Genomic DNA, 57,671 nt, shown 5'->3' with positions numbered 1-57,671 from the left:
GGACGGTGCCGCCGGAACGGGTCTTGAACGGCGTGCCGTCGGGACCGAGGATGGTGCCGTACGCGACGTGGTCGGCCTGGACGGCGTCGGTGAGCCAGCCCGCTCGCCGCGCCGCCTCGAAGACGAGGTGGAAGTGCAGGGACTGGCGGGAGTCGGTGACGTAGAGCAGGCGGTCGGCGCGCAAGGTCGCGAGCCGGTGGCGGATGGTGGCGAGGTCGGTGCTGTCGTAGCCGTAGCCGCCGTCGCGTTTGCGGGCCATCAGCACGACCGGCTGACCGCCGGGGCCGGTCACCCGCTCGGACGGGACGACGATCGCGCCGTCGCTGTCGACGGCCACACCCTTGTCGACGAGTTCGGCGACGGTGTCGGCGAGCAGGTCGTTGTAGAAGGACTCGCCGAGGTAGTCGTCGGGGGTGAGCAGCACGCCGAGCCGGTCGTAGATCGCGCCGAACGCCCGTTCGGACTCGGCGACGATCTCGCCCCACCGGGCGAGGGTGGCGGGGTCGCCCGACTGGAGCGCCACCACGCGGGTCCGGGCCCGGTCGGCGAAGGCGGGGTCGGCGTCGAATTCGGCGCGGGCGGCCTTGTAGAGGCCGTCCAACGCCGAGACCGAGCTGGTGCCGGAGTCGAGTTCCTCGGTGTGCCAGGGCGATTCGGGGTGCTCGTCGATGTACTGGATGAGCATGCCGAACTGGGTTCCCCAGTCACCCAGGTGATTGGCCCGGACGACATCGGCGCCGAGGAAGCCGAAGACCCGGGCGAGACTGTCACCGATGATCGTGGTCCGCAGATGTCCGACGTGCATCTCCTTGGCCACGTTCGGGCCGGAGTAGTCGATCACCACCCGGTGCCCGCGCTCGGTGACCGGCACGCCGAGCCGATCGTCGGCCAGCCGCGCCGCGACGGCTTCCCAGACGGCCCGGTCGGACAGGGTGACGTTCAGGAAACCCGGGCCCGACACCCGCACATCCGCGATCACGCCGCCCGCGGAATCGAGGCGCGCGGCGAACTCGGCACCCAGCCGCTTAGGCGGCATCGCCATCCGCTTGGCCAGGGCCAGCGCGGCATTGGACTGGAAGTCGGCGTGGTCGGATCGACGCACCACCGGGTCCGCGTCCGCCAGTTCGGGACGGACTCGCGAGATCGCCTCCGACACGGCGGCAGCGACCTGTCCGAGCAGCGGTTCGACACCGGCGGTAAGCACCTGGGCATCCTCTCGAGTGGGTGGGGACGATCGATCGCCGTCGACCGCACGCGGCGTCCCCCGCGCGGGACGCTGAAAAGACTCCACCACAGCAGGAGTCGAAGCACGAACGAATTCCGGTCGCGGGAGGGTCAGCGTGCTGGCTCGGCCTCGACGATCGCGTTCTCGGTGGACGAATCCGTGGTTTCGAATCGGACGACGCGGGAGTCGCGGCCGACGGCCGTGGCGGGGGCGATGAAGCCGAAGGTGAGGGCGAGTCGGCCCGGGTCGATCGCGCCGTCGGGGGCGATGTCGGCGAGGTGGACGGGCTCGACGACCGGGTGCAGGAGGAGGGCGCCGCGGCGGTCGGCGCGCAGGGACTCGGTGCGGGGGTCGCCGGAGTCGGGCAGGGCGTCGGCGACGCGGCGGGCGATGGTGCGGTGCCAGCTGTAGCTGATGGCGCCGAAGAGGGGGTCGCGGCGGCGGCCGCGGTCCCAGCGCGGGAGGGTGTGGCGGCCCAGCGGGAGGGTGGCGGCGTTGCGGTTGGGGTGTGGGCACAGCACGACCCAGTCGGTGACGTCGCCGTCGGCGGTGATCGAGCGCAGGTACTCCAGATCGGGGGCGAACTGACGTTCGGCGCGCCACCGGACCGATTCCAGGACCTCGAGCAGCCGGTCGGCGGCGATGACGGCGTGGTGGGCGGTCAGCACGTGGCTGGCGGCGCCGTCGGGGAACCGATACGCGAACTCCGTCGGCGCGGTGGAGAGTTCGTCGATGATCGGCAGCCAGGCGTCGACATTGTGACGCAGGTCCGCCGCGAGCGTCGGGTAGGCGGTGGGCTCGCGCCACCGGCCGGGCGAGCGCACCTCCACCAGGCGCGCGTTGTACATCTTGTTCTTGCTGGTCGGTGGCAGCAGCGGCAGATGCTGGGAAACCAGCGGCGGGACCTGGGCGGGAGTCACCTGCGGTTCGCCGTCGACCAGGGTGGCGTACTGGCGCAGCTCCTGGCGGAACGCGTCCTCGTCCTGGCAGATGGCCTCGAACATCTGGTAGAGGTCGAAGGTCTTGCGGCCGGGGCCCGCCTCCTCGCGGCCGATGTAGAGGCGCACGAGATCGCGATAGCCGCGACGGAAACCGAACCAGCGGCCCATCTGCATGAGCGCGGACATGTTGCCCGCGCGGCGGCGGAAGTAGGAGACGGTCAGGCCCTCGACGGTGAAGCCGCGCGAGAGTTTCTGGCCGCCGATGAGAATCTTCCAGATGGGGCGTTTGTCGAAGTCGGCCTCGCCGGTTTCGAGCGCCTTGTCACCGTTGACGACGATGATCGGGCGCTGATCGCCGCCGATCCGGATGACGGCGGGGCTGATGTAGGGCCGCAGCGTCGCGAAGTCCGGCGGCACGGCGTGGCCGTCGGCGCGGGCGGCGCTGACCTGGGCCACGTCGGAGTCGAAGAGGTCGCGCAGTCGCGCGTGGCCCGAGGGGCCGGAATAGTCGGCGTTCCACCAGACCTCGGTGACGCGCGCCAACAGCTCCCGATGGTCGGCCACGAAACTGGATTCGTGGATGAGCATCGTGTGATGGGTGAAATAGCCGTCGCCGAGGCCGTGCTCCTCCCGGTAGATCTTCATCGCGGCGGTCAGCACGAACATGTCCACGGCGCGGACGAGGGCCTCGGTGTCGTCCTCGTCGGCCACCACCACATCCCGCACGTGGGCCTTCTCGTTCGAATTCGCGTAGGTGCGTTCGGATTCCGGGACGGCGGAGTCGATGTCGTGGAAATCGGTGGCGCCCATGTAGCCGAGCGGACGTTCCAGGGAGAGCAGGAAATCCTTGGGGAAGATGTCGGTGCTGTCGGAGGGGTCGATGAAGACGTTGGCGTAGGGGGTGGCGGTGTAGCCGAGGTACTGGGCGCGCGGGAGCATGGTGAGCAGGTCGGCGATGGACTGGTTGATCGCGGTGCGCTCGGTGTCGGGTTTGGGGCGGGTGGTGTTGACCGAGGCTTCGTCGGACTCGTCGTCGATGATCAGGACGGGGATCTCCGACAGCGGCGTCTTGATCTTGTTCAGGTCCTTGACGAGCCTGGTCAGGACGGTCTTGTTCTTCTTGACGACCATCAGGCGCGCGGCGGCGCGATGCAGGTTGACCGGGTCGTACAGCGGCAGGGCGGGTTCGCGCTTCTCGAACTCGAGCGCGTAGATGCCCTGCTGGAGGCTGCGGTAGTCGTTGTCGCGCGTGGTGAGGCGGTGGATGTCGAACCAGCCCTGCACCGACGGCAGCTCGCCGAAGGACTGGAAGCGGCGTCCGATCCAGGCCGGATCGTCGTGGTAGTCGGATTCGTGCTCGGCGGCACCGCGCAGGATGTTCTCGCGGCCGACGAGTTCCATGTCGAGGCGACGCTGCGTCTGCGCGCGCAGCAGATTCAAGGTGCCGGACAACACGATGACCAGGCGATATCCGGCATCGACCGCCTTGGCGACGACACCGGTGAAGTTCGCGGTCTTGCCCGACTGGACGTACCCGACCACCAGTCCCTTGGACTGGTACGCCGTGAGCGCGGTCGGGTCGGCCAGGCGCTCGACCACGGCGTCGGTGGCGGCGTCGAGGTCGGCGACGGCCTCGGGCGACCACTGCTTCGCGGCGAGCAGCAGGCGGTAGTTGTTCCAGTAGCCCTCGCGGCCGTGCCGGGAGAACCGCGTGGCCCGGGTGTGGTACCACGGTTCGAAACGGGTGCCGATGACCACCGGTTTCGGCAGGGCGGGAATGGGTGCGTTGGCCTCGAGCAGTTTCGCGGTCGCCAGGTCGACGCCCAGGCGCCAGCAGATGTGCGCGCGCCGCTCGGGGGTGCGCGGCTCGGCGTCGGACCAGGTCGGCGCCGACTCGAAGTCCCACTGATAGAGCTGGGTGCGCCACATCTCGACCAGGGCGAGGTTGTCGGAGACGAACAGCAGCGCGTCGCGGAAGTCCTCCTCGGTGGCGAACGGCGCGGCCTCGGGCATGTCCTCGACCTGGTATCGCATGGAGGCCACCAGGTTTCGTGGCCTGGTCCCGGCCAGCTCGCCGAGCACCTCGCGATGCAGCCGCAGTCGCAGTTCGCCCGGGGTCACGCGTCGGCCTGCTCGAGTTCGGCGCGGGCGGCCGAGAGCAGGACCGACTGCCACAGCTGCAGATTGTCCTTCGTGCGCGGTCCGCTGTACTCCTTGCCGAATACCTCGTGCAGCAGGAAATACATCAGCGCCTTGAGCATCGGGGCATCCTCGACGGTGCCGCGGCGGCCGCCGTTGAGCGCGGTGCGGTAGCGCCGGTTCAGGGCGATGGTCCGGGTGTCGCGGTCGATGTCGAAGAACACGTCGTCGGTGAGTTTGCGCCATTCGACGGCGATCGGTTCCTCGCCGGGCAGGGCGGGCAGTTCGTCGTCGATGGTCTCGCGCAGGCTGTCGGCGAAACCGCGACCGGCGGGGATCACCGGTTTGCGGGTCGCGCCCGCGCGGCGACGCGCGTCGCGGTAGATCTGCTGGGCGTCGGCGAGGAAATCGGCGAACGCGTGGCCCTCGGCGTCGACGGCCTTCTCCACGACCTCGGCGAATTCCGGTGAGACCTCGACACCCTCCTTCTTGACCGTGAGTCGGAAGATGTCACCCAGTTCGGCGGGCAGGTCGACCTCGACGCGGGCCAGCGCCAGGTGCTGTTCGGGCTGGCGGACATTGTTCCAGCCACCGGCCTGCACGACCCGGCCGTGGCGATAGAAATAGAAACCCTGGCGATCGAGCACGCTGCCGAACGATTTGTATTCGCTCAGTGACGATTTCGCGGGCCAGATGTGGGCGGTCAGCTCGACCCGGCCCGCCTCGGCGAGATCAGCGGTGAAGGTTCGGGGATAGCCGGGATGGCCCGCGACGGGATAGCCGAACGGATTCAGTGCCACCACACCGAAATTGGCGTAGATGTCGCCGGTGCGGATGTCCTCTACGGCGATGGTGATGTTGAAGTCGTCGCGGGTCAGGAAGCGGTGCAACTGCACGCCGAGATGCAGACCGAGGCGGGCGATGGTGCGGTCGAGATAGCGTCCGGTCTGGGCGGCGCCGACATTGCGCGGGAAGTCCTTGACGCCGTCCCAGCGGATCACGGTGCCCTGCCAGGTGATCGGGCAGCCCTGGTAGCGGTCGATCAGGGTCTGGGCGTAACGGGGTTCGACGATGTCGCAGCGGAAGTCGGCGCGGGCACTCTCCATCGCCCACCGGCGGCCCGCGGGACGCGACTTGCGGGTGCGGCTCACCACCGTCAGGGCCGACGCCTGGCTCAGCGAGGCGGATTTGAGGCCGGTGCCGAACATGCCGAGGGATTCGGGGGCGTAGTCGCGGCGGCCGCCGACGGTCATCGCGACGTCGAGGTCGTCCTCGGCCATGCCGCGTCCGTCGTCGATGATGAGCAGGCTCAGCAGGTCGTCGCCGTCGCGCAGGAAGTGGATGACGACGTCGTGGGCGCCCGCGTCGATGGAGTTGTCCACCAGGTCGGCGACCGCGGCCTCGAATCCGTAGCCCTGGCTGGTCAGGGCCTCCATGTACCGGGCGGCGGGCGGGAGGTACTTGTGTCCCGCGGTCGGCACATCGAACTGCCAGTCAGCCGTCATCTCCACCCCGCATCACCCGAGCTCACCTGTCGAGGGGCAACCCTCTCCCGCGTTGATCGCGCGGCGCGTCCGGACGTTACAGGTCTTGCCGAACCGTCGGCGAGCACTCGAAATTCCTCGGTGGGACGTCGGTTCACATGTATCTGTGCCGATGTTTTGGTTGTCGTGCACAGATATTCGTGAAGACCTGGTCACGGGCGGGTGGAGGGTGCATTCTCGGGGTGAGTTCGCGTTATCCAGGAGTCACATGAGTGTTCGAAATGTGCGGGAGGGTGGCGTGCCCGAGCCGGTGCCCGCGGTGGAGAAGTTGCCCGCGGAGCAGGCTCGGGATCTGTTCGAGTTGATGGGGGCCGCGGTCGCGTTGGAGGCGGCGGCGTTGGACAAGTCGATCGACTCGATGGTGGGGGCGTTGCCGCGGCCGTTGCGGGCGGTGACGAAGAAGATCATGTTCGGGGGGCGATGACGGATTTGACGACGCGGGCGCAGCTGATATTGCTGGCCCGCACTCTGCACGTGCATCCACAGCGGGTGCAGCATCTGCGGCATCTGGGCGCGCGGCGGTTGCACGAATTGCAGGAGCAGATCTCGGGGGTGCTGTTCGATCAGCACACGGACACGTTCCGGCGGATCTCCGCGCTGGTGCCCTACATTCCGCTGTCGATCTCGATTCCCCTGGTGCAGAAGCTCGTTCCGCCGATGATGACCGGGCGGGCGGCGGGGGCGGTCGGGGTGGATCATCCGGTGAAGGCGGCGGAGACGCTGACGATGCTCGATCCCGGGTACGCGGCCGATTGCGCGCCATATCTGGATCCGCGGGCGATCGCGCAGCTGGCCGACATCGCGCCGACCAAACCGGTCGTGGCGATCGTCAACGAGTTGCTGCGGCGGCGGGATTATGTGACCGCCGGACCGTTTCTGGCCTGCGCCACCAAGGAATTGATCGCGGGTGTCGAGGCGGGGGTGCGCGACGACGCGGGGCTGATCTTCTCGGCGGCCTATTCCTACGATGTCGAGATTCTCAGCGCGGTGGTGCGGCAGTTGCTGGACGGGCCGCGACGGCGGGTGCCCCGGATGGCGCACACCGTGCTGTCGGGGGCGCCGGGACTGCAACACGCCGCGCTGTCGGTGTTCTCGCGGTGCGAGCCCGATGTGGTGCAGCGGGTGGGCGACATCCTGTTCGGGAGCGCGCGACCCAAGGCGGTCGGTGAGCTGGTGCGCAACGCGCTGATGGTGGGGGCGGTGCCCGAATTCCTCACCATCGCCGGACAACTCACGCCGTTGGGGCTGTGGTCGCTGGTGGGCAATCCGGTGTTCGCCGATCCCGACATCGGGGCCGGGCTGATCGCGCCGCTGGACCGCCGCGAGGACGCGGGGAGCTGGCGCGGGCTGTTCACGTTGATGTCGCGGATGGACGACGGGGTGCGCAATCGCGCGGGGTACGCGCTGGCCACCCTGTCGGACACGGCGGTCGCGGCCCTGCCCGCCCGCGCCACCGAAACCGGTTGTTGGCCCGCGCTGTTGGACCTCGTCGCCGTGTCCGGGCCACAGGCGCGAGCGCGATTCGGCGCGGTGTGGTCGGAGCTCGGCCCCGAGCGACGAGCCCACCTACATCGCTGCATCCACGAGCACAACTACGACACCCGCCTGGCCGAGATCACGGCCCTGGTGGCGCCGGTGGCAGTGGATCAACTGTTCTTCGAGCGCCGACGGATGCAGCGCTACCGCCACTGACCGCCGACTCCGGCGGCAACCAGGCCCGATCACCAGGCGGTAGTTCGCCGCCGCGCACGCCGAGATCCGCGCGGGCGCACTCGTAGAATTCGTTGCGCAGTCGTCCGGCCTCCTCGTAGCGGCGTACGTACTCCTCGTGCGTCATGTCGACGCCACGGGCCACGTAGGTGAGTTCCCAGACCGCCTTGTTCCAGCGGCGAGCGGCGGTGACGGTGGCGGGTGAGCCGACGAGCAGCACGATCTCCCACTTCAGCGATTTCGCGACATCGGCGTCGGCCAGGGCCGCCAGACCTTCGTCGTGGTCGATCGGCGCGGCGGTGTTGGGGAAGCCGCGCGCCGCGGCCAGGCGCATCGAGATCATCGCGTACTGCTTCACGGCGTGGGCGAACTCGTTGTACGCGACCAGGCGACGCTCATCCCATTTGCTCTGCTCGGTCCGCCGCCAGCGCGACCGTTCCGTCCAGGTCGTGAAGGCGAATGTCGTGCCGGCGCCGAGGAGGACGCCGACGACCGTGAGCACTTGCTGCACAAGGGAATTCACTCCCCCATCATGCCGACCGATGACAATCCGGCCGCCCGGTTCATTCCGTCGACCGGGCGGTGGGACTCATGGATTGGTGGAGCGGGTGAAGCGGGTGCCCCATTCTTTCAGGCGGGTGATGAGTTCGGGGGGTTCTATGACGTGGAAGTCGGCTTCGGCTTTGCCGAGGAGGAGGATGGGCCAGTCGAGGTTGTCGACCGACATCTGGACTCGGGTGCGGGTGGGGGTCAAGGGGGTGGTGGTGCACCAGCGGCCTACGCGGGATTCGATGTGTTCGGCGGGGGCGTCGAGGTCGGCGGTGACTGTGTAACCGGTTCTGCGGGCGCCTATTCCGGTGCGGACGAAGGTGGCGGCGTCGGGGGCGGGGAGGTCGCGGGGGCGGAAGCGGGCGCCGGTGGAGGCGGCCTCGGTGAGGCGGTCTACGCGGAAGGTGCGCCAGGCGTGGCGGGTCAGGTCGTAGGCGACCAGGTACCAGCGGCGCCCGAGGGAGACCAGGCGGTGCGGTTCGACCTCGCGGGCGCTGGTCTCGCCGTCGGCGGCGGTGTAGCCGAAGCGCAGGCGTTCCTCGGCGCGGCAGGCCAGGGCCAACGCGGTGATGACGGTGGGGTCGACGTCGGACAGCGGCAGGGTCCAGCCGGTGGAGACGGTCATGGCGCGCAGGGCGTCCACGCGGCGGCGCAGCCGGGTGGGTAGGACGGTGACGAGTTTGGCCAGCGCGCGCACCGAGGGTTCGGCCAGGCCGTCGACGGCGCCCTGGGACCCGGCCTGCAGGCAGACGGTGATGGCGACGGCCTCGTCGTCGTCGAGGACCAGCGGCGGCAGCGCGGCGCCCGCGGCGAGCTGGTAGCCGCCGTCGGCGCCGGTGCGCGCGTCGACGGGGTAACCGAGCTCGCGCAGGCGGTCGATGTCGCGGCGCAGGGTGCGCGCGGAGACCCCGAGGCGGTCGGCGAGTTCGGCGCCGGGCCAGTAGCGGTGGGTCTGCAGCAGCGACAGCAGTCGGAGGGTGCGTGCGCTCGTGTCGGCCATGTTCTCCAGTATCGCGCCATTGCGGACGGAAACTGACCGCAATGGGGTCTACCTTGGGTTTCACACCGACAACGGAAGGAATCAGCAATGAACGCCACCCTGATCGACACCGAGCGCGCCGACATCCTGGAGACCCTCGCCAAGCACCGGCACTTCCTGCGTTTCACGGTGCGCGACCTGACCGACGAGCAGGCGGGGCTGCGCACCACCGTCAGCGAACTGTGCCTGGGCGGGCTGATCAAGCACGTCACGGCAGTCGAGCAGAACTGGGCGACGTTCATCGTCGAGGGTGCCGCCGCCGCACCGGATTTCGAGTCGATGACCGAGGAGCAGATCGCGCAGTGGGGCGCGGTGTTCCAGATGCGGCCGGGCGACACCCTCGCCGGAATCCTCGACGCCTACGCGGAGGTGGCCGCGAAGACCGATCAGCTGGTGCGCGACCTGCCGGATCTGAACCTCTCCCACGAGCTGCCCACGGCGCCGTGGTTCGAGCCGGGCACGCGCTGGACCGCGCGGCGCACCCTGATGCACATCATGACCGAGACCGCGCAGCACTCCGGCCACGCCGACATCATCCGGGAGTCCCTGGACGGGGCGAAGTCGATGGGCTGACCGGCCCGAGCAGGTCCGCGGCGGCCGCGCGATGCTCGGCGGCCGCGACCGGATCGGTGGCTTCGAGCACGTCGGCGATGCCCTGGTGGGCCGCCGCTTCGGTGAAGCGGTGGCCCACTCGCGGTGCCAGGGCGAGGGTTTCCCGATACAGGCGCAGGGCGTCCTCGGGCAGACCAGCGAGCTGGCAGGTCGCGGCGTAGCCGTTGAGGAAGTGGATCTTCCAGTGCTCCTCGAACAGCTCGTCGAGCAGGGCGAAGGCGGCGCGGTGCGCGGCGAGGGCCGCCTCGAAGCGGCCCATCCGGCGCAGCGCGACGCCCTGGCAGTTCAGGCACCACGCCTCGTTGTGCTTGTGACCGTCGGCGCGGGCGGCGGCCAGCGCCTGGTCCAGCTGCGCGAGCGCGGCCTCGGGGTCGGTCTCGGCGATGGCGACCCCGAGGGTGATCCTGGCCTGCAGCGACGGCACCTGGTCACCGGCGAGGTCGAGGGCCTCGCGGGCCAGGCGGGCGGCCTCGGCGGGTTCGCCCAACTGCAGCACCGCCCACGCCTCCCCCGCGACGGCGTCGGCGGCGCCGACGGGAGCGCCGCTGAGGGCATACAGCTCCCGCGCCTGCCGGAACAGCGTCAACGGTTCCTCGACATCGCCCTCGTCCCAGCGCAATTGGGCGCAGCGCATGATCAGGTCGGCGCGCGGCAGCGGGTCGCCCGCCGCGGCGACCAGCGGGGCCGCGGCGCCGTAGGCGGCGGCCGCCTCGGTCATCCGGCCCGCGTTGTAGCGGGCGAAACCGAGGTCGCTGTGCGCCTCGGCGAGGCGGCGGGGGTCGCCGAGTTGCTGGGCCGAGGCGAGTGAGCGCTCGAACAGTTCGTTGAGATGTGTTGTGCCGCAGCGGCGGGCGAAGAAGGTGCGCAGGAAGCGCGGGAGTTCGCAGACGTGGGTGTCGGCGCCCGCCTCGACGGCGGCGTAGAAGACCGCCATCAGATTGGTGTACTCGGCGACGAACCAGCCGAACGCGGCGTCGCGGCCGGGGAAGCGCGGCAGCTCGGCCGGGGGCGGGCCCGCCGAGACCGGCGGGGTGGGGGTCGGGAAGGGCATGGCGGCGTCGGCGGCCGCGGCGGCGTGCACGTAGTAGTCCAGGACGCGGAGCAGGGCGCGTGCGCGGTCGGCGGCGGAATCGGTGTCGAAGGTGGCGCGGCGGGCGTGCTGACGGACCAGGTCGTGCAGGCGGTAGCGGCCGTCGGCGGGCTGCTGGACCAGGTGCGCGTCCAGGAGGTCCTCGAGCATGGCGCGCGCGGTGCGCAGGGGCACGTCGGCGACGGCGGCGGCGACGTAGTCGGTGAAGGTGGAGCCGGGGATCAGGCCGAGCAGCCGGAACAGGCGACGTTGATCGCGCGGCAGCTGACGCACCGACATGCCGAAGGCGGTGTCGAATTCGCTGGGCCCCTCGGCCATCCGCTCGACCAGGATGCCGATCGACCAGCCCGGCCGGTGCCGCAGACGAGCCGCGGCCAGGCGCAGGGCCAGCGGGAGGTTGCCGCACAGCCGCAGCACCTCGGCGGCGTGTTCGGGTTCCTTGGCCAGTCTGCCGTCGGGACCACGCGCGTCGCCGCTGGCGCGGGCCAGCAGTTCGGCGCTCTCCCGCTCGGAGAGCACGTCGAGGCTCACCGGCGGCACCTCGTCGAGGTCGAGCAGCCGGTTGCGGCTGGTGATGATGGCGATCGACTCCCCCGCGCCCGGCAGCAGCGGCGCGACCTGGTCGGCGTCGACGACATTGTCGAGCACGATCACCGCCCGCAACCGCGCCAGTTCCGAGCGCCAGCAGGCGGCGCGCTGCTCGACGCCGCCCTCCTGCGGGACCTTCTGCGAGGGCACCTGGAGGGCGGCCAGCAGGGCGCGCAGGGCGGCGTCGGGGTCCAGCGGCTGGCGGCCGTCGGTGAAGCCGTGCAGATCGAGATAGAGCTGGGCGTCGGGGTAGTCGGTGGTGAGCTGGTGGGCGGCGTGCACGGCCAGGGACGTCTTGCCGACTCCGGCCATGCCGTCGATGGCGACCACGCGGTTCGCGCGCACGGCGGCGAGCACGTCGGCCAGGGCCTGCTCGCGGCCGGTGAAGTCGGGGATGTCGCGCGGCAGGTCGTTGCGCGGTGGGGGTGGCGCGTCGGCCGGTGGGCTCGGCGGGGCGACCTGGCGACTGGTCTTGGGCGGGGCGGGCAGCGGGTTGGCGGCGCGCTCCCACAGCGGACGCAGCGGCCGCGGATCGCGGGTGACCAGGCGGCACAGTTCCACCACCGCGGGCCACGGCGGCACCGTCTGCCCGCTGAGGTAGCGCGACAGCGACGACGAGCTCAGGCCGGTGTCGCGGGCCAGCGCGCGGACGCCGCGACCGGACAGTTCCTGGAGCAGGCGCAGCCGCGCGGCCAGCTCGTCCCGGGGGTGGGCCCGCGTCGCCTGATGCACCGTTCTCCACTCCGTCCCGCGCGGAAACACCGGATTTCCGGTTGCCGATCCCGAGGTCAGGACCGGTTTCCACTGTCCCACAGTGTCCCACAGGCATCGCTTCGCGGCCGCGTTCGGGCTGATATGGAGTCACACCGCGAACAGCGGAAACACACCGAACGAGGAGAACGACATGCAGTCCCGGATGCAGAACCCCGCCCTGGTCCTCACCGACGCGATGGGCCCGATCCAGCAGGTGCTGGCGGCCGTGCGGACCGGCGGCGTCGACGGCGAGATCCTCGAGCTGGTCCACCTGCGGATCAGCCAGATCAACGGGTGCAGCGCCTGCGTGGACGGCGGCGCCAAGACCGCCCGCAAGGCCGGTGTCAGCGACGAGCGGCTGGCCACCGTGGCCGCCTGGCGCGAGGCACCGTACTTCAGCGAGGAGGAGCGCGCCGCCCTCACGCTGGCCGAGGCCGCGACACGCCTGGCCGACCGTCCCGACGCCGTCACCGACGAGATCTGGGACAGTGCTGCCAGCTACTTCGACGAGCGTCAGCTGGCCTCGATCGTGCTGATGATCGGCGTGACCAACATGTTCAACCGGCTCAATGCCACCACCCGCCAGATCGCCGGGGCCTGGGGCTGAGCCCCACCCGATTCGAAAGGACACTCGCGATGGCTACCTCGGGCTTCTCCCGCTGGATGCAGCACAAGATGAACGCCAGGATGAACCGCAAGATCCGCAAGGGCAAGGGCGAGTTCATGGGCATGGACGTGCTGATCCTGCACACCGTCGGCCGCCGCAGCGGCGAGCCGCGCCAGACCCCGATCTCCTGGTTCTCCGATGGCGGCGAGGGCTGGCTGCTGGTCGCCTCCGGCGGTCAGGGCGGCGACCCGGACTGGCAGCGCAACCTGATGGCCAACCCCGACCGGGCCACCATCGAACTGCCCGCCAGCACGCCGACGCCGGTGCGACCGCAGGTGCTGCGCGGTCAGGAGCGGGCCGCGGCCTGGGCGTCGATCACCGTCGCGCAGCCGCGCTACGCGAAGTACCAGGACAAGAGCGAGCACGAGTACGCGGTGGTGCGGCTCACCGCGCGGTGACCGGCGCTCGTGTCGGTTGCGCAACGAAACCCGAGGTGCCCTGCCAGGAGTTCTAGACTCCTTGGCAGGCACGGGGGACCGAGCAACCGACGAGGATCGTCGGCGCCGCGACCGCGGAGGTGATCGTGGGATATCCGGGATACCCGGGGTATCCGCCGAACGGACCGTATGCGCCCCGCCCTTCCCGCTGGCCCTGGGTTCTCGGCGCGCTGGTGGTCGTCGCCGCGCTGGCGGTGGGCGTCATCGCCGCGGGGATCATCATCGTGCAGCACGAGCGCAACTCCCGATCGGCCGCCTCGCGAACTGTCGGCAACACCATCGCCGCCACCGGTCCGTACGCGCCGCCGGTACCGGCGTCACCGCAGGCGGTGCCGGTCGATCCGCAGTCCGCCGCGCTGGATTCCCTGCTCGCGCAGGCCGCGGCCGACCGGCCGGTGGTGAGCGCGAATCTGGCCGAGCGGTGGGTACCGCAGCTGTCGGCCAAGCAGCCGGGCCTGGTGGCCGCCGATGTCGACGGGCGGATGGTGAGCTGGACCAACAGTGAGATCCTCGCGCAGAATCAGCGTTTCCGGCAGCAGTATCCCGGGGCTCGCCTGGTCTGGAGCGACGACTGGAGCACCTTCGACCTGCAGGGCTGGTGGATCACCCTGGCCGACGCGTCCTTCGCCGACCCCGATTCGGCCAATGCCTGGTGCGACGCCCACGCGATTCCCGTCGACGACTGCTTCGCCAAGCTGGTGAGCAACTCCCGCGGCTCGGCGGGCACCACCAAGTACCGCTGAGTTCAGGCGGGCAGCAGCCTGCCGACGACTTCGGCCAACTGCCGGACGTTGCGGCATTCGTGCATGGTGACGATCTCGGTGTAGGCGTCGGCGGCCGAATCGCCGGTCGACCAGGAGCGCGCGGGTTCCGGGTTCAGCCAGTAGACCGCCTTGGCCCGTTCGGTGATCGCTTGCAGCGCGGCGAGATTGGGGTCGGTGCGGTTGGTGCGGGCGTCGCCGAGGATCAGCACGCAGGTCCGGGGGCCGACGGCGTCGAGGTAGTGGTCGGTGAAACCTTGCAGCGCCTCGCCGTAGTTGCTGGACCCGAAGCGCACCACGCCCGCCTCGCGGACGATGCTCTGCGCGAAACCGGGCGGCGGCGGTTCGCCGGGAGTGAAGTAGTGAGTGATCTCGGCGCAGACGTCGACGAAGCCGAAGCTGCGGACACGGCTGAACTGGTCCTGCAGGGCCTGCACCAATTGCAAGGTGAATTCGGAGAATCCGGTGACCGAGCCCGAGACATCGGCCAGCACAACGAGATCCGGGCGGCCCCGCTTGCGGGCACGCAGCACCGGGTCGACCGGTACGCCGCCGGTGGCCATCGACCGGCGCAGGGTGCGGCGCAGATCGATGGAGCCGCGCACGGCCTTCTTGCGGCGCACCGCGAGCCGGGTGGCGAGTTTGCGGGCCAGCGGGTGGACCAACTTGCGCATCTCGGCGAGGTCCTGTTCGCGGGCGCCGAGGAAATCGGTGCTGTCGCCGCCGGGTTCGACGCCGCGCCGGGCGATGTAGTCGGTGCCGCGCAGCTGCGCCGAGCGCAGGCGGGCTTCGGCCTGGACCTGCGCACGGAACTGCTCCACGCGGCGGCGAGCCTCGATGGTGTGCACGGCCGCGTCGAATTGACCTGTGCCACCCAGGGTTTGCGCGACCTGCTCGGAGATCTCGCCCGGGCGCAGCGATTTCATCGTCATGTACGACGACCAGCCCGCGCCGGAGGCGGTGGTGACGCGCCCCGCCGACTCCCCCGCGCCGCCGTACGCGCCGAAGGTGTTGAGCGCTTCGCGGGCCAGCTCGGCGGTGTCGGCGCCCTGGATCAGGGTGGCGATGAGCCGATCGCGCAGATCGCCCGCCTCCGCGCCGGGTGCGGTGACCGGGCGGTCGCCGTCGAGGAAGTACAGGTCGAAGAGCTGGTCGAAGACGGAGCGCTGGCCGTCGCGGCGCAGCAGGCAGGCGGCCAGGCCCGAGCGCAGCACGCGCGGGTCGGCGGTGCCGAGGGCGACGATCGCGGCGGCGGCGTCGACGGTTTCGCTGGGGCCCGCGTGGATGCCGTGTTCGCGCAGCAGGCCGACGAAGCCGACCAGGCGGTCGGTGGTCGGGGTGGCGCCCGCGCGCAGGGCGGGGGCTGTCATCGGACCGCCGCGTTCGCGGAGCGAGGCCCGGCGCCCGCGTCCCGGCTGGACATCGACCGGAGCCCGGCGGTCACGGGGCCACACCCGGGTGCGCGGTGTCGTCGAGGCCGAGCTTCTCGATCGCCATCCGGTGGTCGGACTGGTATTTCAGCAGCACGCCGAGGGTGGAGCGGACCACGCCGCCGGTGAGGGTCCGGGTGCCCAGGGCGACCAGCGTTTTCGCCCAGTCCACGGTCTCGGCGATCGATGGCGCCTTGCGCAGCGCGAGCTGACGCAGCGCGCTCACCGTCGTCACCACCGGTTCGGCCAGGTCCGCGTCGAGTTCGGGGACCTTCAGCCGGACGATGGCCTTCTCCAACTCGGCGGTCGGATAGTCGATGTGCAGGAACAGGCAGCGGCGCTTGAGCGCCTCGGACAGATCGCGGTGGGCGTTGGAGGTGAGGATGACGAAGGGCTTGCGCACCGCCGTCACCGTGCCCAGTTCCGGGATGCTCACCTGGAAGTCACCGAGGACCTCGAGCAGCAGTCCTTCCAGCTCCACGTCGGCCTTGTCGAGTTCGTCGATGAGCAGGACCGTGGGGTCGGGGTTGCGGATGGCCGCCAGCAGCGGGCGGGCCAGCAGGAACTCCTCGGTGAAGACGTGGTCGCGGGTGCTGTCCCAGCCCTCGCCGTCGGTGGCGGTGATGCGCAGCAGTTGCTTGGCGTGGTTCCACTCGTAGAGGGCGCGCGCCTCGTCGATGCCCTCGTAGCACTGCAGGCGCACCAGTTCGGCCGTCACCGCGGTGGCGATCGCCTTGGCCAACTCCGTCTTGCCGACACCGGCCGGGCCCTCGATCAGCAGGGGCTTGCCGAGCCGGTCGGCGAGGAAGACCGCGGTCGCGATGTCGAGGGAGGGCAGATACCCGGCCGCGGTCAGCCGGTCGGTCACGTGGTCCACCGAGGCAAAGAACTTACTCATCGGTAACCAGTGTAGTGGCAGCGCTAGTACGCGTGCGGAGCGGCGGTGATCCGGCCGGAGTCGATGGCGGCCAGCATGGCGTCGCGGTCGGCGGCGGTCTGGTCGGCGTAGGCCAGGGCGAATTCGCTCATCGCCTTGTCGAACTTGTCGCCGCCGCCGAGATAGGCGTGGATGGCCAGGCGATCGCCGGAGCGGGCGTGCGCGCGGGCCAGCACGGCCCCGCACAGGCTCGCGTAGTTCGCCAGTTCGTGCGGGGCGAGGATGCTGATATCGGCCGAGCCCTTCATGTCCTTGAGCTGCCGCCAATAGAAGTAGCGGCCCGCCGGGCCGGTCGCCCAGCCCAGGAAGATATCGCTGGCGGCCTGCATGAGCCGCTGCCCCGCGACCACCCGGTGCCCCTGATGCTGGAAGCGGCTCGCGGACAGATGCGCCGCCAGCACCGAGGTCTCGGCCTCCTTGACCTGCAGGAACAGCGGGGCGCCCGACTCCTTGTCCATGAACAGCACGATGAAGCAGCGGGTGCCCACACTACCGACGCCGACCACCTTCATCGCCATGTCGACCAGCACGTGCCGGTCCAGCAGGATGCGGCGCTCGTCCGGGAGGCTGCGGCGATAGTCGCCGAGGACGGTCTTGACGGTCTTCTCGTCCAGTGACTCGATCGGCACCAGCAGCGGCGGCTGGTTCTTGATGCGCGGGGTGCCGTCGGTGTCGGGCTCGGTGAGTTTGTCCAGCGCCTGCAGGCTGGTGCGTTTGCGGGCGGAGTTCATCGTCTTCTCCACGACCTTGCGGCGCTTCTCCTTGGGGATCGCCGCGAGCACCCTGTCGGCGTCGACGCGCTCGTACCAGATGCTGAGCGAGTCCAGACCCGCCATGGTCGCCATCGCCTCGCGATAGCCCCGGCCCGCGCATTCGGCGGCCGCGGCGGCGCGGATGTCGTCGAAGCCGTTGTCGCGGGCGGCGACGGCGACGCTGGCGGCCAGGCGCTTGACGTCCCATTCGAACGGACCGGGCAGCGTCTCGTCGAAGTCGTTGAGGTCGAAGACGAGATTGCGTTCCGGGGAGGCGAACAGGCCGAAGTTGGACAGGTGCGCGTCACCACAGAGTTGCACGGTGAGCCCGGTGTTCGGGCCCCGCGCCAGGTCGGCGGCCAGCACCGCGGGCGCGCCGCGCAGAAAGGTGAACGGCGACAACGCCATCCGCGCGTACCGGATCGGCACCAGCTCGGGGACCCGCGTGCGCGCCTGCCGCTCGAGAATCGTCACCGGGTCCTCCCGCCCCGGCCCGGCCCCCCACACCCCCAACGCCGACCGCGACACCACCTTCCGCGCCGCCCGCCCCACCTCGACAGCATCCCGATCGAAATCCGCCACGGTCGTCATCGAGCAAGTCTGTCGCTACCGGGTCGAGACGGCAAGGACCTGCGAGGTGATGTCAGGAAGTCAGGAGCGCATCGAGATCGGATTCGAGATCGCGGTCGCGATGGAACCCGCGCTCGGTGATCAGCCGCACGGCGAGCCTCGCCTCCGCGATGTCATCCGCGGAGGCAGTCGACAGCAGCCCGCGAAGGTCTGCCAGGTCCTGCGGACGAGTGGCATCGTCGCGCGCGAGCAGCTTCAACGCGATGAGATGTGCGGTCGTCGCGACCGGCAGGACGAGGTCGGGAACTATTTCGAGATTCTCCGCGGCCACGACGATCTCCGGTTCGATTCCGGAGCTGGCGAACAGGAGATCGACGAGAATCGGCACCCCGGCGAAGGACCGGCGCAGACGGATCGTCGCCAGGCGAACCGGGGAACCGATCGAGCCGACACCGAGAACCCGCCGACCAGAGCCCATCGGTAGCCCAGCCGATCGATATCGGAGGTGGCGTGGCGCAATGCCGCTTCGAGTGGGTTCACGCGAATCGGGGTGACTGCCGACCGGCGGAGTCGCCGAGCGGAGCACCCGGCCGGGAAAGCAACCAAGCATGCACCTTTTCCTCGATGGCGCCTTCGGCGGCATCGGGGAATTCACGGCGCATCCGCGCTCGATACATCTGGATGCCGAAGTCGGACATCTCCAGAGCGAGCTTCAGGCGCTGAGCCGGGGTACCTTCCGTCACCTCTTCAGCTTACTGGTGCTCCCATGAAGTGCGAGCAGCCGAAAGGCCCGCTCGCTTGTGGCGAGCGGGCCCTTCAGGGGGTGAAACCTCAGGCGGTTTCGGTGATCGGGCGGTCGACCCAGCTCATCAGGCCGCGGAGCTTGGCACCGGTGACCTCGATGGGGTGCTCGGCGTTCTCCTTGCGCAGGCCCTCGAGCTCCTTGTTGCCGCCTTCGACGTTGGCGACGAGGCGCTTGACGAAGGTGCCGTCCTGGATGTCCTTGAGGATCGCCTTCATGCGCTCCTTGGTGTCGGCGTCGATGACGCGCGGACCGGACAGGTAGCCGCCGAACTCCGCGGTGTCGGACACCGAGTAGTTCATGCGGGCGATGCCACCCTCGTACATGAGGTCGACGATCAGCTTGAGCTCGTGCAGCACCTCGAAGTAGGCCATCTCGGGGGCGTAGCCCGCCTCGACCATGACCTCGAAACCGGTCTTGACCAGTTCCTCGGTACCACCACAGAGGACGGCCTGCTCACCGAACAGGTCGGTCTCGGTCTCTTCCTTGAAGGTGGTCTTGATGACGCCCGCGCGGGTGCCGCCGATGCCCTTGGCGTAGGACAGCGCCAGCGCCTGGCCCTCGCCGGTCGGGTCCTGGTCGACCGCGATCAGGGCCGGGACGCCCTTGCCGTCGGCGAACTGACGACGCACCAGGTGGCCGGGGCCCTTGGGGGCGACCATGGCGACGGTGACGTTGGCCGGAGCCTTGATCAGACCGAAGTGGATGTTGAGGCCGTGGCCGAAGAACAGCGCGTCGCCGTCCTTCAGGTTGGGCTCGATGTCGTTGGTGAAGATCGACGCCTGGGCGGTGTCGGGGGCCAGCACCATGATCACGTCGGCCCACTCGGAGACCTCGGCGGGGGTGCCGACGGTCAGCCCGGCCTCTTCGGCCTTCGGGCGCGACTTGGAGCCCTCGGCCAGGCCGACACGCACGTCGACACCGGAGTCGCGCAGGCTCAGCGAGTGCGCGTGACCCTGGCTGCCGTAGCCGATCACGGCGACCTTGCGGCCCTGGATGATCGACAGGTCAGCGTCGTCGTCGTAGAACATCTCGACTGCCACAGTGGAGTCCCTTCTGGATTATTTCCTGGTTGACAAAAGTTAGCGGGTGGCCGTGATGGACTTCGGACCGCGTCCGACGGCCACGACACCGGACTGCACGATCTCGCGGATACCGTACGGCTCCACCATGCGCAGCAGGGCATCCAGCTTCGAGCGGGTGCCCGTGGCCTCGATGGTCAGCGCGTCGGGTGAGACGTCGATCACCTTGGCGCGGAACAACTGCACGGCCTCGATCACCTGCGTGCGGACCGAGGCGTCGGCGCGCACCTTCACCAGGATCAGCTCGCGGGCCACCGAGGCGTCGGCGTCCTGCTCCACGATCTTGATGACGTTGATCAGCTTGTTGAGCTGCTTGGTGACCTGCTCGAGCGGCAGATCGTCGACCGTCACGACGATGGTCATGCGCGAGATCTCGGGGATCTCGGTGCCACCGACGGCGAGGGACTCGATGTTGAAGCCGCGGCGCGAGAACAGGCTCGCGACTCGCGCCAGCACGCCCGGCTTGTCCTCGACGAGAACGCTCAGGGTGTGGGTGGTGCTCATTGCTGCTCCTTGTTCATCGCCTCGTGGATGACGGCGGGCTCGGAGACCTGCTCGTCCTCGTCGAACAGCGGACGGATGCCGCGGGCGAACATGATCTCGTCGTTGCTGGTGCCCGCGGCGACCATCGGCCACACCTGGGCGTCCTTGCCGACGATGAAGTCGATCACGACCGGGCGGTCGGTGATGGACTGCGCCTGGCGGATCGCGGCCTCGACCTCGTCTTCGGACTCCACCCGGATGCCGACGCAACCCAGCGCCTCGGCCAGCTTGACGAAGTCGGGGATGCGCAGGGTGTGCGTGCCCAGGTCGGTGTTGGAGTAGCGCTGCTCGTAGAACAGGGTCTGCCACTGGCGGACCATGCCGAGGTTGCCGTTGTTGATCAGCGCGACCTTGATCGGCACGCCCTCCACGGCGCAGGTGGCCAGCTCCTGGTTGGTCATCTGGAAGCAACCGTCACCGTCGACCGCCCAGACCTCCTTCTCGGGAGCGCCCATCTTGGCGCCCATGGCCGCCGGAACGGCATAGCCCATGGTGCCCAGGCCACCGGAGTTCAGCCAGGTGCGCGGGTTCTCGTACTTGATGAACTGCGCGGCCCACATCTGGTGCTGGCCGACACCGGCGCAGTAGACGGCCTCGGGACCGGCCAGGCGGCCCAGCGCCTCGATGACGAACTCCGGCGAGAGCGAACCGTCGCTGGGCTGGCTCCAGCCCAGCGGGTAGTTGTCGCGGATCTCGCTGAGGTAGGCCCACCACTCGGTGAGCTTCAGCAGCGGCGCGTCGCCGGACTGCGGGTCGGCCTTGAGGGTCTCGATCAGCTCGGCGATGACCTCGCGCGCGTCGCCCACGATCGGGACGTCGGCGTGGCGGTTCTTGCCGATCTCGGCCGGGTCGATGTCGGCGTGGATGACCTTGGCGCCCGGCGCGAAGGAGTCCAGCTGACCGGTGACGCGGTCGTCGAAGCGGGCGCCGAGGGTGATCAGCAGGTCCGAGCGCTGCAGGGCCGCGACGGCGCCGACGGTGCCGTGCATGCCGGGCATGCCCATGTTCAGGGTGTGGCTGTCGGGGAACGCGCCGCGCGCCATCAGGGTGGTGACCACCGGGATGCCGGTCAGCTCGGCCAGCTCCAGCAGCTCGGCCGAGGCGTCGGACTTGATCACACCGCCGCCGACGTAGAGCACCGGCGACTTGGACTCCAGGATCATCCTGGCGGCCTCGCGCACCTGCTTGCCGTGCGGCTTGGTGACCGGACGGTAGCCGGGCAGACGCATCTCCGGCGGCCAGGAGAACGTGGTCTGGGCCTGCAGGGCGTCCTTGGTGATGTCGACCAGGACGGCGCCCGGGCGGCCCGAGGCGGCGAGGTAGAACGCCTCGGCCAGGATGCGCGGGATGTCGATCGGGTCCTTGACCAGGAAGTTGTGCTTGGTGATCGGCATGGTGATGCCGGAGATGTCGGCTTCCTGGAAGGCGTCGGTGCCGACCAGGCTCGACGGCACCTGACCGGTGATCGCCACGATCGGGACCGAGTCCATCTGGGCGTCGGCCAGCGGGGTCACCAGGTTGGTGGCGCCGGGGCCGGAGGTGGCCATACACACACCGACCTTGCCGGAGGCCTGCGCGTAACCGGTCGCCGCGTGACCGGCGCCCTGCTCGTGGCGCACCAGGACGTGGCGGACCTTCTTGGAGTCGAACAGCGGGTCGTAGACGGGGAGGACCGCGCCGCCGGGAATGCCGAATACGGTGTCGACGTCGAGCTCTTCGAGGGACCGAACAACCGACTGCGCGCCGGTGACGCGCTCGGGCGCGACCTGGCGGCGGGAGGGGTTGGTCGCCGGGCTACCAGCGGCAGGCTGGTTCGCCGAAGGCGCTGACCTGCGGGCCGATGGCCCGGGTCGTGCGGTTGGTGCACTCACCGTCTTCGTTCCTAACTTTGTCGTTCTGACTCCGGACTGGCGCGGAATTCGCCCGAACACAAAAAAGCCCCCGACCAGCGCAGGGCTGTTCGAGGGTGGCGCGTCGCAACGCGAGCTGACGTATTCGACTCAGGTAGTCAGGCTCAACGCTGGACGCGCCGGCCGATTACGAGCAACTCGTTTCGTTTCACACGCACGACGTTAGGCGCGCGTGGAGCGAAGAGTCAAACAGGCTACCTTTCGCATCCCATTCTGTGGGACTCGAGTGGTTGCGTGGGTCCGAATACCGAGATGCGAGGATGGAGGGGTGTCATCACCGCATCAGTCCGTGCCACCGGCTAAATCGTCCCACACCGCCGACGAGGGAACCGATACGGGTCGGCCCTCGCGACCCGGTGGCCTGCGCGCGGCCGCTCCCGGCCGCCTCGTCGCCATCGGCGCGGTGGTACTGGCGTACCTGATCTTCGTCGTCGTCGGGACGGTGCAGGACTGGTCGCTGGGGCTGCGGATCGGACTGATCGTGCCGACCGCGGTGATCGTCTGGCTGCTGATCCCGCGCCGCACGAGCGTCCCGACGCCGGGCATCCACATCATCGGGGTGCCGCGCCTGGCCTACATCGGCGTGCTGGTGCTGGCGTTCTGCGTGTTCTTCCCGTTCGTCGGCTGGCCCGCGGGCCTGTGGTGGCTGCTGCTGTTCCCGGTGATCGCGATCTGGTGGGTGGTCCGGACACACACCACCGTCTCCGAGTCGGGACTGGATCTGAGCACGATGGTCGGCAAGCGGCACCTGGACTGGGATCAGGTCAAGGGCGTGCGCATCCCCAAGCGCGGGTATGTGCGGGCGCGCCTGTCCGACGACTCCGAGGTGAAGCTGCCCGCCGTCGGTTACGACCGGCTGCGCGAACTGATCGAGGCGTCCGGGGGCCGACTGCCGGACGTGTTCGCCGCCGCCGAGGCCGCCGACGCCGAGCGCGTCGAGGCCGAGCGGGCCCAGGCGAAGGCCGAGGCGGACGCCGAGACCGAGGCGAAGACCGAGGACTCCGACACCGAGCGGTGAGCGTCGGCTCGGTCACCCCGGGAATCCGGGCGGCGCCGACCACCGTTGCACCGGTAAGCTGACGGCACCGGGCACCCCGCGCCGACGGCATCACCGCGGCGACACTCTCCGGAGCGACACTCCCGCCTCGAGCCCGGTTCCGGCACCGACGTACCCAGCACCGGCGCGACGTGACCAGCGCGCCCCGGAGTAACGTGCGGGGTTGCCGGACGCACCGCGCACTCGCATCGTGCCGCGCAGGTCAGCCCCCTGCCCGCACGCTCGGACGCACCCAGCGACACACGAGGACTCCCCCATGCCACCGCTTCGCTCACGCACCACCACCATCGGCCGCAACGCCGCGGGCGCCCGCTCGCTCTGGCGCGCCACGGGTATGACCGACTCCGACTTCGGTAAGCCGATCGTCGCGATCGCGAACTCCTACACCCAGTTCGTGCCCGGTCACGTGCACCTGAAGAACGTGGGCGACATCGTCGCCGAGGCCGTGCGCGCCGCCGGTGGCGTGCCGCGTGAGTTCCACACCATCGCCGTCGACGACGGCATCGCCATGGGCCACGGCGGCATGCTCTACTCGCTGCCCTCGCGCGAGATCATCGCCGACTCGGTCGAATACATGGCCAACGCGCACACCGCCGACGCGCTGGTGTGTATCTCCAACTGCGACAAGATCACTCCCGGCATGCTCAACGCCGCCATGCGGCTCAACATCCCGGCCGTGTTCGTCTCCGGCGGGCCGATGGAAGCGGGCAAGGCCGTGGTCGCCGACGGTGTCGCGCACGCCCCGCTGGACCTGGTGCACGCCATCTCGGCCAGCGCGAATCAGGCCGTGTCCGAGGAGGGTCTGGACGCGGTCGAGCGTTCGGCCTGCCCGACCTGTGGCTCGTGTTCGGGCATGTTCACCGCGAATTCGATGAACTGCCTCACCGAGGCGTTGGGTCTGGCGCTGCCGGGCAACGGCTCCACGCTGGCCACCCACGAGGCCCGCCGCGCGCTGTTCCAGCGGGCCGGTCGCGTGATCGTCGACATCGCGAATCGTTGGTACCGCGACGACGACGCCTCGGTGCTGCCGCGCAATGTGGCCGACGTCAAGGCCTTCCGCAACGCGATGGCCCTGGACGTGGCCATGGGCGGGTCCACCAACACCGTGCTGCACACCCTCGCCGCCGCGCAGGAGGGCGAGATCGACTTCGATCTGGGCACCATCGACGAGATCTCGCGTCGGGTGCCGTGCCTGTCGAAGGTCTCGCCGAACTCCGACTACCACATGGAGGACGTGCACCGCGCCGGTGGCATCCCCGCCATCCTGGGCGAGCTGCGTCGCGGCGGGCTGCTCGAGACCGACGTCACCACCGTGCACACCGCCAGCTTCGAGGAGTACCTCGACACCTGGGACATCCGCTCCGGCAAGGCTTCCGAGGAAGCGCTCGAGCTGTTCCACGCCGCGCCCGGTGGCGTGCGCACCACCGAGCCGTTCTCCACCGCCAACCGCTGGTCCTCGCTGGACACCGACGCCGCGGGCGGCTGCATCCGCGACGTCGAGCACGCCTACACCGTCGAGGGCGGCCTGTGCGTGCTGCGCGGCAACATCGCGCCCGACGGCGCGATCCTCAAGACCGCGGGCATCGACGAGGACCTGTTCACCTTCGAGGGCCCGGCCGTGGTGGTCGAGTCGCAGGAGGAGGCGGTCTCGATGATCCTGGGCAAGAAGATCCAGGCCGGTGACGTGATCGTCGTCCGCTACGAGGGCCCCTCGGGTGGCCCGGGCATGCAGGAGATGCTGCACCCCACCGCGTTCCTCAAGGGTGCGGGCCTGGGCAAGGTGTGCGCGCTGATCACCGACGGTCGCTTCTCCGGTGGCACCTCGGGTCTGTCGATCGGACACATCTCCCCCGAGGCCGCCCAGGGTGGCGTGATCGGCCTGATCGAGAACGGTGACCGTATCCGCGTCGACGTGGGGACCCGCGCGCTCGAGGTGCTGGTCTCCGACGAGGTGCTCGCCGAGCGTCGCGCGAAGATGGAGGCCTCGGAGCGCCCGTGGCAGCCGGTCAACCGGGAGCGTCCGGTCACCACCGCGCTGCGCGCCTACGCGGCCCTGGCGACGTCGGCCGACAAGGGCGCCGTCCGCCGCGTGCTGTAACCGCCTCCCCGCGAATTCTGGCCAGACCTGAGTGCGCCGCCGGTTGCTGATGCGACCGGCGGCGTACTGGTGGTCGGGTCAGCTCATCCCTGACGAGTTACCCATGTGCTTGCGAGATCAGCTCTTGCTGTCGAAGGGGCCTATGCCCTGCAAGGGGTTGCCGCCGTGGAGGAACCAGAAGGTGAGGATCGCGGCGGCGACGGCCAGCAGGACGACGACGCCGGAGCCGTAGGCGGGGCGGGTGGCCCAGCCTCGGGTGCGGTCGAAGGACCAGCGGCCGGGGCCGGTGAGGATGATCGCCAGGGCCGCGCCCGCCAGCACCGAGTCGAGTTCGACGCCGGTGGGGGTGCCCGCGTTGTACTGGAAGCCGGGGATCATGCCCTGCTTCCACATCCAGGCGTTGAGGATCGTGGCCAGCACCGCGCCCGCGGCCAGCGGGGTGGCCAGGCCGATCACCAGCAGGATGCCGCCGCCGAGTTCACCGGCGATCACCAGCGCGGTCGACAGTGACGGGTAGTCCCAGCCGCCGCCTTCCATCATCTGCTTGGTGCCGTCGAGGCCGGGGCCGTGGAACCAGCCGGTCAGCTTCTGCAGACCGTGGTAGATGAAGGTGTAGCCGACCACCAGCCGCAGCACGAACAGGCCCAGATCGAGGGTGCCGCGGCGGGGCTCGCGATTGCGCCGCTGCAGGCGGACCGCGCCCGCCGAGGCCGCCGTCGCGGGCGGGATCGAGGCGTAGCCGTAGTCGCCCTCGTCGCCACCGGTCCGCGCGGCACCCGCCGTGGGGACGTCCTCGCCCGGGTCGAGGTCGAGGTCCTCGTCGGTGCGGGGGATGTCCTTGCCCAGATCGGGCTTGCGCATCTGCGTGGTCGGGGAATCGTAGGGGCTGGTCACCGGGCGACCCGCCGACGACGCAGCCTGTCCGGCCTGCGCCGACCCTTCAGCATCGGGTGTGTCGTTCGACTTGTCGGTCACCGTCTCACCTTAGGACGTGGGATCGCGGTGCGCCGGTGTTCCCTCGATCAGGCGTGTCAGCGCCACCGCGCTGCCGGTAACGTCTGACGCATGAGTTCGGGAATCGCGGGCCGGGTGGCAGTCGGATTGGCAATCGGCACCGTTCTGGTCGCCGGATGCGCTCGCTTCGACGAATCGGCCTCGAGTCCGTTCACCACCGAACCCTCGGTGGGTGGATCGGGGGCCGAACCCAAGAAGCCGCAGGATTCGCCGTCGGAGGTGCCCCGCCCGACCGGTCCGTGCATCGACCCCGATCCCAATGTGATCGCCACCTGTCTGGACTCCGCCTCGGGACTGATCGCCATGGGTGACGGCGCGCTGGTGGCCGAACGCCGCACCGGCCGCATCCTGCGCGTCACGCCCGTCGACGCGAGCACTCCGCAGCCGCCGCCGGAGGAGGTCGCCAGCGTGGCCGTCGACGGCTCCGGTGACGGCGGGATCTCCGACATCGTGCTCTCCCCCACCTTCCACGAAGACGGCCTGATGTACGCCTACATCACCACCGGCAGCGACAACCGGGTGGTCCGCATCTCCGAGAGCGGCGGCACCAAGGAGATCCTCACCGGAATCCCCAAGGGCGCCACCGGCAATCGGGGCGCGCTGGAATGGGCCACGCCCTCGCAGCTGCTGGTGCTCACCGGCGACGCGGGCAATCCCGGCGCCGCCGCCGACCCCGGCTCGCTGGGCGGCAAGGTGCTGCGGCTGGAATCGCCGTCCTCGGGGGTCAACACCCCGCAGGTGGTGGCCTCGGGCATCGGCACCGCCGGTGATCTGTGCCGCGACGGCAAGGACGGCATGTGGGTCACCGACCGCACCGCCGCCGAGGACCGGCTCCAGCACCTCGGCGCCGACGGCGCGCTCAGTGTCGCCTGGACCTGGCCGGAGCGTCCGGGTGTCGGCGGCTGCACCGCGACCGCCGACGGTGTCGTGGTGGCGCTGGGCGAGGGCAAGGCGCTGGCCGCGGTCGCCGCCGATCCGGCCACCTTCGCCGTCACCACGGCACCGGCCATGATCGCCCAGGACAAGTACGGCAAGCTGCTCGGCGCCACCGCGAGCGCCGACGGCAGCGTCTGGGTGACCACCATCAACAAGACCGACGGCGAGCCCGGCGAATTCGACGACCGCGTCGTGCGCATCCCACCGCCCCAGGGCGGCGGCAGCGGCCCGGACTAGCGGCCGCCGCGACACCGAAGAGCCCCGTTCCTCACGGGTGAGGGACGGGGCTCTTCGGGTGGCCCGCTAGCTACAGGCGGCGATGACCAGGTCGCGGACGCGGGCGGCGTCGGCCTGGCCACGGGTGGCCTTCATGACGTCGCCGACGATCTTGCCCGCGGCCTGGACCTTGCCGGAGCGGATCTTCTCGGCGATGTCCGGGTTGGCCGCGAGGGCCTTCTCCACCTCGGCCCGCAGGGCGGAGTCGTCGCTGACCATGCCCAGGCCCTTGGCCTCGACGATCGCGGCGGGCTCGCCCTCCCCGGCGAGGACGAAGTCCACGACCTGCTTGGCGACCTTGTTGTTCACCGTCTTGGCCTCGACGAGCGCGATCACCGCGGCGACCTGCGCGGGCGTGATCGGCAGCTCGGCCAGCGCGATCTCGCGCTCCTTGGCCTTCTCGGTCAGGTAGGCGACCCACCAGGAGCGGGCCTCGTTGGCCGGGGCGCCCGCCTCGACGGTGGCGATGATCAGGTCCAGGGCGCCCGCGTTGACCAGGTCGCGCATGACCTCGTCGGACAGACCCCATTCGCCCTGGATGCGCGCGCGCACCAGCCACGGGTACTCGGGGATGGTGGTGCGCAGTTCCTCGACCCAGGCGGCGTCGGGGGCGACGGGCTCGAGGTCTGGCTCGGGGAAGTAGCGGTAGTCCTCGGCGGTCTCCTTGCGACGACCGGCGGAGGTGGAGCCGTCAGCCTCGTTGAAATGCCGGGTCTCCTGCACGATCTCGCCGCCCGCGGTGAGCACGGCGGCCTGACGGCGCATCTCGTAGCGCACCGCGACCTCGACGCTCTTGAGCGAGTTCACGTTCTTGGTCTCGGTGCGGGTACCGAATTCCTCGGCGCCCACCGGCATCAGCGAGACATTGGCGTCGCAGCGCAGCGAGCCCTGCTCCATCTTCACGTCCGAGACGTTGAGCGAGCGCAGCACCTCACGCAGCGCGGTGACGTACGCGCGGGCCACCTCGGGCGCGCGCTCCCCGGCGCCGGTGATCGGCTTGGTGACGATCTCGATCAGCGGCACCCCGGCGCGGTTGAAGTCCAGCAGCGAGTGGCTGGCGCCGTGGATGCGTCCGGTCGCGCCGCCCACGTGCAGCGACTTGCCGGTGTCCTCCTCCATGTGCGCGCGCTCGATGTCCACCCGGAAGGTGGAGCCGTCGTCGAGGACCACGTCGAGGTAGCCCTCGGTGGCGATGGGCTCGTCGTACTGGCTGATCTGGTAGTTCTTCGGCTGGTCCGGGTAGAAGTAGTTCTTGCGCGCGAACCGGCCCCACGGGGTGATCGAACAGTTCAGCGCCAGACCGATCCGGATGGCCGACTCGACGGCCTGCTCGTTGACCACCGGCAGCGAGCCGGGCAGGCCCAGGCACACCGGGCACACCTGGGTGTTGGGTTCGGCGCCGAACTCGGTGGGGCAACCGCAGAACATCTTGGTCGCCGTGGACAACTCGACGTGGACCTCCATGCCGAGCACCGGCTCGTACCGGGAGATGACATCGGCGTAGTCCATCAACTCGACCGTGGGTGCGCTCATGGCTACCTATCTTAGGAAGCGCTACCGGGGCGGGACGCGCTGGGTGAGCCAGTCGGTGACGTAGCTCAGCACGGCCGGGTCGACGGTCGTCTCGATGGTGGAGTACTCGCTGGGTTTGCCGGTCTCGCTGGGCTGCATGAGGTGGTTGAGACCGGGGAAGGTGTGCACGGTCGCGTCGGGGGCTCCGGCGAGCTTGTCGCGCATCGGCGCTTCGTTCTGGGCGACCAGCACCTGCTGGTCGGTGCCGCCGAAGAAGGCGAGCACCGGCACGCGCAGCGCCTCGAGCGCGGGCGTGGGGTCGTAGGTGACGAAGGCGGCCATGTACGGGGTGTTGAAGCTGTCGACGGCCTGCTGCGGCGCGCGTTCGGCCTCGGGCAGGGAGTCGTTGTGTTGCTGCGCGAAGGCGGCCGCGCCCGCGGTGTCCCCGGCGCGCAGCAGCGTCGACCAGCGGGTGAGGTAGTCGACCTGGGCGTCGATGTCCTCCTGGGAGGCGCCCGAGCTGGCCATGATCACCTTGTTCTGCTCGATCAGCACCTCGGCGCCGACCACCGACGGACCGGCCATCAGAATGGCGAAAGCGGGGTCGGCACCGGGCCGCTGGGCGATGAGCGGGGCGAGGTAGCCGCCCTCGCTGTGCCCGAGCAGGCCGACCTTCTTCGGGTCGATCTCCGGCCGCGCGCGCAGGAACGCCAGACCGGCGACCGCGTCGTTCGCGAGATCCTCGTAGGTGGCCTGATCCAGGTCGCCGCCGGTCCCGCCGACACCGCGATCGTCGGTGCGCAGCACGGCGTAGCCCGCGCGGGTGAGGGTGTCGGCCAGCAGCAGGAACGGGCGGTGGCCCATCAGGTTCTCGTCGCGGTCCTGCGGGCCGGAGCCGGTGATCAGCAGCACGGCCGGGAACGGGCCGTCGCCGTCGGGTTCGGTGAGTGTGCCCGCGATGGTGAGATCGCCACTGCGGTAGGTGACGTCCTCGCTGCGATACGGGAACGGCGGCTGCGGTTCCTGCGGACGCTTCGGGCCCTCGATCTCGCCGCGCTCGAGGGTCAGCGGCAGCGTCTGCCCCGACTGCACCCAGTTTCCGGTGAGCTTGTCGCCGTCGAGCTTGCCCCGGAAGCCGGGGTCGCCGGGCACGTCCGGAATGGTGAACTCGACCCGATCCGGTTCGGTGCGCACGTCTTTGAGCGCGGCGTCGCGCACGCCCTGGACCGGGATGTCGATGGTGGCCGAACCGTCCTCGGCGAAGGTCACCCCGATCGGGATGGGCTGGTCGGGGACCTCGATGTCACCGTGCCAGCTGCCCTGCACCGAACTGGCGGGGGCGTCGTCGCCGGAGCCGGAGCACCCGGCCACCAGAGCGACGACAACGGACAGAACCGACACGATCACCCGAGCGGAGCGCATACAGCCACGCTAGCCGAAGAACGCCTGCGCTTCCCGCATCCGCTCGGCCGGAACCCGTTTGAGCTGCTTGGTCGCCTCGGCCAGCGGGACCAGGCCGATGGTGGTGCCGTGCAGCGCGACCATCATCCCGAAGTGCCCGGCGTGCACCGCCTCGGCGGCGTGCACGCCGAAGCGGGTGGCCAGGATGCGGTCGTAGGGGGTGGGGCTGCCGCCGCGCTGCACGTGGCCGAGCACCGTGGTCCGCACCTCCTTGCCGATGCGTCGCTCGATCTCGGCGCCGAGCTGCTGGGCGACCCCGGTGAAGCGCTCGTGCCCGAATTCATCGATCCCGCCCTCGCGCAAGGCGAATCCGGAATCCGGGGCCGGGTGCGCGCCCTCGGCGACCACGCAGATGAAGTGCTTGTCGCCGCGCTGGAACCGCGACTTGATCATCGCGCACACCTGCGCCACGTCGAAGGGTTCCTCGGGCACCAGCGTGAGGTGCGCGCCCGCGGCGATACCGGAGTTCAGCGCGATCCAGCCCGCGTGCCTGCCCATCACCTCCACCAGCATCACGCGCTGGTGGGATTCGGCGGTGGTGTGCAGCCGGTCGATGGCCTCGGTGGCGATGGACAGGGCGGTGTCGTGGCCGAAGGTGACGTCGGTGCAGTCGATGTCGTTGTCGATGGTCTTGGGCACGCCGACCACCGGGACACCCTCGTCGGCGAGCCAGCTGGCCGCGGTGAGCGTGCCCTCGCCGCCGATCGGGATGAGCGCGTCGATGCCGTTGTCGTCGAGGGTCTGCTCGATGCGGCCCAGGCCCTCGCGCAGCACCTCGGGATTGGTGCGCGCGGTGCCGAGCATGGTGCCGCCCTTGGCCAGCAGTCGGTCGGTGCGGTCGTCGTTGTGGATGCGGATCTTGCGATCCTCGAGTAGGCCGCGCCAGCCGTCCTCGAAGCCGACGATCGCGTCGCCGTAGCGGCCGTTCGCGGTACGGACGACCGCCCGGATCACCGCGTTCAGCCCTGGACAGTCTCCGCCTCCGGTCAAGACTCCGATGCGCATGGCGTTCATCTTGCCGCACCGGAGCCGATCAGGGGCAGCGGCCTCCGGCCAGTTCCCCGAGGTGACCCGAGAGCAGGGTGGCCATCTTGTCGAGCATGGTCATCCCCTCGTTGAAGGCACCCGAATCCGGTTGCGCGGCGAAGGCGACGGCGATGCGGCCCGAGGGCGCGTCGATCATGCCGAACTGGCGGACCAGGTACTTGCCCGAGGTGTCGGGACCCCAACCACCTTTGAACTCGGCGCTGCCGAAGGCACCCAGCCCCCAACGATGACTCGGGATGATCTGCTGCATGAGCCCGACCACCCGTTCGCTCTGCGGCACGCAGGTCAGGTGCGCGGCGAAGCGCGCCTGGTCGGCCAGCGACCACTCGGCCTGGCCGAAGATCGAGGCATCGGACCGGGTGCGCGTGGTGGGCACGGTGGTGTTCGCGTCGCCGCCCTCGCGCAGCACCCCCTCGATCGCGGTGGCCGCCGCCGACCCGCCGCCCAGCTGCTGCCAGAGCGTCTCGGCGGCGGCGTTGTCGGAGGCGGTGATGGCCGCGGTCGCCGAGGTGAGGGCGGCGGAGCTCTCGCGCAGCGCCGCGATGGCCAGCGGCACCTTGATCGTCGACCAGGCCGGTCCGGTGGTCCAGGTACCGAAGGTGACCATCTTCTCGCCACCGACCGGCATGACGGCCAGTCCCGCGCTGCCGCGGAAACTCTGTTGCAGGGTGGCGAAGTCGGCGGCCAGACTGCCGGGCAGGGCGATCGAGAAACTGCCGGAGCCCGGGCCGGGGTCCACGATCGGGGCCGTCGTCGTGGTGGTGGTCGCCGGGGCGGGGGCCGCCGGTTCGGTGCCACAGGCGGCGGCGAGCAGGGCGACGCTACCGAGCACCGCGCACAGCGCCGATCGGACCCGGCGTCGTCGATGTGTCGTCATGTTGTGAAGCATCTTCTTTTGTGAACTCCCCCGGGCTTTCGGTGCTGGGTGGCCGTCGGCGACACCGTACTGGGCAGTATGGCCGATCGCCCACTGCTACCGTGAAAACCTCAGGTCAGGCGGTGTTCACCGGTGTAGATGTTCATCGTCTCGCCGCGCAGGAAACCCACCAGGGTGAGCCCGGCGTCGGCGGCCAGATCCACCGCCAGCGAGCTCGGTGCCGAGACCGCGGCCAGGATCGGGATCCCGGCCATCACCGCCTTCTGCGCGAGTTCGAAGGAGGCGCGGCTGCTCACCACGAGCATCAGATCGTGGGCGGGCACCCGGTTCTCGCGCACCGCCCAGCCGATCACCTTGTCGACGGCGTTGTGCCTCCCGATGTCCTCGCGCAGCGCGAGCAGGGTGCCGTCGGTGGTGAACAGGCCCGCCGCGTGCAGGCCACCGGTGGCGTCGAAGAGCTTCTGCCCGGCCCGTAACTGCCCCGGCAACCCGGCCAGCACCGTGGTGTCGACCGCGGCGGAGTCGGGCGGGATCGGGAACCGGGTGTGCGTGCGGACCTCGTCGAGCGCGGACTTGCCGCAGAGTCCGCACGCGCCGGTGGTGAGGAAATTGCGGGTGTGGATCGGCACCGGGACGCGCAGGCGCAGGTCGAGCACGTTGTAGGTGTTGCGGCCCTCGTCGTCGGTGCCCGCGCAGTAGCGGGCGGTGACGAGGTCGGGGGCCGCGCCGATGATGCCCTCGCCGAAGAGGAATCCGTGCACCAGGTCGATGTCGTCGCCCGGGGTGCGCATGGTGACCGTGAGCGCGCGGCCGTCGACCCGGATCTCGAGCGGTTCCTCGACCGCCAGCGTGTCGGGTCGTTCGATCCGCCCGCTCGGGGACAGGCGGGTGGTCTTGCGCCGGGTGGTGACTCTGCTCATCGGGGCGAGCCGGGCCCGCTCAGTCGTCTTCTTCGTCGGCGGCCTTGTTGCGCGCCCGCACGATCTCGAGTGCCCGCTCGGCGGTGGCCTTGTCCGGGTAGGGACCGAGTCGGTCGCCGAACCAGCAGGTCTTGCCGTGTTCGGCCGTGTGATGCTTGAGGCAGTAGTACCACTGGTCGTCATCAGCCATGTCGCCAGTATGCATCGGTTCGCATGTTCGCGTCCGGAAGCCGGGCACAACGGAGTCGCGCAGCAGTACGGCGACGGCGACACCGACCGCGGCGCCGAGCAGCGTGTCGACCCCGCGGTCGACGAGCAGGGTCAGCGGATCGGCGTGGCTGGCCAGTTCGGTCATGGCCATGATGAGCGGGGTGAAGAAGCCCAGCGCGAGCGCGTAGTGGCGGGCCATGAACAGCTCGGTCGGATACAGCAGCGCGATGATCGCCAGGCCGAGCACCGCCGGACTCAGCCCGGACAGCAGCAGCGGGGCCGTCACCACCAGCCCGATGACGGTGCCGCCCACGCGATGCACCCCGCGATGGACGCGGTCGCGGGCGCGCGCGGCGGCCAGCGGGACGGCCGCGCCCGCCATCACCCAGTTGGCGTGGCCGACCCCGAGCATCAGCCCGATGCCGCCCGCGATCGCGATCGCCAGCGCGTAGCGGGCGGCTTGCAGATGGGCGATCCGACCGGTCCGGTGCGGGGCGATCGCCGCGTAGATCACCGCACCGCCCGCCCGGCGCGCCCGGCTCGCCGATTCCAGATAGCCCACGACCACACACAGCAGCGCGGTGGCCGCGCAGATCAGCAGCGCGAGTCCCGGATCGGGCTGGGTACCCGCCACCATCGCGATGGCGCCGAAGGCGAAAATGCCGAAGAAGGGGCCTTCCGGGCGCAGGCCGAGCCGGTCGGTGATCGGTGAGGTGACCGCCGCGAACACGGTGACCGCGGCGACCAGCGCGACGGGCGAGGCGTGCAGACGGGCCAGCGCGATGCCCGCGCCGACGGCCACGGTGAGCATGACCGCGGCCTCGCTCTGGTGCAGCAGCCGCTGACGCGGCGATTCGGCGAACCCGTACATGCCGGTGAAGGAACCGAACACCGCGTAGATCAGCAGATCGGTCCGGCCGAACGCGATCAGCAGCAGGCCGGGAATGGCCAGCCCGACGAAGACCCGGACGGCGGGCAGATGATCGATGTCGGTGACAGCGTGGCGGAGCCGAGGGCGCGCCGGAGCCGACAGGGTGCGCAAGGGGTTCCTCCGAAAGCTCGGTCACGGGGCGGTTGCCCCGGACCGAGAAACCATCGTCTATGACCCTTGCATCGCACGTCAAACCGCTGTGACCCCGGTCGCAGCGGGGTCAGTAGACGTACACGACCGCGTTCTCGCCGCCGGTGCAGGTGACCAGCTTGCCCTCGGGCGCGCAGGTCATCGTGTAGGTGCGCCCGGTGACCGGACTGGCCGCCACCACCGACCTGGCCCCCGCGCCGGTACCGCCCGCCGCGTAGGCCTGCCGGACCGCCTCGGCGAAGGGGCAACTGGTGACGGAGTTGCCCACCGCCGCCTTCCCGAAGGCACCGCTTGCGGCACCGGACTCGCACGGCTGCGCGCCCGCGGGCAGCGTCACCGGGCCCGCCGAGGTGGTCGGGGCCGCCGAGGTGGCGCGCGGGGTGGTCGCCGCGGGATTGCCGGAGCCGCCGGGGGCCTGTGAGGTCGGTGCGGTGGCGGAGGTGTCGGCGGTGTCGCCCGCCGCCATCAGCCGCCAGCCGATCGCGCCACCGATGGCCAGCACGATCACCGCGAACACACCGACCAGCACCGGCAGCAGCAGCGAACGCCGGGGGGCGCGCTCGTCACCCTGCCAGTGCGGGTCCGGACCGTAGCCGGGGTCATAGCCCGGTTCGCGGTAGGCATGGTCGCCGTAGGCCTGCTGCGGGTCGTCGTACTGCGAGTACGCGGCCTCCCCCGCATAGGGCCCCGCCGCCCGCGCCGCATCGTCGTACTCCGGCGGAGCCTGATGCGCCGGGAACGGCGCCGCTCCCCCGCGATACTGATGCGTCGGCTGCGAACGCTGCGGGTCGGCATCGTCGAACTCGCCCGGGTAATGCCGCGTCGGCGCCGAACGCTGGGCATCGAGGCCCGCCGGGTCGTATTGCTCGGTCGGCGGTGTGAATCCACCGCCGTAATGCTGGGTCGCGGCGTGGCGCTGCGGGTCGTCGCCCGCCGGGTCGTTCTCCCCGGTTCGCGACGAGAAGGCGTCGGCAGCCCCGCCGAAGTGTCGGGTCGCGGCGTGGCGCTGCGGGTCATCGCCCGCGGGGTCGTACTGCTCGGTCCGCGGAGAGAACGCGTCGGGGGCGCCGCCGAAGTGCTGGGTGGCGGCGTAGCGCTGCGGATCGTCGCTTGGGGCGGCGCTGGGCGGCGCGCCGAAGCGGCGGTCCGGATCGGCGTCGCCGGGGCCGCCGAAGCGAGGCGGGCGGTCCTCGCCCGCTTGATCGAACGGCGTCTCCCCGCCGTCGCCGAATCCACGCGGTGCACCAGTCGGGTCCGGCCCGAACGACGCGCGATCGAAATACTCGGTGGGAGCACCGAGCTGCGAGTCCGGCGCGGGTCCGCCGAAAGGCCGTGCGGGCCCGGCGGGGCCGGGAAGCGGATGCTCACCCGAGTACCGCTGGGTGGCGGCCGCACCCGGAGCCGACGGGTCACCGGGGAATCGCTCGGGGGACGCACCGGGACCCGGCAGCGGATGCTCACCGGAGTAACGCTGCGTCGCGGGAGCACCCGAAACCGACGGGCCACCGGCGAACCGCTCAGGAGACTCACCATCCGCCGAGGGACCGCCAGGGAACCGCTCAGGCGGGGCACCAGGCACGCCCGGCAGCGGATGCTCGCCGGAATAGCGCTGTGTCGGAGGGGCACCGGTCGCCGACGGACCACCCGGGTATGGCGCACCGGGGGCGCCGGGACTCGGCGGTCCGGCCGGGGGACGGTCGCCCCTCGGACCGGGAAGGCGGGGTTCGGCGGGGGAACCGGGGGTGCCGGGCTGGAAGGGTTCGCCCACGTAGCGCTCGGTGGGGGCGGCCGGACGACCAGCGGTGTGCGGCGGGTTCTGGTGGGGGCCGACCTGATTCGGCGGCGGGAAGGGCGGGGCACCGGGGGCCGGTGGCTCACCGGGCGACGCGCCGTCGAAGAGATGCGCGTCGGGGAACGGGCGCATGCGCGGGAGGCCCTGGTCGGGCGTGTAGGCCGGGGGCGGTTCCGGTGCCTCGGGGGCGGGGGTGCCGTCGGCGGGCGGGAGGGGGGTGAAATGGGTGTCGGCCGCGCGGATCTCGGCGGGGCCGGTCGGCTGGATGACGGCGGAGATGGACACCTCCCCGCTGCCCTCGGCCGGAACGCGCCGGAATCCGGTGGTGTCGGACCCACCGGCCCGCGCCTCGGGCGGCCGGATGATCAGTGTCGGCTGCGCGCCCGTCGCCGAGCTCTGACTGCGCGAGGTCTCGATACCGCCGGTCGCGGTGACCGCGCCGACCACACGGAACTCCCCGGTCGGAGTCGGCGCCGACTCGGCCGCCTCGTCCTCCGCGTCCTGCCCGGGTCTGCGCGCCGGACCGGTCGAGGTGCCGGAGCCCGGCCGTCCCGTCCCGGTCGACTCACCGGAACCAGCGCGCGCCGGACCGGTCGATCCGCCGGAGGTGGCACCCTCGCCACGCTGCGCCCGCGCATCCCGCGCGCCCGCGTCGGTCACTCCCGGCATCTGATTCCCTCCCGTGGATCCACCGCGCCGCGCCGCGGCCGCCGCCCCGAACGTGCCAGCGCCGGTGTCCGCGGGTCCAGCGCCGAAGCCGACCGGCCCCGACCGCGCACCACCCACCGGCACCCCACCGGACTGCCCACCGCCAGCACCGGTGCCCTGCCCGCGAGCACCGAACGGCACCCCACCGGACTGCGCACCACCAGCACCGGCCCCCTGCCCGCGAGCACCGAACGGCACCTCAACCGACTGGGCACCGCCACCAGCCTCACGTCCGGGCGCGAAAGCCCCGGGACGGGCATGCTGCACAGCCGAGTTCAACACGTCCCGAGCGGCGACAGCCAGATCCCCGGCGGAGGCGAAACGGTCGGCCGGATCCTTGGCCATCCCCCGCGCGATGACATCGTCGAGACCAGCGGGCAGCCCGGGGATCAACGTGCTCGGACGCGGCGGCGCCTCGGACAGATGCGCGCGGATGAGCACACTCATACTGGCCGCCGGGAACGGCGAACCGCCGGTGAGGCATTCGTGCAGCACACAGGCCAGCGAGTAGATGTCGGCGCGATGCGAGATCGGGCCCACGTCGAAGCGTTCGGGCGCCATGTAGATGTAGGAGCCCATGGCCATGCCGACCTGGGTCACCGCGCTGTCGCCCTCGGTGTGCGCGATGCCGAAGTCGGCCAGGTAGGCGAAATCGGCGGGGGTGACCAGGATGTTGGCGGGCTTGACGTCACGGTGCACGAGCCCGCCCGCGTGCGCGGCGTCGAGCGCGGCGGCGATCTGTTCCACCACGGCCACCGCGCGGTCGGGGCTGAGCGGTCCGCCCCGGTGCAGCACGGTGCGCAGGTCGGTGCCGGGGACCAGGCGCATGTCGATGAACAGCACCCCGTCGATGACACCCCAGTCGTGGATCGGGATGACGTGCGGTTCGGCGAGCTTGGCCGCGGCCTGGGATTCGCGCCGGAACCGGACCTGGTAGGCCGGGTCCTGGGCGAGCTCCTCGGCCAGCAACTTCAGGGCGACCACCCGGTCCTTGCCGGTGTCGTAGGCCTCGTAGACCTCGCCCATGCCGCCTTTGCCCAGCATCGACCGCAGTTCGTACGGGCCGAATCTGCTCCCCGCCCGTGACCCGGGTGCACCCACCAGCGTCCGCCTCCCACGTCTGGCAGGTCCGCGGACCTGCTCCTCAGAAGGACGATTCTCCCGGTGTCACCACGCCGTGGTCAAACGCGAACACGATCGCGGCGGCGCGATCACGCAGGTCGAGCTTGCCGAATATGTGTCCCACGTGGCTTTTCACGGTGACTTCCGAGATGCCGAGTTCCCGCGCGATCTCGCTGTTGACCCGGCCGCGGCCGATCAGTTCGAGCACTTCGTACTCGCGGGCGGTGAGTTCGCCGAGCCTGCGGTCGGTGCGGGTGCCGCTGGGTCGCACGGTCCGGTAGGCGGTGAGCACCCGGCCGGTGACCGACGGGTCGAGCCAGGCGCCGCCCCCGGCGACGGTGCGCACGGCGCGGATGAGGTCCTCGGCGGGCGAGTCCTTGAGCAGGAACCCGGCGGCCCCCGCGCGCAGCGCCCCGGAGAGCAGCTGATCGTCGTCGAAGGTGGTGAGCACGAGCACCGGTGGGGCGTCGGGGCGGGCGCGCAGCAACCTGGTCGCATCGATGCCGCCGACCCGTTTCATCCGCAGATCCATCAGCACCACGTCGGGGCGTTCGGCGGCGACGGCGGCGGCGACCTCGTCACCGTCGGCGCATTCGGTGACGGTGAAGCCGTCGCGTCGACGCAGGATGCGGCGCAAACCACCGCGCACGAGTTCCTGGTCGTCGACGACGAGCACGGTCACCGGGTTGTCGATCGGCGCGGCGGCCGTCACAGGTCCTCCTGGGGTCTGGTGCGGAGCAGGCCCGGCAGCACGGTCGAGAAGCCGGGGCAGCCGCCGCCTTTGAGCGGGAACTCCACCCGCACGCTCCACCCGTCGTCGCCTGGGCCCACGCTGAGGGTGCCACCGAGCAGTTCGGTGCGTTTGCGCATCCCGCGCAGACCCATCCCGGTGTCGCGGCGCGCGGGCGGCCCGGCGGGCAGCGCGTTGATGACGACCATGGTCGCGGCCTCGGCACCCAGGTCGAGCCGCACGGTGGCCGCGGCGCCGGGCGCGTGCTTGGCGACATTGGCCAGCGATTCCTGACCGATCCGGTAGAGCGCGTGCCCGACCGCGCCCTCGACCGCGGCCAGGTCGCCGGTGCGGACGAAGTCGACGGTGAGCCCGGCGCGGCGGAAGTCGCCGACCAGTTCGTCGATGTCGGCGGCGCTGGGTTCGGGCGCGATCCGGGCGGGTTGGGTGTCGAGCATGCCGACGGTGCGGCGGATGTCGGCCATGGCCTGGCGGCCGAGCCGTTCGGCGTCGACCAGCGCGTCCACGGCCTCGGTGACGTCGTCGTCGGTCTGCAGGGCGCGGCGGGCGGCGGTGAGGTGCAGCAGGGTGATCGAGAGCGAGTGGGCGATCACGTCGTGCACCTCGCGGGCGATGCGGCGGCGTTCCTCGTCGGCGGCGCGCACCGCGCGGATGGCCTGGTTCTCGCGTTCCTGATAGAGGAAGCGGCGCTGGTATTGCAGCATCACCCCGGCGAAGGTGCCCAGCAGGATGCCGAGCACATACATCGGCAGCCCGTCGAGCCGTTCCCCGGAGGCACCCCACTGCAGGTGTCCGGCCAGGTCGAAGGCCACCAACTGGGCGATGGCCAGCAGGCTGAACCCGATGGTGATGCCGCGCGGGGCGATGGCGGCTACCTCACCGGCCACGATCACCAGCACGAACGGGGCGAAGTCGGCGGGCACCGGCTGCACCATGAACAGCGCGCACGAGACCATCCCGCTCAGTTTCAGCAGGACCGGGTGCGGTTTCACCCCGAAGATCGCGAACAGCGGCAGCGGCAGGAACGCGGTGAACATGGCGATCAGCGGCAGCGGATTGGGGAAGTAGGCGTGCCGCTGGATCACCGCGGCCACGGTGATCACCAGCAGCGCCAGGTCCGCGCCGACGATCACGGCGGGCGGATAGTCGAACGGCAGCGATTCCATCCGCTCGCGGGCGGTGTCGCGGAAACGCAGCACGGCGGCCCGCACCCCGGCGAACAGCGTCGAACGCCTGCTCGCCCGGCCCGCGCTGGTCGCGGGGACGGTGTCGGTCACCTCCATGTAGCAAGGCTAGCCCCGGCGCGGCCGCCCGACATCGTGCCGGGAACGGTGGCGATCTCCTACCTGGGTAGGAGAAGAAGTCGGGTCCGCGGCACGACGCGTGCCGGTGCCGGGCTCCGTAGCGTGAATCGCATCGCTCACGGAAGGTGAAGCTCATGACCTGGACCGATCAGCATCGTCGCACCGAGATCGTGCACACCGTGCTCGCCAGGGCGGCCGAGGACCCCGAGCATCCCGACCTGTTCGCCGGACTCCCGGAGCTGGACCGGCTCTTCGGCGGGGTGCCGGGCCTGCTGCTGGCGCTGCGCAACCGCTGGGACAACCACCTGCACGTCAAACTGGAGCTGGCCGAAATCGAGGGCGCCACACCGCTGGACGCCTATCTCCAACTGGCCGCCGAGCAGCCCGCGCTGCGGGCAATTCTCGACGCGCGCCCGGTGATCGGGCACACTACCCCTGCCCGGGCGCTCGCGCGCTGACATTCGCCCATCGAATACCCCTGGGGGACAACACATGCCGGACACGCCATCACCGCAGCAGCCGCCGATGCTCGAATTGGGCCAGGTGGTCAAGCAGTATCGCGTCGGTGACCAGCAGGTGCGCGCTCTGGACGAGGTGAGCCTGCGCATCGAAACGGGCCAGTTCACCTCGATCATCGGCCCGTCCGGATCGGGCAAGTCCACGCTGCTGCATCTGCTGGGCGCGCTGGACCGTCCCGACTCGGGCTCGATCCGCTTCCGCGGCACCGAGATCGGCGGCCTGGACGAGGACGAGCAGGCCGCGTTCCGCTTGGAGCAGGTGGGTTTCGTCTTCCAGTTCTTCAACCTGCTGCCCACGCTGTCGGCGTGGGAGAACGTGGCGGTGCCGAAACTGTTGGACGGCAACGGATTACGCAAGGCCAAACCGCGCGCGCTGGAACTGCTCGATCTGGTCGGCCTGGGCGATCGCGCCCAGCACCGCCCCGCCGAACTCTCCGGCGGCCAGATGCAGCGCGTGGCCGTGGCCCGCGCGCTGATCATGGACCCGCCGCTGATCCTGGCCGACGAACCCACCGGCAACCTCGACTCCAAGACCGGCGAGGCCATCCTCACCCTGCTCGGTGACATCACCGCGCAGGGCAATTCGGTGGTGATGGTGACCCACGACATGGGCGCGGTCGCCTACTGCGACCGGGTGATCACCCTGCGCGACGGCCGCATCGGCGCCGACGACGTGGTGACGCCGCGGGTGGACGCGTGATCGCCGCGGCGTGGGATCGGTTGCGACTGTTCAATATCGGTGAACTGTTCCGTCATCCCGGCCGCACCGTGCTCTCCACCGCCGTGATGGCGGTCTCGGCGTCGCTGCTGGTGGCGGTGCTGAGCATCTCCGGCTCGGTGACCGGTTCGGTCGACCGGCTCACCCTCGGGCTGGCCGGTGACGCCGCGCTCGAGGTCACCGGCATCACCGACGCGGGCTTCGAACAGTCGATGCTGCCCGCCCTGGCCGCCACACCGGGCGTCGCGACCGCGGTGCCGATGCTGCGCGCCACCCTCGGCTCCGGCGACGACCGCGCCATGCTGATCGGCGCCGACCAGACCATCGCCGCCCTCGGCAGCGATCTGGCCGGACCCATGGCGGAATACACCTCCAAGCTGATCAGCACCCCGAAGGGCGTGCTGGTCGGCGAGGCCATGGGATACAAAGCGGGCGACAGCATCCCGATCGGCTGGGGCACGGCCACCGTGGCCGCGGTGCTGCCCGCCGGGACCGTCGACCGGCTCAACAGCGGCCATGTGGTCGCCGCGCCGCTGCCGCTGGCACAGCTGCTCACCGACAAGGTCGACAAGCTGGACTCGGTGCAGATCATCGCCAAGCCCGGGACCGACATCGCCGCGCTGCGCACCGCGCTCACCGAGGTGGTCGACGGCCGCGCCGTGGTCGCCGAGCCGAGTCTGCGGACCGCGCAGGCGGGCGGGGCGATCCAGATCATGCGCTACTCCACGCTGATGTCCTCGGCGGCGGCACTGATCGTGTCGGCGTTCCTGATCTACAACGCGATGAGTATGGCGGTGGCGCAACGCAGGCCGACGCTGTCGCTGCTGCGCGCGATCGGCGGCAAGCGCGCGCCCATGGTGCGTGATCTGCTGGTCGAGGCGGCGATCCTCGGCGTGATCGGCGGGGTGATCGGTTCGGCGATCGGCGTGTTCATGGGCCGCTTCTCGATCGACCGGCTGCCCGCGGCCATCGTGCAGTCGGTGGAGGCGCGCACCGAGTTCCTGGTCCCCGACTACGCCATTCCGGCCGCCATCGCGTCCTGCGTGCTGGCGACGGTGCTGGCCGCCGGGATCGCGGCCAGGCAGGTCTACAAGGTGGCCCCCGTCGAGGCGCTGGCCCCGGTGGAGTCCGGTGATTCCGCCGCCGACAGCCGCGTGCTGCGCTGGGCCGCGCTGGTGGGCGGCCTGGGCCTGGGCGCGCTGGCGATCGTGCTGGCCGCCCTCGATCTCGGCCGGATCTCGCTCGCGTCGATCTCCCTGTCGCTCACCGCGACGGTCATGCTCTGCTTCGCCGCGACCGGCCCGATCGTGCGCGCCGCCGCGGGCATCGCGCGGTGGTTCGGCGCGCCGGGCGCCCTCGGTGCCACCACCCTGGAGCGGGCCCCGCGCCGCGTCTGGGCGACGGCGATGACGGTGATGATCGGGGTGGCCGCGGTCGTCGCGCTCGGTGGCGCGTCGAGCAATATGGTCGATTCGGCGACCCAGTCGTTCGAGAATCTCGACGACACCGACCTGTATGTGAGTCCCAGTCCGGCCGAACAGTTCCCGACCGGACCGGTGCTGCCCACCGATCTCGCCGCGAAGGTGGCGGCCGTGCCCGGTGTCGAGCGGGTGCAGCCCGCGCAGATGGCCTTCGCGACCATCGGCAGCGGCCGGGTGATGCTACAGGGCTATCAGCCCAGGACCGACGAGTCGCGCCTCGGCGCGGTGACTCCCGACGTGATCGCCAAGATGGCACGCGGCGAGGGCGTGGTCATCACCCGCGATGTGGCCCGTTCGATGAAGCTCACGGCCGGGGACGAGATCACCATGCCGACGCCCTCGGGCGAACGGACCGTCCCTGTCCTGCAGGTGATTCCGTACTTCACCGCCGTGTCCGGCGTCGTGATGATGAGCCTGGACCAGATGCGCGAGTGGTATCAGCGGCCCGGCGAGACCATCCTGTCGGTGCAGTTCGCGCCCGGCGCCGACCCGCAGGCGGTGCAGGCGGCGGTGCGCGCGGCGGTGCCCGAGTCGATCCACGTCGACCGGGGTGCCGACATGCTCGCGGCCATCTCGTCGAGTGTGGAGCAGGGCTCGGCGATGAGCACCATGATCCTGTGGATCGTCGTGCTGGTGGCCACGGTGGCGCTACTCAATACGCTGATGCTGTCGGTGCTGGAGCGGCGCCGCGAGCTCGGGGTGCTGCGCGCCATGGGCACCAACCGCAAGTTCCTGCTGCGCTCGGTACTGGCCGAGGCGGCCGGGATCGGCATCGTCGGCGCGGTGATCGGGCTGGTGATCGGCGCGGCCGTGCAGTACCTGGCGACCGTGGCGATCGGGCACGCGATGACCATCGACATCGTCTACCAGGCGAGCCCGATCCTGATCGTCTACGGCGTGGTCGCGCTGGCGCTCGCGCTGCTCGGCTCGATTCCGCCCGCCGTGCGCGCGGCCCGGATGCCGATCATCGCGGCGCTCGCCGTCGACTGAGCCACACCGTCACGGCGGCACCCGCTACCCGCGGGTGCCGCCGTCGCCGTGTCTAGAGCGGGACGTCCTCCCACCAGGCGATCACCTCGTCCTGCGCGGAGGGACGCGGCGCGCCGTCGCGACCGCTGCTGCCCCGACGGCTCACCGCGACAAGATAATTCGCGCGGTCCTCGTCGTCGGGGAAGCTCAGCACCTGGTGCGCGGTCTGGACGCGGGAACTGGCCGGATCGGCCACCACCCAGCGACGCAACTGGAACGGCACGCCGTCCTTGTCGCCCTCGTACCTGGCCGCGCCCGGCAACGCGCCGACCACCGACCGCGCCAGCGCCGGACTCGCGTACTCGAGCACCAGATAGCTCACCGCACCGGCCGCGTTGTCGGCCCGCTCGCACTGCCAGCCCGCCGTGATCGGATTCCATTGCAGCGCGGGCTCTTTCCACGCCAGTTCGCTCACATCACGCACCGCCACACAGCGCGCACCCCGATACCCCGGCCCCTCGGTCACCGCGCCCTGCGGCACCAGCGTCGGAAACGTCCGACGGCTCGGGGCCAGCGCCCCCGCGTCGAACTCCTGATCATCGGCCACCGAACTCGACGGCATACTCCCTCCCGAACTCGCCGCCGCCTCGTCCTCGTCGTCGGGCAACACCACGACCACCAGCGCGATCACCAACGCCAGCAGCGCCAGCACCAGCATCGCCAAGGTCAGCCACCCGAGCCGATGCACCGCCGAGAGCCGCGGCTTCACCTGTCGCCGAGGCGGCCCCACCCACGGCCCACGGCCGGGCGGCAACATGGGCAGCCCCCCGGTCGGCGGCCCCTCCGGCACCCCGGGCGGCGGACCGCTCGGCGCCCCGACGGGAGGCCCCGCCACCGCGGCCCCGTCCCGCGGGCCATTCGTCGGCGTGACGTTCCGCTCCGGTGACGCGTCACCCGAATCCCCGCTCACCACAGGATCTTTCTTCGACTCGCCGTCGACGGCTCGCGTCGACGCGAGCACGGCCACCTCCGTGGGAGCACTCGCATTGGCGGCCTCCTGCGCCACCAGATCAGGCATGTCCACGACATCGGTAGCCGCCGTGGAAGATACGTCCTCACCGCGACTGTTCGTCTTCTCGGTGAGGGGCGTGCCGCCCGCTTCGGAAGCTTCCTTCGCGGTCGGGTCGTCATCCTCCGTCGGCGCCCCCGTCACAGATGACGTGCCACCGTCATCAGCAGTGCCGGGTCCAGGTTCCCTTGTGACAGAAGGAGACATGCCAGCCGAAGACGGAGACGCCGCAGACGGTTGCGCATCGCCACCCGCAGCAGTGGCACCGTCGGACTGTGCGTCAACGGACGGGCTGACAACACCGGAAGACTCAGGCGCCCCAGCGGTCGGGGCGGACGCGCTTGGTGGAGGGACTGGGGGATGTTGGGGGGCCTGCGACGCGGGAGGACGCGCACCCTGCGGCGCTTGGTTGGCCCACTGTGCTTGGTGGGCAGGCGATATAGGGGCGGCGGGAAAGCCGGGCGCTTGTCCGGACGGAGGAACCTGTCCTTGCGGCCCGGCCTGCGGCACCACCGGCGGCCGACCGCGCGGCGGCACCGGCCCCTGAGGCACGACCGACCCTGGCGGCGCCACCGGCGACTGCACGTGCGGCACCACCGGCGGCTGGCCCTGTGGCGGAATCGGGGCCTGCGGCGGGATAGGGGGCTGGCTCTGGGCCGGGTACTGCGGTGCGCCCGGCGGGTAGAACCCGGCGGGCGGGCCCGCGGGACGTGGCAGGACCGGTGGGGTCGAGGTGCTGAGTGCCTGGCGGCACGCGGTGGCGAAGGCGGTGCAGGAGTCGAAGCGGGCGGCGGGGTGTTTGGCCATGGCGGCGGCCAGGACCGCGTCCATGGCGGGGGGCAGGCCGGTGCGGCGCAGGGCCAGGGGTGGCGGGGGCAGGTAGAGCGTGCCGCGGATGATCTCGTTGGGGTCGGGTGAGTCGAAGGGGGCGATGCCGGTGAACATCCAGTACAGGCTGCAGGCCAGCGAGTACTGGTCGGAACGGTGGTCGAGTTCGGCGCCGGTCATCTGCTCGGGCGAGGCGTAGGCCAGTGTGGCGGTGAACATGCCCTGCTGGGTGAGGTGGGTGGAATCGGCGCGCAGGCGGGCGATCCCGAAGTCGGTGAGGAACACCCGCTCCCCCTGGCCGCCGCTGGAGCGAGCCAGCAGGATATTGGCCGGTTTCACGTCCCGGTGCAGCACGCCCCGCCCGTGCGCGTAGTCCAGCGCGTCGGCCACGCCCTCGATGATCTGCACGGCCCGTTCAGGCGGCAATGTCATGGGGTCGACGGTGGCCGCGTCCACCCCGTCGACGTACTGCATGCTGATCCACAGCTGTTCGCCCTCGGTCCCCCGGTCGAACACCGTGACGATCCCGGGATGATCCAGCCCGGCCGCCAGATCCGCCTCCCGTTCGAAGCGGGCGCGAATCCGCTCGTCGGCGAACAGGTCCCGGTTGAGCAGCTTGAGCGCGGTCAACCGGTCCAGGCGCGGATGCCGCGCCAGATACACCGTGCCCATGCCCCCCTGGCCGAGCATGCGCTCGATGGTGAACCCGGCGAACACCTCACCGATGTCGTGCACTGCGACCCCCTTCCGGCCTCCGTGGCGGACCAGCATGGCACCCGCGCGGCGGCGTGACCACGGTCATTCGAATTCTCGCCGTAAATCGGCGAAACTGGCTGACATGCGTCCGGTATCGTCCGGGCGCGCTCGACGAGTAGTTTGCACCGCCGGAGCAGGGCGCCGACGCGCAGTGGGTGGTGGGGAGGATTCGGTGGTGAGGTCGACCGCAACGGCGGCTGCCTGTCGCAGGCTGCTGCTGTCCACGGGGGTACTGGCCGCGGCCGTGCTGTCCGTCTCGTGTTCCGTCCCCGGCACGGCGACGCCGATGAGCGCGCCGACGGTCACCGTCGACAGCGGCGACGCCTGGGATCCCGGCCTGGCGATCGTGCTGCCGGATTCGTTGGCCGCCGAGTTCACCCAGTTGCAGTCGCAGCTGCCCGGGCAGGTGGGCATGGCCCTGATGCCGGTCGGCGGCGGCCGGATGACCATCTTCGGCGACTGGACCACCGGCATCGCCTGGTCCACGATCAAGGTCCCGCTGGCCATCGCCGCGCTGCGCCACGAGCAGAACCAGTCCATCTTCGAGATGGTGCGCGCGGCGATCACGGTGTCGGACAACGACGCCGCCGAGGGCCTGTGGGAATCGCTGGGTGACGCCCCCGAGGCGCGCGCGGCCGTCGAGCAGATCCTCGACGAGGGCGGCCAGCTGCCCTCGGGCAAGATCGTGCACACCGACATCGACGAGACGGCGTTCGGCGGCACCGAGTGGTCGCTGGCCAACCAGGTGCGTTTCGCCTCGAGGCTGCCCTGCCTGCCGCACACCGAGATCGTCACCGCGCTGATGGGCGAGATCACCCCGGATCAGGCGTGGGGCCTTGGCCTGCTCGACGACACCGAGTTCAAGGGCGGCTGGGGCCCCGACGACGACACCGGCGTCTACACGGTGCGCCAGTTCGGCCTGGTGCCGGTGGGCAGCGGTCGACTCGCGGTCGCCCTCGCGGCCCAGGCGGATACGGGCACCTTCGAGGACACCACCGCCCTGCTCGACCGACTGGCGCTGCTGCTGTCGCGACACCTGCCCAACCTCACCGGCGGCGTCTGCCCGGGCTGAGCGCGCCCGCTCAGCCGGGGACGACCAGGCCGGATTCATACGCCAGCACCACGGCCTGGGCGCGGTCACGCAGATCGAGCTTCGAGAAGACCTTGGAGACATGGGTTTTCACGGTCTGTTCGGCGACGAACAGCGCGGCCGCGATCTCGGTGTTCGACAACCCCTTGGCCACCAGTTCCAGCACCTCGCGTTCGCGCGGGGTGAGCGCGCCCAGCGCGGGCGCGGCGGGGGTGCGCACGGTGTTGCGCCGCCGGGTGACATCGGCGATGAGCCTGCGGGTGATGGTCGGCGCCAGCAGCGCCTCCCCGTCGGCGACCACGCGCACCGCGCGCACCAGTTCCTCGGCGGGGGCGTCCTTGAGCAGGAATCCGCTGGCGCCCAGGCTCAGTGCCTCGTAGACGTAGTCGTCGATGTCGAAGGTGGTGAGCATGAGCACCCGCACCGGCGGGTCGAATCCGGCGGCGAGAATGGCGCGGGCGGCGTCGAGTCCGTTCATCTGCGGCATGCGCACGTCCATCAAGACCACGTCGGGGCGCAGCCGCTTGGCCTCGGCGACGGCCACTTTCCCGTCGGGCGCGTCCCCGACGACACTGATATCGGGCTGGGCGCTCAGCAGCGCGCCGAAGCCCTGCCGCACCATCGCCTGGTCGTCGGCGATCAAAACGGTTATTGCCACCTGACCACCCTAATGGCCGCGCCGGACTTACCCCAGCGGGATCGGCAGCACCGCCGACACCTCGAATCCCCCGGTCGTCAGCGGCCCGGCGGTGAGCTCACCACCGACCGCGGCGACCCGGGTGCGCATGCCCTCGATCCCGTGCCCGCCGCCGGGACCCTGACGCGGCGCGGTCTCGGCGGCGGCATTGCGCACACCCACGGTGATCAGCGCGGGCGCCACGGCGACGGCCACGTGTACGGGCGCGCCCGGCGCGTGCCGAGCGGCGTTGGCCATCGACTCCTGCACCACCCGATAGACGACCAGCCCGGTCGACTCCGGCACCGCCTCGAGGTCACCGGTGACGGTCCACTCCACCGGCAGCCCGGCCCGCTGCGCCGAGGCGCACAGCGCGGGCACCTCCGCGGCGCGCGGCTGCGGCGCGTGCTCGGGCAGCTGGCCGTCGCTGCGCAGCACCCCGAGCAGGCCGCGGATCTCGTTGAGCGCGGTGCGCGCGGTCGCTCCGATGGACTCGAACTCCGCGCGCGCGGCCGGTTCCAGATCGGCGATCCGGTACGGCGCGGTCTGGGCCTGCACCACCACCATGGACATGTGGTGGGCCACCACGTCGTGCAGGTCGCGGGCGATGCGCGCCTTCTCCTCGAGGATGGCCCGACGCGCCCGCTCCAGCTCGGTGACCTCCTCCTGCTGTTCGAGCCTGCGCCGCGAGGCCAGCACGGTGCGTACCAGGTAGCCGAACAGCGCCAGCGCGCCGAAGCCGATCACCCAGCCCCAGACCGGTCCGGTGTCGGCCCCGGGCATGGTGGTGGCGAACAGCATGGACTGCGCGAGCCAGGCCACCACCACGATCGGCACCGGCGCGCGCAACGCCACCGCGAACAGCAGCACGAACAGCACGATCACGTGCACGACCTCGAAGGGCAGGTCGTTGCCCTCGGTCGGGGAGATCCCGACCGAGATCAGCAACGCCGAGCCCGCCGAGATGGCCCAGCCCAGGGCCGGGTTGACCCGCACCAGCAGGATCGGGAACACCGCCAGCGCCGAGACCAGCGGCGCGAGCACCGGCGACACCTCGTGGGTGACGAACAGCGTCGGCCAGGCGATGCTGTAGAGGATCAGCGCGACCAGCACCGTGGCCAGGTCGAACCAGGTGCGCGCGGGGACGCGGCGCGCGACGGAGCGCGGTTTTCCGGACATGACAGCGAGCCTATGAACCGTCCGGTCAGCGGACCTCATACCCACGGGCGAATTCCGACCCCCTACCCTGGTGTGACCCCGGGGCCGGGTTCACCCATCCGCGCCCCTCGTGAACCGGTCCGTAGCGGGATGTCCGCCGCGCACCCCGCTCCTTACCGTCGGAGGCCATGTACACCCCGCTTCGCCTGGTGCCCGCCGCTCGCCGTGCCCGCACCGCCGATTCCACCGCCTCCGTTCCCGCCCCGGCCCCGGCCGCCCAGCACCGCCGTCGTAGCGGGGTCGCGCTGTGCACCGCGGGTGTCGCGATGGCCGCCGCCGTGGTGATGTCCTCGCCGGGCGCCATGGGCACCACCCCGGACCTGCCCGAGAACGCCGCCGCGGCCGCCGTGGTGCGCGCCCTCACCGACGACGACCCGGACGCCCCCGCGCTGATCCCGCGCGATTTCGGTTTCAAGTTCGGCTACGACCCGGCCATGCAGAACGGCCTGCTGGTGAACCCGAACGGCGACTGCTCCTCGCCGGTGACCCTGCCCGCCGAGTTCCAGGCCGCCTGCAAGGCCCACGACCTGGGCTACGACATGCTGCGCTACGCCGAGCGGGTCGACGAGCCGCTGGGTCCGTGGGCGCGCCGCGCGGTGGACGCGGCGCTGAACCGGCGCATCCACGCCTCCTGCGAACTGCGCGACGACGAGTTCTCCCGGGCCCGCTGCGGGGTGATGGCCGATATCGCCTTCACCGCCGTGGACGTGAACTCGCGCAGGCAGGAGTACCGCGCGCCGGTGGTGGAGAACGTCTTCGCCGAGACCGACCCGGCCGACCGCCCCAACCTGTGGCCGCTGGCCAGGACGGTGCTGGGCCTGTTCGCGGCGACCGCGGCCAGCGCGGTGATCATCGACGCCCTGCGCAAGCGGCGCCGTCGGTTGGCCTGATCCGGTTTGCCGAAAACTAGAACATGTCCTAACTTGCAGGCATGGCCTTGGTGATCGACGAAACGATCGAGATCGACGTACCCGCCGCGAAGGTGTGGGAGGTGCTCACCGACTTCGATCGCTACGGCGAATGGAACACCTTCTGCTTCGAGGCGGCCAGCACGCTGGAGCCCGGCACGCCGATCGACATGCGGGTGCAGCTCGGCGGCAACCGCCGCCCGCAGCGCGAGTGGATCCGCAGCCACACCCCCGGCAGCGAGTTCAGCTACGCGATGAAGCCGGTGCCGCTGGGCGCGCTGCACAGCCTGCGCTCGCACACCGTGGTGCCGCTGGGCCCGGACCGCTGCCGCTACGAGTCCCGGTTCACCCTGGCGGGCTGGCTCAGCCCGGTCGTCGAACTGGCGCTGGGCAAGCACCTGCGCGCGGGCTTCGCCGCCATGACCGCCGGGGTCGGCGCCCGCGCCACCAGTCTGGTCGACTGAGAAACGGGGTGTGCCAGACCCTTTCGGCCCGGCACACCCCGTCTCGGGTTTTCGCTCAGATGCCCGCGGGCACCGGCAGCGCACCGCGCGCCGCCTCGTAGGCCGCGCCCACCCGGTACAGGCGGTCGTCGGCCAGCGCGGGCGCCATGATCTGCAGACCCACCGGCAGGTTGTCGTCGGCCGACAGGCCCGAGGGCACCGACATGCCGCAGTGCCCGGCCAGGTTGGTCGGCAGCGTGCACAGGTCCGACAGGTACATGGCCAGCGGATCGTTCACCTTCTCGCCCAGCTTCCACGGGGTGAAGGGGCTGGTCGGCGAGACCAGCACGTCGACCTGCTCGTAGGCGGCGTCGAAGTCCTGCGCGATCATGGTGCGTACCTTGAGCGCCTGGCCGTAGTAGGCGTCGTAGTAGCCCGCCGAGAGCGCATAGGTGCCGATGATGATGCGGCGCTTGACCTCCGGGCCGAAACCGGCCTCGCGGGTCAGCGACATCACCTGGTCGGCGCTGTGGCTGCCGTCGTCACCGGCGCGCAGGCCGTAGCGCATGGCGTCGAAGCGCGCCAGGTTCGACGACACCTCCGAGGGCATCACCAGGTAGTACGAGGACAGCGCGTACTCGAAGTTCGGGCACGACACCTCGATCACCTCGGCACCCAGTTCCTTCAGCACCGCCACGGCCGCGTCGAAGGAGGCCAGCACGCCGGGCTGGTAACTGTCGGAATGCAATTCGCGCACCACGCCCACGCGCACGCCGCTCAGGTCGCCGGAGGCACCCTGTCGCGCGGCCTCGACGACCGGGGCGACCGGCACCTTGCGCGAGGTGGAGTCGCGCGGGTCGTGCCCGGCGATCACCTCGTGCAGCAGCGCGGTGTCGAGCACCGTGCGACCGCACGGGCCACCCTGGTCCAGCGAGGACGCGCAGGCCACCAGGCCGTAGCGCGAGACCGTGCCGTAGGTGGGCTTCACGCCGACCGTCGCGGTGACCGCGGCGGGCTGACGGATGGAGCCGCCGGTGTCGGTGCCGATGGCCAGCGGCGCCTGGAACGAGGCCAGCGCGGCGGCCGAACCACCGCCGGAACCACCCGGGATGCGGGTGGTGTCCCACGGGTTACGGGTGGGGCCGTAGGCGGAGTTCTCGGTGGAGGAGCCCATGGCGAACTCGTCCATGTTGGTCTTGCCCAGGATCGGGATACCCGCGGCGCGCAGCCGCGAGGTGACCGTCGCGTCGTAGGGCGACATCCAGCCCTCGAGGATCTTCGAGGCGCAGGTGGTGGGCATGTCGGTGGTGGTGAAAACGTCCTTGAGCGCCAACGGAACTCCCGCCAGCGCCGAGGCCGGGGTCTCGCCCGCCGCGTGCGCGGCGTCGACCACGGCGGCCGCGGCCAGCGCTTCGTCACCGGCGACGTGCAGGAACGCGTTGAGCTCGCCGTCGACCGCGGCGATGCGATCCAGGTGCGCCTGGGTGACCTCGGTGGAGGACACCTCGCCGCCGTGGATCTTGGCCGCCAGCTCCGCCGCCGACAGCTGGGTCAACTCCCTCATTCGCCCTCTCCCAGGATCTGCGGGACCAGGAAACGCTGTTCCTCGACGGCGGGCGCCTGGTCCAGCGCCTGCTCGGGGGTCAGACCGGGCACGACCACATCGGGCCTGGTCACATTGGTCGTCGGGTTCGGCGACGCGGTGGCGGGGACGTCGGCGGCGACCTCGGAGATGGTCCGCACGTGGCTGAGGATCGAATCCAGCTGACCGGCGAACTGGTCCAGTTCGGCGTCGGTCAACGCCAGCCGGGACAGCCGGGCGAGGTGAGCGACCTCGTCACGGGAGATTGCGGGCACCGCGGGACCCCTTTCGGCTTCGGTGGGCAGTAGTCACGTACAGCCTATCGAGGGGGTTCGGTCGGGTCGGACGCACCCACCGCGCACGAAAGTTCGCACTTGTCGCGCGGATGGGGTCATACTTCGAGTCGAGAACCGGCGTACCGGAGTGTAAGTATTGCGTCACCGGGTATTCGTCTCGAACCACCTCGGCCGCCAGGGAAAGGAACGCACGTGTCATACCTGCTCCGCGTGCAACTTCCGGATCGACCGGGAAGCCTCGGGTCACTCGCGCTCGCGCTCGGCAGCGTCGGCGCCGACATCCTCTCCCTCGACGTGGTGGAGCGCGGCGCCGGTTTCGCGGTCGACGATCTGGTGGTCGAGGTCCCCACCGGCGCGCTGCCCGACACCCTCATCACCGCCGCCGAATCGGTGCACGATGTGAGCGTCGACTCCATCCGCCCGTACTCCGGTGTGCTCGACACCCACCGCGAGCTCGAGCTGATCGATCAAGTCGCCAGCGCCCGCGACGATCGCTTCCAGGTGCTCGTCGACGGCTGCCCGCGCGTGCTGCGGGTGGGCTGGTCGACGATCATCGGCGTCGGCCCGGCCGGGGCCTACCGCGTCGTCGGCAGTCCGAGCGCCCCGGAGACACAGGCGGGTTCGGCGCCGTGGATGCCGCTGGAGAAGCCGATGTGGCTCGACGGCGAGGCCGAGTGGGTGCCGCAGATCTGGCGCGACATGGACACCAAGCTGGCCGCCGCCCCGCTGGGCAACACCGGCAAGGCGCTGCTGCTGGGCCGTCCGGGTGGTCCCGATTTCCGTCCGTCGGAGGTGGCGCGGCTCGGGTATCTGGCCGGGATCGTCGCCACCGTCCTGAACTGACGTCAGCTCAGCGCGAGGCGCATCACGTAGAGCTGTAACCCGTCGTGGGTGGACCAATTGCGTTCCGGCACAGCGACGAAACCCAGCCGCTCGTAGATGCGGTGCGCGTCGACCATGGTGGCCATGGTGGTCAACGCGATCGCGGTGTACCCGCCCGCGCGCGCCCGCTCGATGACCGCACGCACCAGTGCCGTCCCCGCACCCAGGCCACGCGCCCGCTTGGCGACGGCGAGCATGCGGAATTCCAGTTCACCCGGCTGGGCGATCTCCGCGTACGGGGTGCCGGGCTCGGCGATGGTGAGCGACCCGGCGACCTGCTCGTCGTGGACGGCCACGAGCACCTGCGCCGCGTCGGCGCGATGGGCGACGTCACCGAGCTCGGTGACATAGCTGTCCTCGGGGGAGACATAACCGTCGCCGACGTACACATCGACGGTCAGCGCGGAGATCGCGTCGTATTCGCTGGGGTGTGCGGTGCGGATCTCCAGGCCGAAGCCGGGGGTGGGGGCTGACGAACCGTGCATCATCGAATGATCCCACCCGGGGCGCTGTGAGCTCGCCCTCACCCGAAAATCGGGTGCGCGGTGAGCTCGCGGTTCAGGACCCGAGGTAGGGCCGCAGCCCGGGATGATCGGCGATCCACTTGTCCGGGTCGCGCGGCGGATAGGCGACGACGAGCTGGTCCCCGATGGCGGGCCAGTGCGCCGCGTCCCAGGCGAAGCGCCGGTAGACCACCGTGCCGGTGACCGAGGGTCCGGTGATCGTGCCGGTGATGGTGACGTAGTGCTCGCCGGTCATGGCGGGCAGCGGGCTCACGCCGGTGACATAGAGCGAGCCGTGCTCGAGCTCCGCGCCCGGACCCTTGCCCTTGCGGGCGAGGACCACGGCGCCGATCATCACGGCCAACATCGTCACCATGGCCGCCGCCATCACCACTTCGAGCATGTCCCCCATGCTAGGCGCGCTCAGAGCGGGGTGAGCTCGCTGACCCCGGCGTCGCGGCGCAGCTGCCAGACCGCGGTCCTGGTGCGCTGCGAGCGCCCGTTGCCGCGATCGATGAGGGCGCGGTCGGCGGTGGTGTAGAGCAGCTGGGCGCCGCGGGCGTTGGTCTCCGGGTTCTGGAACAGCTGCACCAGCCGGTCGGTCTCCTCCACCGGCAGCCCGGCGCCGAGATCGTCGACGGCCAGCACCTGGCCGGTGTCGAGGGCGTCGAGCATGGCGGGCAGCACGCGCAGCAGCGCGCGGGTGCCGGTGGACTCGTCGGACAGTTCGAAGGGCACATCGATGCCCTCGTGCACCACGTTCAGCCCGGCCCCGCGCCGGTCGACCATGCGGCGGTAGAGCGCGTCGCGGGCCGCGCGCAGGGTGCTCAGCTCACGGGCGACCAGGATCGGGTCGGCCCCACCCTGGTCGAGTTGTGCTGCCAGCGCGCCGATCTCGGCGTCGAGGTCGCGCAGGTAGTCGGCGTACATGGGGTCGTGTTCGGCGACGAGCAGGTCCTCGATCCCCAGATCCGCGCTGCGCAGCAGCATGAGCAGCCGCGCCGCGTTGTCCGGTGAGCGGGAGATGTGACTGCCCAGATCGTGGGCGAGCGCCTCGGTGGCGATCTCCCCCTGCTGCACCCGCAGATTCGCGGCGAACCACCGATACGCGGGCACCAGCGCCTCGGCATAGAGCTGCCCCGCCAGGCTCAACAGCAGCGCGTTGGGCCGCACCAGCGGCACCAGCGCCGAGACCCCGTAGCGCGCGGGCTCGAACATCGGCCCGATCTTCACCTCGTCGCCGGTGCGCTCGAACACGATCCGCTTACGCGACCGCGGATGCGTGTACAGCCACTCGGCGATCACATCGGCACTGTCGAGCCGGAACCCATAGGTATAGGGCACCCCCTCGGCGACGAACCCCGCCACGAATTCCGAAGGCCGGTCGGCGAACCCGAGATGCGGCCGCCGCACCGGCCCCGCGTACGGGTCCCACCCACTCACCGAATGCAGCACCGCGTCCCGCATCCGCGCCAACGCGTCCACCAGACTCGTCTTCCCCGCCGCCGCCACCCCGTGCACCGCCGTCACCGGCACCGCCAGCGGACTTCCACTCCCCTTGCTGAGCCGCAGCTGCTGGGCCTGCGCCAGCGAGCCGTGATTGGTGACGTGAAAACTGCGCAGCAATGGAATGTCCGCCTCTCCGAGATTCCCGGTCAGACTATGCGACGGCGCGGGCCCGCCGCAGGACGCGCTAGCGGCTCATGGCCCGGAACCGCCGCACGGCCAGCGGGAAGAACACCGCGATCAGTCCCACCGGCCAGAGCACCGCCAGCAGTTCGGCGTGCTCGGCCGCCCAGGAGTTCCCGGCCGCGACCGGGTTGCCGAACAGCTCACGCACCGCGGTCGCCGTCGCCGACAGGGGGTTCCACGGCACCACCGCGGCCAGCCACCACGGCATCGACTCCGGTGCGGCGATGGCATTGGACAAGAAAGCGGCTGGCCAGATCAGGATCTGCACCGCCTGCACCAGTTCCGGCTTGCCCGCGACCATGGCGAGATAGATGCCGATCCACAGCATCGCGAACCGCAACAGCAGCAGCAACCCGACCGCCGCCAGGAACGCGCCGACGCCGTGGTGCCAGCGCCAGCCGATCGCGTACCCGATCACGATCATCACGCTCAGTCCGACCGTCGATTGGAGCATGTCGGCCACACTGCGCCCGACCAGGACCGCGGCGGAGTTTATCGGCATCGAGCGGAACCGGTCGATCACGCCCTTGTTCAGATCCTGGGTGAGCGCGAGCATCGTCGCGTCGAGGCCGAAGGCCATGGTCATCGTCAGCACGCCCGGCACCAGATAGTCGGTGAAGTCGCCGTCGATCCCCCGACCACCGCCGATCAGGTAGCTGAACATCAGCAGCAGCATGACCGGGAAGGCCAGCCCGACGACCAGCTGCACCGGTTGGCGCGCCCAGTGCGCCAACTCGCGCCTGGTCATCGTCCAGGAATCGGCCACCGCCCAGATCGGTGTCGCCTTCTCGATGGTGCTCATGCCGCGTTCTCCTTGGTGAGGTGCAGGAAGACTTCATCGAGGGTCGGCCGCCGGACGGCGATGTCCTCCGGCTCGAGGCCGTCGGCGGCGAAGGCCCGGACGGTCTCGGTCAGGGCCGCCATCCGGTCGGTCACCATGGCGCTGACCAGCCTGCGGTCCGCGTCCACCACCGTCTCGCCGGGCAGCAGGTCCGCCGCGCGCGCCAACTGGGCCGGATCGTGCACGACCACGTCGATGCGATCGCCGCCGATCCTGGATTTCAGCTCGTCGGCAGTTCCCTCGGCGATGACCCTGCCCTGGTCGACCACCGAGATCCGGTCGGCCAACTGGTCGGCCTCCTCCAGGTATTGCGTGGTGAGCAACACGGTGGTGCCGCCGTCCACCAGGGAGCGCACCGAGTTCCACACCTCGGTGCGGCCGCGGGGATCGAGTCCGGTGGTGGGTTCGTCCAGGAACAGCACGCGCGGCTCGGAGATGAGCGAGGCGGCCAGGTCGAGCCTGCGGCGCATGCCGCCGCTGTACTGCGCGACGGCCTTGCGGCCGGTGTCGGCCAGGTCGAATCGAGCGAGCAGTTCGTCGGCCCGCGCGCCCGCGCGCCGCGCGCCCAAGCGGTAGAGACGGCCGAACATCTCCAGGTTCTGGCGCCCGCTGAGTTCCTCGTCGACGGCCGCGTGCTGCCCGAGCAACCCGATCCGGGTGCGCACCTCATCGGCCCGCTGCCGCACATCGATGCCCGCCACCTCGACCAGCCCCTCATCGGGCCGCACCAGGGTGGACAGGACGCGCACGGTGGTGGTCTTGCCCGCACCGTTCGGACCGAGGACCGCGTGCACGGTCCCGCCCCGCACGGTGAGATCGAGTCCGTCGAGCGCCTGTTTGTCGCCGTATCTCTTCCGGAGCCCCCGCACGACGATCGCCTGCTCGTACTCGGTCACTGCACCCTCCAACACTCGGTGATCAAGTTTGACTAGATGACCAAGCTACGGCGCGCGC

General features: G+C 70.6%; 48 protein-coding genes and 2 pseudogenes (1 of these 50 only partly in view). 16 read left to right on the top strand and 34 right to left on the bottom strand.

Going from position 1 to position 57,671, the window contains the following annotated elements; genetic code table 11:
• The 3 genes from argS to QC180_RS17190 form a co-directional block, all read right to left on the bottom strand.
• On the bottom strand, positions 1-1,204 hold the 5' portion of the coding sequence (argS, locus tag QC180_RS17200; protein ID WP_278263776.1) for an arginine--tRNA ligase. Its footprint begins 563 nt before the window's first position; 1,204 of the gene's 1,767 nt are visible here — the first part of the coding sequence; it begins with the start codon at positions 1,202-1,204; the stop codon falls past the left edge of the window.
• A gap of 131 nt (positions 1,205-1,335) precedes the next feature.
• On the bottom strand, positions 1,336-4,287 hold the full coding sequence (locus QC180_RS17195; protein ID WP_278263775.1) for a Z1 domain-containing protein: 2,952 nt from the start codon (positions 4,285-4,287) through the stop codon (positions 1,336-1,338).
• Positions 4,284-5,810, bottom strand: a complete 1,527-nt coding sequence (locus QC180_RS17190) for an ATP-binding protein (protein WP_278263774.1) — start codon at positions 5,808-5,810, stop codon at positions 4,284-4,286. The genes QC180_RS17195 and QC180_RS17190 overlap by 4 nt, the downstream gene beginning before the upstream one ends.
• A 247-nt stretch (positions 5,811-6,057) precedes the next feature.
• On the opposite strand from QC180_RS17190, the gene QC180_RS17185 reads away from it, so the two are divergent.
• Together QC180_RS17185 and QC180_RS17180 are read left to right on the top strand one after the other, a co-directional pair.
• Entirely contained in the window at positions 6,058-6,273 is a 216-nt protein-coding gene (locus QC180_RS17185; protein ID WP_278263773.1) for a hypothetical protein, read from the top strand.
• Entirely contained in the window at positions 6,270-7,541 is a 1,272-nt protein-coding gene (locus QC180_RS17180) for a hypothetical protein (RefSeq protein ID WP_278263772.1), read from the top strand. The genes QC180_RS17185 and QC180_RS17180 overlap by 4 nt, the downstream gene beginning before the upstream one ends.
• Here QC180_RS17180 and QC180_RS17175 read toward each other — a convergent pair.
• Together QC180_RS17175 and QC180_RS17170 are read right to left on the bottom strand one after the other, a co-directional pair.
• Positions 7,465-8,082: a hypothetical protein gene (locus tag QC180_RS17175; RefSeq protein ID WP_278263771.1), complete on the bottom strand. Its 618-nt coding sequence runs from the start codon at positions 8,080-8,082 to the stop codon at positions 7,465-7,467. The two genes, QC180_RS17180 and QC180_RS17175, sit on opposite strands and share 77 nt — an antisense overlap.
• A gap of 66 nt (positions 8,083-8,148) precedes the next feature.
• A complete protein-coding gene (locus QC180_RS17170) occupies positions 8,149-9,108 on the bottom strand; it encodes a helix-turn-helix transcriptional regulator (protein ID WP_278263770.1) in 960 nt (319 codons plus the stop codon).
• A gap of 87 nt (positions 9,109-9,195) precedes the next feature.
• On the opposite strand from QC180_RS17170, the gene QC180_RS17165 reads away from it, so the two are divergent.
• Complete coding sequence (locus QC180_RS17165) at positions 9,196-9,720, top strand: DinB family protein (protein ID WP_278263769.1); 525 nt, start codon at positions 9,196-9,198, stop codon at positions 9,718-9,720.
• Here QC180_RS17165 and QC180_RS17160 read toward each other — a convergent pair.
• Positions 9,680-12,169: a helix-turn-helix domain-containing protein gene (locus tag QC180_RS17160; RefSeq protein ID WP_278263768.1), complete on the bottom strand. Its 2,490-nt coding sequence runs from the start codon at positions 12,167-12,169 to the stop codon at positions 9,680-9,682. The two genes, QC180_RS17165 and QC180_RS17160, sit on opposite strands and share 41 nt — an antisense overlap.
• Positions 12,170-12,341: 172 nt before the next feature.
• On the opposite strand from QC180_RS17160, the gene QC180_RS17155 reads away from it, so the two are divergent.
• The 3 genes from QC180_RS17155 to QC180_RS17145 all read left to right on the top strand — a co-directional run bounded on the left by QC180_RS17155 (position 12,342) and on the right by QC180_RS17145 (position 14,037).
• Entirely contained in the window at positions 12,342-12,797 is a 456-nt protein-coding gene (locus QC180_RS17155; protein WP_278263767.1) for a carboxymuconolactone decarboxylase family protein, read from the top strand.
• A 29-nt stretch (positions 12,798-12,826) separates the two neighbouring features.
• Positions 12,827-13,255 (top strand): nitroreductase family deazaflavin-dependent oxidoreductase, encoded by a 429-nt coding sequence (locus QC180_RS17150; RefSeq protein WP_278263766.1) that lies wholly within the window; start codon positions 12,827-12,829, stop codon positions 13,253-13,255.
• Between the two features lie 125 nt (positions 13,256-13,380).
• A complete protein-coding gene (locus QC180_RS17145) occupies positions 13,381-14,037 on the top strand; it encodes a hypothetical protein (protein WP_278263765.1) in 657 nt (218 codons plus the stop codon).
• Positions 14,038-14,039: 2 nt separating this feature from the next.
• On the opposite strand, the gene QC180_RS17140 is transcribed toward QC180_RS17145, so the two are convergent.
• The 8 genes and pseudogenes from QC180_RS17140 to QC180_RS17105 all read right to left on the bottom strand — a co-directional run bounded on the left by QC180_RS17140 (position 14,040) and on the right by QC180_RS17105 (position 22,042).
• Entirely contained in the window at positions 14,040-15,425 is a 1,386-nt protein-coding gene (locus tag QC180_RS17140; RefSeq protein ID WP_278263764.1) for a vWA domain-containing protein, read from the bottom strand.
• Between the two features lie 70 nt (positions 15,426-15,495).
• Positions 15,496-16,383 (bottom strand): AAA family ATPase, encoded by an 888-nt coding sequence (locus QC180_RS17135; protein WP_278263763.1) that lies wholly within the window; start codon positions 16,381-16,383, stop codon positions 15,496-15,498.
• A 23-nt stretch (positions 16,384-16,406) separates the two neighbouring features.
• Positions 16,407-17,765, bottom strand: a complete 1,359-nt coding sequence (locus QC180_RS17130) for a DUF2252 domain-containing protein (RefSeq protein ID WP_278263762.1) — start codon at positions 17,763-17,765, stop codon at positions 16,407-16,409.
• Between the two features lie 52 nt (positions 17,766-17,817).
• A pseudogene (locus QC180_RS17125) lies at positions 17,818-18,171 on the bottom strand (hypothetical protein); the annotation flags it as partial.
• 109 nt (positions 18,172-18,280) lie between these two features.
• Positions 18,281-18,487 (bottom strand): hypothetical protein, encoded by a 207-nt coding sequence (locus tag QC180_RS17120; protein ID WP_278263760.1) that lies wholly within the window; start codon positions 18,485-18,487, stop codon positions 18,281-18,283.
• A gap of 88 nt (positions 18,488-18,575) precedes the next feature.
• Entirely contained in the window at positions 18,576-19,577 is a 1,002-nt protein-coding gene (gene ilvC / locus QC180_RS17115; protein ID WP_186817432.1) for a ketol-acid reductoisomerase, read from the bottom strand.
• A 51-nt stretch (positions 19,578-19,628) separates the two neighbouring features.
• Positions 19,629-20,132 carry an acetolactate synthase small subunit gene (gene ilvN / locus QC180_RS17110; protein WP_019048314.1) on the bottom strand — a complete coding sequence of 168 codons (504 nt, stop codon included), beginning with the start codon at positions 20,130-20,132 and terminating at the stop codon, positions 19,629-19,631.
• Positions 20,129-22,042 carry an acetolactate synthase large subunit gene (locus QC180_RS17105; RefSeq protein ID WP_278263759.1) on the bottom strand — a complete coding sequence of 638 codons (1,914 nt, stop codon included), beginning with the start codon at positions 22,040-22,042 and terminating at the stop codon, positions 20,129-20,131. Before QC180_RS17105 ends, ilvN begins: the two co-directional genes overlap by 4 nt.
• A 307-nt stretch (positions 22,043-22,349) precedes the next feature.
• Between QC180_RS17105 and QC180_RS17100 the strand changes: the two genes are divergently transcribed.
• Complete coding sequence (locus QC180_RS17100) at positions 22,350-23,099, top strand: PH domain-containing protein (RefSeq protein WP_278263758.1); 750 nt, start codon at positions 22,350-22,352, stop codon at positions 23,097-23,099.
• 295 nt (positions 23,100-23,394) lie between these two features.
• Entirely contained in the window at positions 23,395-25,236 is a 1,842-nt protein-coding gene (gene ilvD, locus QC180_RS17095) for a dihydroxy-acid dehydratase (protein ID WP_278263757.1), read from the top strand.
• 117 nt (positions 25,237-25,353) lie between these two features.
• Here the strand turns inward: ilvD and QC180_RS17090 are convergent, their stop codons facing one another.
• Positions 25,354-26,211, bottom strand: a complete 858-nt coding sequence (locus QC180_RS17090) for a DoxX family protein (RefSeq protein ID WP_278263756.1) — start codon at positions 26,209-26,211, stop codon at positions 25,354-25,356.
• Positions 26,212-26,301: 90 nt separating this feature from the next.
• Here QC180_RS17090 and QC180_RS17085 point away from each other — a divergent pair, with 90 nt between their 5' ends.
• Positions 26,302-27,423, top strand: coding sequence for a PQQ-dependent sugar dehydrogenase (locus QC180_RS17085; RefSeq protein ID WP_278263755.1), 1,122 nt, complete (start codon positions 26,302-26,304; stop codon positions 27,421-27,423).
• 66 nt (positions 27,424-27,489) lie between these two features.
• Here the strand turns inward: QC180_RS17085 and gatB are convergent, their stop codons facing one another.
• The 9 genes and pseudogenes from gatB to QC180_RS17040 form a co-directional block, all read right to left on the bottom strand.
• The gene (gene gatB / locus QC180_RS17080; RefSeq protein ID WP_278263754.1) at positions 27,490-28,995 is read right to left on the bottom strand and encodes an Asp-tRNA(Asn)/Glu-tRNA(Gln) amidotransferase subunit GatB; all 1,506 of its coding nucleotides are present in this window, start codon (positions 28,993-28,995) and stop codon (positions 27,490-27,492) included.
• 21 nt (positions 28,996-29,016) lie between these two features.
• On the bottom strand, positions 29,017-30,396 hold the full coding sequence (locus QC180_RS17075; protein ID WP_278263753.1) for an alpha/beta hydrolase family protein: 1,380 nt from the start codon (positions 30,394-30,396) through the stop codon (positions 29,017-29,019).
• 9 nt (positions 30,397-30,405) lie between these two features.
• The gene (locus tag QC180_RS17070; protein ID WP_278263752.1) at positions 30,406-31,440 is read right to left on the bottom strand and encodes an ATP-dependent 6-phosphofructokinase; all 1,035 of its coding nucleotides are present in this window, start codon (positions 31,438-31,440) and stop codon (positions 30,406-30,408) included.
• A gap of 28 nt (positions 31,441-31,468) precedes the next feature.
• On the bottom strand, positions 31,469-32,359 hold the full coding sequence (locus QC180_RS17065) for a hypothetical protein (protein ID WP_278263751.1): 891 nt from the start codon (positions 32,357-32,359) through the stop codon (positions 31,469-31,471).
• A 110-nt stretch (positions 32,360-32,469) separates the two neighbouring features.
• Positions 32,470-33,279, bottom strand: a complete 810-nt coding sequence (fdhD, locus tag QC180_RS17060; RefSeq protein WP_278263750.1) for a formate dehydrogenase accessory sulfurtransferase FdhD — start codon at positions 33,277-33,279, stop codon at positions 32,470-32,472.
• A gap of 19 nt (positions 33,280-33,298) precedes the next feature.
• Positions 33,299-34,531 (bottom strand): FUSC family protein, encoded by a 1,233-nt coding sequence (locus QC180_RS30245; protein WP_347567331.1) that lies wholly within the window; start codon positions 34,529-34,531, stop codon positions 33,299-33,301.
• Positions 34,532-37,331: 2,800 nt separating this feature from the next.
• A pseudogene (locus tag QC180_RS17050) lies at positions 37,332-38,174 on the bottom strand (serine/threonine-protein kinase); the annotation flags it as partial.
• A gap of 40 nt (positions 38,175-38,214) precedes the next feature.
• Complete coding sequence (locus QC180_RS17045) at positions 38,215-38,904, bottom strand: response regulator (RefSeq protein ID WP_278263749.1); 690 nt, start codon at positions 38,902-38,904, stop codon at positions 38,215-38,217.
• Complete coding sequence (locus QC180_RS17040) at positions 38,901-40,226, bottom strand: sensor histidine kinase (RefSeq protein ID WP_278263748.1); 1,326 nt, start codon at positions 40,224-40,226, stop codon at positions 38,901-38,903. The genes QC180_RS17045 and QC180_RS17040 overlap by 4 nt, the downstream gene beginning before the upstream one ends.
• Before the next feature lie 155 nt (positions 40,227-40,381).
• On the opposite strand from QC180_RS17040, the gene QC180_RS17035 reads away from it, so the two are divergent.
• The 3 genes from QC180_RS17035 to QC180_RS17025 are packed head-to-tail and all read left to right on the top strand — an operon-like array spanning position 40,382 to position 43,954.
• The gene (locus QC180_RS17035) at positions 40,382-40,705 is read left to right on the top strand and encodes a hypothetical protein (RefSeq protein ID WP_278263747.1); all 324 of its coding nucleotides are present in this window, start codon (positions 40,382-40,384) and stop codon (positions 40,703-40,705) included.
• 34 nt (positions 40,706-40,739) lie between these two features.
• Positions 40,740-41,465, top strand: a complete 726-nt coding sequence (locus QC180_RS17030) for an ABC transporter ATP-binding protein (protein WP_278263746.1) — start codon at positions 40,740-40,742, stop codon at positions 41,463-41,465.
• Complete coding sequence (locus QC180_RS17025) at positions 41,462-43,954, top strand: FtsX-like permease family protein (RefSeq protein ID WP_278263745.1); 2,493 nt, start codon at positions 41,462-41,464, stop codon at positions 43,952-43,954. The genes QC180_RS17030 and QC180_RS17025 overlap by 4 nt, the downstream gene beginning before the upstream one ends.
• Positions 43,955-44,006: 52 nt before the next feature.
• On the opposite strand, the gene QC180_RS30240 is transcribed toward QC180_RS17025, so the two are convergent.
• Complete coding sequence (locus tag QC180_RS30240) at positions 44,007-46,565, bottom strand: serine/threonine-protein kinase (protein ID WP_347567330.1); 2,559 nt, start codon at positions 46,563-46,565, stop codon at positions 44,007-44,009.
• Between the two features lie 196 nt (positions 46,566-46,761).
• Here QC180_RS30240 and QC180_RS17015 point away from each other — a divergent pair, with 196 nt between their 5' ends.
• Positions 46,762-47,658 carry a serine hydrolase gene (locus tag QC180_RS17015; protein WP_278263744.1) on the top strand — a complete coding sequence of 299 codons (897 nt, stop codon included), beginning with the start codon at positions 46,762-46,764 and terminating at the stop codon, positions 47,656-47,658.
• A 10-nt stretch (positions 47,659-47,668) separates the two neighbouring features.
• On the opposite strand, the gene QC180_RS17010 is transcribed toward QC180_RS17015, so the two are convergent.
• Complete coding sequence (locus QC180_RS17010) at positions 47,669-48,334, bottom strand: response regulator (protein ID WP_278263743.1); 666 nt, start codon at positions 48,332-48,334, stop codon at positions 47,669-47,671.
• 27 nt (positions 48,335-48,361) lie between these two features.
• Positions 48,362-49,531: a sensor histidine kinase gene (locus QC180_RS17005; RefSeq protein ID WP_278263742.1), complete on the bottom strand. Its 1,170-nt coding sequence runs from the start codon at positions 49,529-49,531 to the stop codon at positions 48,362-48,364.
• 167 nt (positions 49,532-49,698) lie between these two features.
• On the opposite strand from QC180_RS17005, the gene QC180_RS17000 reads away from it, so the two are divergent.
• Both QC180_RS17000 and QC180_RS16995 read left to right on the top strand, forming a co-directional pair.
• Positions 49,699-50,460 (top strand): hypothetical protein, encoded by a 762-nt coding sequence (locus QC180_RS17000; protein WP_278263741.1) that lies wholly within the window; start codon positions 49,699-49,701, stop codon positions 50,458-50,460.
• Between the two features lie 41 nt (positions 50,461-50,501).
• Complete coding sequence (locus tag QC180_RS16995) at positions 50,502-50,942, top strand: SRPBCC domain-containing protein (protein WP_278263740.1); 441 nt, start codon at positions 50,502-50,504, stop codon at positions 50,940-50,942.
• A gap of 55 nt (positions 50,943-50,997) precedes the next feature.
• Here QC180_RS16995 and gatA read toward each other — a convergent pair whose 3' ends face one another.
• Together gatA and gatC are read right to left on the bottom strand one after the other, a co-directional pair.
• Positions 50,998-52,485 carry an Asp-tRNA(Asn)/Glu-tRNA(Gln) amidotransferase subunit GatA gene (gatA, locus tag QC180_RS16990; RefSeq protein WP_278263739.1) on the bottom strand — a complete coding sequence of 496 codons (1,488 nt, stop codon included), beginning with the start codon at positions 52,483-52,485 and terminating at the stop codon, positions 50,998-51,000.
• Positions 52,482-52,778 carry an Asp-tRNA(Asn)/Glu-tRNA(Gln) amidotransferase subunit GatC gene (gatC, locus tag QC180_RS16985; RefSeq protein ID WP_067493225.1) on the bottom strand — a complete coding sequence of 99 codons (297 nt, stop codon included), beginning with the start codon at positions 52,776-52,778 and terminating at the stop codon, positions 52,482-52,484. The genes gatA and gatC overlap by 4 nt, the downstream gene beginning before the upstream one ends.
• A gap of 213 nt (positions 52,779-52,991) precedes the next feature.
• Between gatC and QC180_RS16980 the strand changes: the two genes are divergently transcribed.
• The gene (locus QC180_RS16980; RefSeq protein WP_278263738.1) at positions 52,992-53,642 is read left to right on the top strand and encodes an ACT domain-containing protein; all 651 of its coding nucleotides are present in this window, start codon (positions 52,992-52,994) and stop codon (positions 53,640-53,642) included.
• Positions 53,643-53,644: 2 nt separating this feature from the next.
• Here QC180_RS16980 and QC180_RS16975 read toward each other — a convergent pair whose 3' ends face one another.
• The 5 genes from QC180_RS16975 to QC180_RS16955 all read right to left on the bottom strand — a co-directional run bounded on the left by QC180_RS16975 (position 53,645) and on the right by QC180_RS16955 (position 57,613).
• The gene (locus QC180_RS16975; protein WP_278263737.1) at positions 53,645-54,166 is read right to left on the bottom strand and encodes a GNAT family N-acetyltransferase; all 522 of its coding nucleotides are present in this window, start codon (positions 54,164-54,166) and stop codon (positions 53,645-53,647) included.
• A 73-nt stretch (positions 54,167-54,239) separates the two neighbouring features.
• Complete coding sequence (locus QC180_RS16970; RefSeq protein ID WP_278263736.1) at positions 54,240-54,587, bottom strand: hypothetical protein; 348 nt, start codon at positions 54,585-54,587, stop codon at positions 54,240-54,242.
• A gap of 20 nt (positions 54,588-54,607) precedes the next feature.
• The gene (locus QC180_RS16965; RefSeq protein ID WP_278263735.1) at positions 54,608-55,810 is read right to left on the bottom strand and encodes an AAA family ATPase; all 1,203 of its coding nucleotides are present in this window, start codon (positions 55,808-55,810) and stop codon (positions 54,608-54,610) included.
• A 67-nt stretch (positions 55,811-55,877) separates the two neighbouring features.
• Positions 55,878-56,678, bottom strand: coding sequence for an ABC transporter permease (locus QC180_RS16960; RefSeq protein WP_278263734.1), 801 nt, complete (start codon positions 56,676-56,678; stop codon positions 55,878-55,880).
• On the bottom strand, positions 56,675-57,613 hold the full coding sequence (locus QC180_RS16955; RefSeq protein WP_278263733.1) for an ATP-binding cassette domain-containing protein: 939 nt from the start codon (positions 57,611-57,613) through the stop codon (positions 56,675-56,677). The genes QC180_RS16960 and QC180_RS16955 overlap by 4 nt, the downstream gene beginning before the upstream one ends.
• Positions 57,614-57,671: the final 58 nt, after the last annotated feature.

The sequence above is a fragment of the Nocardia anocheti genome, assembly GCF_029675105.1.
In the GTDB taxonomy this organism is placed as follows: Bacteria; Actinomycetota; Actinomycetes; order Mycobacteriales; family Mycobacteriaceae; genus Nocardia.
The sequence above is the reverse complement of the archived record's forward strand: the minus strand, read 5'-3'. Positions and strand labels throughout refer to the sequence as shown.

Excerpts from the sequence above, each read along its gene's own strand:
- QC180_RS17065 (WP_278263751.1), bottom strand. The coding sequence starts at position 32,359 with ATGACGACACATCGACGACGCCGGGTCCGATCGGCGCTGTGCGCGGTG.
- QC180_RS17140 (WP_278263764.1), bottom strand. The coding sequence starts at position 15,425 with ATGACAGCCCCCGCCCTGCGCGCGGGCGCCACCCCGACCACCGACCGC.
- QC180_RS17190 (WP_278263774.1), bottom strand. The coding sequence starts at position 5,810 with ATGACGGCTGACTGGCAGTTCGATGTGCCGACCGCGGGACACAAGTAC.
- fdhD (WP_278263750.1), bottom strand. The coding sequence starts at position 33,279 with ATGAGCAGAGTCACCACCCGGCGCAAGACCACCCGCCTGTCCCCGAGC.
- QC180_RS17075 (WP_278263753.1), bottom strand. The coding sequence starts at position 30,396 with ATGCGCTCCGCTCGGGTGATCGTGTCGGTTCTGTCCGTTGTCGTCGCT.
- QC180_RS17150 (WP_278263766.1), top strand. The coding sequence starts at position 12,827 with ATGGCTACCTCGGGCTTCTCCCGCTGGATGCAGCACAAGATGAACGCC.
- gatB (WP_278263754.1), bottom strand. The coding sequence starts at position 28,995 with ATGAGCGCACCCACGGTCGAGTTGATGGACTACGCCGATGTCATCTCC.
- ilvD (WP_278263757.1), top strand. The coding sequence starts at position 23,395 with ATGCCACCGCTTCGCTCACGCACCACCACCATCGGCCGCAACGCCGCG.
- QC180_RS17035 (WP_278263747.1), top strand. The coding sequence starts at position 40,382 with ATGACCTGGACCGATCAGCATCGTCGCACCGAGATCGTGCACACCGTG.
- QC180_RS17180 (WP_278263772.1), top strand. The coding sequence starts at position 6,270 with ATGACGGATTTGACGACGCGGGCGCAGCTGATATTGCTGGCCCGCACT.
- QC180_RS17000 (WP_278263741.1), top strand. The coding sequence starts at position 49,699 with ATGTACACCCCGCTTCGCCTGGTGCCCGCCGCTCGCCGTGCCCGCACC.
- QC180_RS17030 (WP_278263746.1), top strand. The coding sequence starts at position 40,740 with ATGCCGGACACGCCATCACCGCAGCAGCCGCCGATGCTCGAATTGGGC.
- QC180_RS17185 (WP_278263773.1), top strand. The coding sequence starts at position 6,058 with ATGAGTGTTCGAAATGTGCGGGAGGGTGGCGTGCCCGAGCCGGTGCCC.
- QC180_RS17155 (WP_278263767.1), top strand. The coding sequence starts at position 12,342 with ATGCAGTCCCGGATGCAGAACCCCGCCCTGGTCCTCACCGACGCGATG.
- QC180_RS16960 (WP_278263734.1), bottom strand. The coding sequence starts at position 56,678 with ATGAGCACCATCGAGAAGGCGACACCGATCTGGGCGGTGGCCGATTCC.
- QC180_RS16970 (WP_278263736.1), bottom strand. The coding sequence starts at position 54,587 with ATGCTCGAAGTGGTGATGGCGGCGGCCATGGTGACGATGTTGGCCGTG.
- QC180_RS17130 (WP_278263762.1), bottom strand. The coding sequence starts at position 17,765 with ATGACGACCGTGGCGGATTTCGATCGGGATGCTGTCGAGGTGGGGCGG.
- QC180_RS17170 (WP_278263770.1), bottom strand. The coding sequence starts at position 9,108 with ATGGCCGACACGAGCGCACGCACCCTCCGACTGCTGTCGCTGCTGCAG.
- QC180_RS17165 (WP_278263769.1), top strand. The coding sequence starts at position 9,196 with ATGAACGCCACCCTGATCGACACCGAGCGCGCCGACATCCTGGAGACC.
- gatA (WP_278263739.1), bottom strand. The coding sequence starts at position 52,485 with ATGAGGGAGTTGACCCAGCTGTCGGCGGCGGAGCTGGCGGCCAAGATC.
- QC180_RS16995 (WP_278263740.1), top strand. The coding sequence starts at position 50,502 with ATGGCCTTGGTGATCGACGAAACGATCGAGATCGACGTACCCGCCGCG.
- QC180_RS17040 (WP_278263748.1), bottom strand. The coding sequence starts at position 40,226 with ATGGAGGTGACCGACACCGTCCCCGCGACCAGCGCGGGCCGGGCGAGC.
- QC180_RS17085 (WP_278263755.1), top strand. The coding sequence starts at position 26,302 with ATGAGTTCGGGAATCGCGGGCCGGGTGGCAGTCGGATTGGCAATCGGC.
- QC180_RS17135 (WP_278263763.1), bottom strand. The coding sequence starts at position 16,383 with ATGAGTAAGTTCTTTGCCTCGGTGGACCACGTGACCGACCGGCTGACC.
- QC180_RS17070 (WP_278263752.1), bottom strand. The coding sequence starts at position 31,440 with ATGCGCATCGGAGTCTTGACCGGAGGCGGAGACTGTCCAGGGCTGAAC.
- ilvC (WP_186817432.1), bottom strand. The coding sequence starts at position 19,577 with ATGTTCTACGACGACGACGCTGACCTGTCGATCATCCAGGGCCGCAAG.
- QC180_RS17005 (WP_278263742.1), bottom strand. The coding sequence starts at position 49,531 with ATGTCCGGAAAACCGCGCTCCGTCGCGCGCCGCGTCCCCGCGCGCACC.
- ilvN (WP_019048314.1), bottom strand. The coding sequence starts at position 20,132 with ATGAGCACCACCCACACCCTGAGCGTTCTCGTCGAGGACAAGCCGGGC.
- QC180_RS16975 (WP_278263737.1), bottom strand. The coding sequence starts at position 54,166 with ATGCACGGTTCGTCAGCCCCCACCCCCGGCTTCGGCCTGGAGATCCGC.